The sequence below is a fragment of the Corynebacterium sp. KPL2861 genome (assembly GCF_040225475.1).
GTDB lineage: Bacteria > Actinomycetota > Actinomycetes > Mycobacteriales > Mycobacteriaceae > Corynebacterium.
Window position 1 is genome coordinate 57,672 of the sequence record NZ_JBEHFW010000001.1, and the last position, 57,671, is coordinate 115,342.

The window sequence follows — 57,671 nt, forward strand, 5'->3', positions numbered from 1 at the left end:
ATGGCAGGGACGTTCTCGATGGCGCCGGCGATGTGCATGAGCAGGTCATCGAAGTCCAAGTGCATCATATCCGGGGTAGCTTTGGCCTTCTCGTAGCGACGGAAGGCTTCTGCCACCTTGGCTGCATCTGCCGGGGCACTGCGATCCGTTTCCACGATCACGCTCTCATAATCCTCGGCGCTTACCAGCGCGGATTTCGCCCATTCGATTTCCGCCAGCACGTCCCGGATCATGTCTTTGGAATTATCCAGCCCAACCGAGCGCACCGCGCGGGCTACCAGCGGGAATTTATTGTCCAATAGCGTCCACGGCAGATCGCCTGCAACCTGCGGCCAGAAATACTTCAACTGGCGCCGCGCGGCTGCGTGAAAGGTTTGGGCCTGCACGCCAGCCACGCCCATCATGCGCAGGCGATCCCGCATCTCTCCTGCCGCACGCGCGGTGAAGGTCACGGCCAAAACGCGCTGTGGGTTTACGAACCCTTGATCCACCATGTTGGCGATGCGATAGGTAATGGTGCGGGTCTTACCAGTGCCCGCGCCCGCCAAAATGCACACCGGTCCGCGCGGGGCCGTAGCCGCGCGGCGTTGATCTTCATCCAGCAAGGACAAATCCGGCTTATTCACCGTGATACCACTCCATAATCATCGTGTGTGCGATAGAACCCGCGGTGGCCAGCGGAAGCTTAGGCAGCTCGGCGCGGGTCACCCAACGAATTTCTTCCAGTTCCCCATCAGTATGGCAGGTGGCCTGGACATCCGATGTCTCTGCGTGAAAGCCCAGCATAAGCGAGCCACTCGGCGGCCACGGCTGGGATCCCCAGTAACGAAGATTCTCAATGCGCCGCCCAGTTTCCTCCATGGTTTCGCGGGCAAAGGCGGCCTCAATGGTCTCGCCTGGTTCCACGTAACCAGCGATCAAGGAGAAGAAGCCATTGCGCCTGCGATTGCGGGCCAACAAAATCTTCTCCTCACCCTTTAGCTCAATGAGCCCAATGACGGCTGGGTCCAGGCGCGGGAATACCAAGCGGCGCGAATCCTGCGAATCGCGGCCAACGATACCCGGCGTTGGGTAGTCCAACGGGTGGCCCGTGCGCGGATCGAAGCGCTGCTCCAACCGGTTGCGGATCAGGGCAATGGCCTGCATAACCAGGGAATTAGAGGCGAAAAAAGTTGCGGGTTGCAATTGCCCCATCCGCCGCGCAATACCTTCCGGGCAGGCAAAAACGTGTAGCGCGCCGATGTCCACCATCTCTGGTTCTCCCACGCCTTCCGGCAATTCCTCCACCACCGCGGCGTCCCCACTCGCGGTAGCAGGCACTAGTCCCGTCTCCGTTACGGGCAAATACAATTAATCCTCCTCGTCTTCATCTTGCACTTCCACGGGTTGTTCCAGATCGTGCTTGATATACAGCAGGCGATCGCCCGGTTTCAGTGCGGAGGCATCGGCCGTATCCACGCGGTGGAGTTCGTTATTGCGCAGCACCGCGAGCACGATATCCGCCAAGTGGCGCGGGTTAGAACCGACTTCAAACTCGCGTACGGCGCGCTCAGATACCGAAAATCCCTCGTTGGGAGAAAGCAGATCCTCCATCATTTCCACCACGGTGGGGGTCACGGTAGCAAGCCCCAGGAGGCGGCCGGCGGTCTCTGCAGAGGTAACCACGGAATCGGCACCAGATTGGCGCAAGAGGTGACGGTTTTCAGACTCGCGCACCGAGGCCACAATCTTGGCCTTCGGGGCAAGCTCGCGCACGGATAGGCAGCACAGCACCGCGGTATCGTCCGAGGATGGGGTGACCACCACGGAGTCTGCGTGCTCCACCCCGGCGACCTTGAGCACGTCCTGTTTGGTGCCCGAACCAAAGATGGTGACCAGCCCGTGGTGTTCCGCATGCGCCAGCGAGGCGCGGTTGTTATCGATGACCACGATCTGAGAGGTGGGTACGTCGTCTGCCAAGAGCGCGGCGACTGCCCCAGCACCCTTCGTTCCATAGCCAATAACGACGGTGTGGTTACGCAATTGCTTTCTCCAGTTCTGGATTTCAAAGGTGCGGCGGGCCTTATCCGTGAGCACGGATAGCGTCGCACCGACCAACAACACAAGGAAGACGAGGCGGGCTGGGGTGATAAGTACAAGGTTGATAAACCGCGATTGCTCCGTGACCGGAACGATATCGCCATACCCCACGGTGGTCAGCGTGACGGCGGCATAGTAGGAGGAATCCAAAAGCGACATGTCCTCGCTATAGCCATCGCCGTCTAAGTACACCACGATGGTGACGAAGATGAGGATGCCAAATGCCCAGAGCGCGCGTTTGGCCAACTGCCGCCACGGGCTGGCATTGTGATCCTTGGGCACAGTGATGACATCAAGGAGCGCGTGATCAGGTTGCGAGGACAACTCGACTTGCGGCAAAAAGCGCTGTTTAATACGCCCTTTGAATGCCTTCGCACGTTTTTTGGCCACTGGCCCAGCCTTCTTTTCTGGATCGAATTTTCATTTCGCCGGTTATACGGGGACGCAACTATCCATTCACCGTCCGCGTTCCGTCCCCATACCTTAGCCTTAATGGCCTGCTACTGACGATTCAAGCAGGCTACGTAGCTCCTCGCCTTGGGCTAAAGTATCTGGCTCAAAAGTATAACCATCGTGAACGTAATGGAAAGCCGCGCGGATTTTATCGCCACCGTGGATGCGCCGCCAGGCTTCGGCATAGACCGCCAACTGAATCTTCGCCGCGTCCATGGCCGCACCCTTCGGCGGCCGACCAGTCTTCCAATCCACCACCATCCAGGTACCATCTGCCAAGCGGAAGACGGCATCCATTCGCCCGCGCACCACCGCGCTGCCGATGGTGATTTCAAACGGCGCCTCCACAAAGTCCGGCTGGCGCTGCGCCCACTCGGAGTTCAAGAAGGATTCCTTGAGCTCTTCTAGGTCGAAGTCCTCCGGCTCATCGATGCCCGGCAATTCCTCTTCCCCTAGCAGCGCGGGGCTGCCAAAGCGCTCTTCCAACCACGCGTGGAAGGCGGTGCCTCGCTTGGCATAGGAATTGGGCTTAAACGGCACCGGGCGGCGTTGCCGGCGCGCAAACTGTAGCGGATCGCTGCCCAAGGCCACCATGTCAGAAGCGGTAAGTTCACTGGGAAGTTCCACATCCACAACCGGTTGCTGCAGGGACTTGTATTCCTCAATGAGCGCGCCCGCATCCTGTTCCCACAGCTCGAAGGTCTCGCCGTGGCTTAACTCAGGAAGGTCCTCCATGGCGGCTAGCACCGCATCCGCGCCGGCTAGGGAATCCGGATCGGCTTCAAGGGCTGGGAAGAGCCCGCTTTCTGCCGCATGTGCCGAGGTGTCCACCGGCTCTTCGGGCACCGTCCACTCCCCTACGTACTGGGGGAAGGTTTCTTTTAGCCTTTCGAGGTACTCGTACGGGCCCTTCTTAGCCTTGCCCGTCCGGTTATTCGTGCCGGAGCCGGTAACGGTCAGCGTGGACTCGGTTCTGGTCAAGGCCACATAAAAGAGGCGGGCTGCCTCCTCCGCGTTATGCGCGCGGTCATCATCCAGGAATGCCTTGCAGGCCTTTTCGAATTCGGAGCGATTGACCGCATCTGGCGAAACTTCAATGTAGTCATCTTCACCGGGCACCTTTTCGATCTTGGTCAAAAAGGTCTCTGCTTGGGCCTTATAACTCGAAGAATCCGCGTGCACCACATAGACATGCTCCCACTCCAAGCCTTTGGCCTTATGCGCGGTCATGATTTGTACGCGATCCGTGGAAGCTGGAACCTCCCCAAGCCCAAGGTCATCTTCATGCTCGCGGGCTAGCTCCAAATAATCTAGGAGCGCATACAAGGAGTCTCCGTGGAAGCCCGCGACGATATCAGCGAATTTATCTAGGTGTGTGGCTCCGCCAGCGCTGCCGCGGGCAAGAACCTCGGTACGGATATTGAAGATGGCCTCAATGTCTGCGAAGAGATCGCTTAAAGGCTTAGACAGGCAGTAGGTGCGCAGGTAGCGCAGCTTGGCAGATACCTCTTCCATACGCGCCAAGCCCTGCGGGGTATAGCGATCGCGCTCGCCGAGATCTGCCAGGGCATCGGCAAGCCCCACCGTCTGGTCTGGGCCTTCGGCCGTAAGTTGCTCTAATTGGGCGCGCAGGTATTCCTCTGGATCCATGCCCTCTTCCCACTGCAGGCGCTCTTGTTTTGCCCCCGCCAGGTTCTTTTGGCGCGCGGCAAGGGCTTGAATATCGCCCATTCCCAGCCCGCAAATGGGCCCGGCGAAAATGCGGAGGGCCGCTTGCGCGTCTTCCGGCCGCACCAGCATGGTCGCCAGCGCTACGAGGTCCTGGATTTCCGGTTGCCACAGCAGTCCCCCCAGGCCATTGATTTCATTGGGGACATCGACGGCATCCAAGGCTGCTGCAATGGCCGCGGTTTGCCGGTTGGTACGCACCAGCACCGCTGCGCAAAAGCCTTCGCCCTCGCGCGCATCCCACTGCTGCCTTAATTTCTGCGCAATAAACTCGTGTTCCTCGTCTTCGCTGGCGAAATAGGCCAGCTCAATCTCGCCTTCGCCCTTGTGCGGGGCCGCGTGCAGCTCATCGACGGGCCGCGGGCCGCCCCCAAAGACCCCGGCCGCCACCGAGTTGGCCAGCTCCAAGGCACCCGACGGGTTGCGCCACGAGGTAGTGAGCTGATCCTTGGGAGCAGGCGTGCCATCGGCTTGCGGGAAATCCTCCACAAACGCGGTGAGGTTTTCTGAGGTAGCCCCGCGCCAGCCATAAATGGCCTGCATGGGATCGCCCACCGCGGTCACGGAAATGTCCTTGTGTTCCCCACCAAAGAGGCTGCGCAGGAGTACGCGCTGGGCATAAGACGTATCTTGATATTCATCCAGCATGACCACGCGGTAGCGCTGCGCCTGTTGCTTGCCCACCGCCGGGTGCTCTTGCGCAAGGCGCGCTGCCACAGACATCTGCTCGCCAAAAGTGATGACCTGCTGCTCTGCCTGCGTGCGCTTGAGTTCCTCGATCAAAGGCACGTACTGCACGCGTAGATCCTGGACATTGATGTACTTCTGCAGGTCCTTGGAATACTCGCCCTTCGTCCTCGGGGCCTTTTCCAGGTTGTCTATATCGGCGCGGAAATCCCGTGCGAATTCGGCGATATCATCCGGATCCTTCAAGGAATTGTCCATATCGGAGGTGATCTTGAGCAGGACTTCCGTAATGGAACCCAAGGTCTTTTCATCCGATAATTTGCCGCCGTAGTTTTTCACCACGTCGTAGGCAATAGCGAAGCGCTCTGCCTCCGTGATGATTCGCGCTGAGGGCTCTACTGGGACCAAAAGGCCGTATTCACGCACGAGCTCGCCGGCATAAGAGTCATAGGTGGCCACGGTGGGCGCGATATTGTTAAGTGCCTCCGCTGCGGGGCTGCCGGGAACGATGAGGCCGGAATCGCGCAGCTGAATGAGCTGGCGGCGAATGCGCTGTTCTAGCTGCTGCGCCGCCTTGCGCGTAAAGGTCAGCCCCAGCACTTCCTCTGGGCGCACGTAGCCATTGGCTACCAAATAGACCACGCGGGAGGCCATGGTTTCCGTCTTACCGGCACCCGCGCCGGCCACCACAAGCTTGGGGCCAAAAGGACCCTCGATGACGTGGGCTTGTTCCTCAGTGGGTGGGTAGTCCTTGCCCAGTGCTTTCGCTATTTGTTCCGGGAAAAAATCCTGCTTAGGCATGGATGGTCATCTTTCCTTCCTCCTGCACTGGGCAGATGGTACGAATGGGGCACTTATCGCAATCCTTATTGGTGCGCGCGGTCAGTTGCGGACCGCGCAGTTCCGCTGCCAGGGGTGGCAGTAATGTGGAAAACTCTTCCAGCGCCTCCGCGGTGAGCTGACTCTGAGTGCGGGTGGTAATTTTGCTGGAATCTTTTCCGGGATAAACAAGCACCCCGCCCGCGCGCGGCATACCTTCGCCATCGCGCACGCGTTGCCCGTCGAAGCTGCCCCGGGACAAGGCCAATTGGTAGGTCATTAGCTGACGGTTTTCTTCTGCCTCTGCCTGCGTCGCTGCAGATTTGCCGGTCTTGAGGTCCACGACCAGGTAATTTCCGTCTCCATCCTGCATCAAGCGGTCCATGAATCCACCTACCCGAATATCCGGGGCGACCTCGACGTAGACGGGTACTTCCACCCCGGCGAGTTCATTTTTAACCTCGGACTGCTGTGCCCATTGCTGCGTGCGCTCTAACAGGCGGGAGAATTCTTCCAACTTGCTCTGTAGTTGCCACTGCGGAACGTCCAGGATGAGCTCATAGGCCTCCATGACGAGCAGGCGGGCCTTTTCCGCATCCATGCCGCGGCCGATGGCCTCCAAGAAGGAGTGGGCCATGGTGCCGCGCAGGAGGTGCTCGGCACCGCTGGGATCTTCAGCGAGGTTTCCCACAATCGCCTTGAGCGGGCAGTTAAGCAGGGCTTCGACCCGGGACGGCGAAAGGCTCTTGCTGCCGCGCAGCGGCGTATGCGATGCCACAGAGCGTGCGGAGAACCATTGATCTGGATGGGCGCCTGGGATTCCCGCCTGTGCTAAACGCGCCAGCTGCCGGGCTGCCTGACGCCGCTCCACTTCGCCGGCATCTGGGTTCGTGACCACGCGGCGCAATTGCGCCACAAAGGAGGGCACAGAAAGCACCGCCACGTCGAGGGGATCGACCTCGAGCCCATCGCGCAGGGACACGGGTGCTGGCTCGGGAACGTCCAAACCCAGCTCGCGGGGAAATTGGGCGGCGCGCAAGGCGCGGCTGGCTTCCCGGCGCGCCTTCGTCCCCGGCACATCAACTCCGCGCCCCGCAAATTCCGAGATGAAGCGGGAGGGCTCTGCAAAGGCGTCCTCATTGGGGTTTTCCACCGCGGCGATCAGCAACCGGTTTCGGTGGCGCGTGGTGGCAACGTGGAAGAGTCGGCGCTCTTCTGCCAGACGGGAGGCAATGTGACTGACGGGGGTATCGGGGTCAATATCGCGGTCTAGGAGATCGATGAGATCTTCTTGGCCAAAAATGGATCCGGTCTCCCCCAGCGAGGGCCACGCGCCTTCTTGGGCTCCGGCGACGATGACGGTGTCCCATTCGCGGCCGACGGCACCGTGGGCGGTGATGATCTCCACGGCCTGCGGGGTGGCGGTGCGGCGGTCACGCACGCCGGTGGGGAGTTCTTGTTCGGTGATGTGGGTTAAAAAGGACTGCAGCGAGGAACCGGGGCGGCGCTCAGAGTAATCACCGGCGGCATCAAACAGTGCCATCATGGCATCGAGGTCACGGTCCGCCTGTGAGCCGGTGGCTCCGCCGCGCAAAGCTGATGCCTGCAGGCGCATGTCCAGCTCGGTGGCGCTCCATACTTCCCACAAGACCTCTTCCACGGAAGCTTGGGTTTGTACAGCCTGCCGGCCCGCGGCAAGTACCGCGCGCACACGCTCCAAGATGGAAAATTCGCGTTCTGTCAGTTGCCCGTTGAAGTCCGGCAGCTCACCCTGCAAGAGCTCGCGCAGGCTATCCATTCCGCGTGTATCGGGCGCCCACCGGCGCAGGCCACGAATCAGGCGACGCAAGGTGACGGGATCCGCCCCTCCCACCGGCCCGGTAAGCAACTCCTCGAGTTCCGCATTGCTGAGGTCTTCTTCCAAGGCGCGCAGGGCAAGGAGCATGGCAGATACTAGGCGCTGTTCTGCCAAAATGACATCGGTCGGGCTGATATGCACGGGTACCCCGGCGGCCAGCAAGGTGCGGCGCATCTGGCCAATATCCGCCGTCGAGCGCACGATGACGGCGATATCGCGCCACTGCACGCCATCGTCCAAATGCCGGCGACGCACGGTATCGGCCACCACATCGCGCAGGCGGCCCTCAGAATCCACGATGGAAATGCAGGCCGGGGAGCCGCTGCGGTGCGGATGTGAAAGCTCGACGGAGTGTTCCACGGGAAATTCCTCAAGGAACTGCGAGTTGGCACCGCGGAAGGCAAAGACGGATTGATCTGCATCGCCGCCTATGACCAGCAATTGTGCATCCGGGGCCAAGCGGGATATGAGCTTGCCTGCGGTGGGATCCAATAGCTGGGCATCATCGACCACGATGGTGTGCCACGGGTGCGAATTCGTAAGTTCTGGGCGCAGCAAGACTTGGTTGACTAGCTCTGCCGCGGAATAAGAATGCGCCCCGGACAGGGCTTGGACGCGTTCGTATTCGCGCAGGAATGTACCGGCCGCGCTCCACATTCCACGGCCGTACTTGGCGCCAAGGTTTTCCAGATCCGCGGGGCTGAGGCCGCGTTCGATGGAGCGCAAAAGAAAATCGCGCAATTGGCGGGCAAAACCTACATACTCTAAGGCGGGGCGAACTTCCTCCGGCCATTCGCCGTGGCCGGATTCAGCGTGGCCTTCTAGCAATTCCCGGATAACGGCGTCTTGTTCCGCGCCGGTGATAAGGCGCAATTCCTCGTCGCTGGCGCTGCGCAAGAGGGCGAAGGCCAAGGAGTGGATGGAGCGGACCATGGAAGATTGCGCCGCATAATCTTCGAGGCGCTCCGAAAGCTCGCGGCGCAGGCGAGCGCCGGATTCCTTGGAGGCAGCGACAACGAGGATGCCAGAGGGATCTGCCCCCGTGACCTGAGCGCGGTCGAGGGCATGAATGACAGTATCGATAAGAAAACTGGATACGCCGGTTCCGGCGGTGCCGGTTACCTTCCAGGTACCGGTCTCCGGCAGTTCAACGGGCCAGGAACGGGCATGTGCGGACGGGGTGCGGGCGATGAGTCGTACCTGTGGCGACGGCGGTAAGACCACTCCCGCGCGGGCGGTGGAATGGGGATTGTAACTCACCGCCCCAGTATCGCAGATCCCCTAGACACAAGAAACTGTTCCACCCTCTCAATATTAGAACGCACATTCGAGCGCGACCGTGGATTAAGATCATTGATATGACGGCGGTAAGACACCGCCCGCAGCAAAAGCTCTTGCATGCCCGGCACGTGGCCAAACCGCTGGCAGATATCATCATCTACCACTTGCGCGATCAAACCATCCACGATCACGAGCGCGGCGCTCCACCCGGCCGGGCGCGCGGATTGGCTTGGCACGATATCCACAATCCCTGGTGGGTGCGCCCCATAAAAGACCGTGGTGGTCAGCAGGGCGGTATGGGCGGTGACCAAGGGGACATCAGCAAGCGCGGCCTTATCGTAGGCCTCCCCCGTCTCCGCCCAGGCGGTGCGCTCCGCGCGGGCGAAGGCATCATCGCGGTGCGTGCTCGGCGGCGCAGGCGCATTGGCCATGGCATCGTCCAAGCGCAAGGCCGTCTGCGCTGCTTCATCGATGCGCCCGGCGACCTCGCCGGGAAGGAACTGCGTCGCCTTCCATCCGGCGGCGGTGTGGCGGCCGTCGCTCGCGAGAACCGGCCGCGATACCCGCGCGCCCGGCACGCTTAGTTTTTCACGCACCTTGGCAGACCATGCCGCGAAGGGGCCGGCCTGGGAGTAAACCACGTCGCCCACCTTGATGCCGTTATCCCATACTGGGCCCAGCTGATCGCCTTGGGCCCGGCGCGACCCAGTCGCACCGGTTTCTGCGTGGAAGGCGCTTAAAACATGCTCTGGGGGAAGCGGCATCCAGTACTCCTTATTGGGGTTGGTGGGGATCCCTTTGCTCCGGATTGGGATATGGCCACGGGTTAGGCTCGCAGGTCACATCCTCATCAGGATAGACCTCCTTGGGATTGCGGTCATGCAATTGCTTATTGTTCAAACTCAGCGTCTGCTGCATCATCACTGGGGCCAATTTGCCCTCGCCGCCGCACTGCTGGTGGGAGGCATAGCCAATGGCATGGCCCAATTCGTGGTTGATGACGTACTGGCGGTAATTGCCCAAATCGCCCTCAAAGGGCGTGGCCCCGCGCACCCACCGCGCTTCATTAATGATGGTGGTGGATTCGCCGGTAAACTTGGTGTGGCAGGAGGTTTCCGTCTCGATCTTCTCGCCACAACGCTCAGCGGCCGTGGTCAGAGAGGTCAGCTGGATGCGGGTATCGGGATCGTCTGCGGAGGCGACGTGCTCGAATTCGAAGTCGCCTTGGGCGGTCCACCCGCGTGGATCCGCAAGGGTTGCCTCCACCATTGCGGCAAAGGCATCATCTCCGCCATAGGGAGCGGTATTGAGCCCATCTTCCACCTCGATGGAATAGCGCACCTTTTTCTCGCCACCCTCGCCGGCTACAGCGCCGGGGCGGCCGATTCCGTGGAAAGTGCCCTTGCCCTTTTTGGTGAAGTCACTTCCAGGGGGCATCTCACTGATCTCGCGCTCTACCGCCTCCGCATTCGCGGGGTCGGGGCCCGTGAGATCCTCGTGGGTAGGAGTGGCTGCGGTGGTTTCCGCGCTGGATGCATCGCCGTTGTCATCGGCCGAAGAGCCAGACGCGATATCCACAATCACCCAGACGGTAAGCAGCACCATCACGGGGATAGCCACCACACGCCACCAGCCGTACCGGCGGGCGAACCGGACCACCGGGTTCGGGTGATCCGGAATTCGCCCATGGCTCTGCTGAGCCTTGCGATTCTGCCTACTTTCCATAGGCATTGAGGGTACCCGGTTGTCTATTCAAAAACTGAATTAGCAAACCTTTAGAACGCCCCAAGCTTAGGCGCCGGCGAATCCGACGGACTGCTTCTTAGCGGCACCAACCTCGACGTACACCACACGCTCAGTGCGCACGAGGTACTTGCGGCCCTTGTCATCTTCTAGCTCCAACGTGGAGTTTTCTGCCAGGGCGCTATTAATCTTTTGCGTTAGCTCCGCCTGCTCACCACTGGTGCTAATGATCAGCTCGCGCGGGGTATCTGCAAAACCAAACTTGATATCCATAAAATTATCCTCCTCTAACTAGAGTTTTACATGCCAATGGCCCCACTATAACCATCCCGGCTACTATCAAGGTGTGTCTGTCATAAAACCCCAGCCACCGACCTTCGCGGAACTCGGCGTGGCCGCCGAAATCTGCGATGGGCTCGCTGACCGTGGCATCGCGCGAACCTTTGCAATCCAGGAATTAACCCTGCCCATTGCGCTCAATGGCCAAGACCTCATTGGCCAGGCGCGCACCGGCATGGGCAAGACCTTTGGCTTTGGCGTGCCGCTGCTCGATCGCGTTTTTGATGACGCGGATATTGCCCCACTGGATGGGACGCCGCGGGCGCTCATCGTCGTTCCCACCCGCGAGCTTGCCCAACAGGTCACCGCGGATTTGCAGGACGCGGCCGCGCACCTGCCGGTCCGCCTCGCCTCTATCTACGGCGGGCGCCCCTACGAGGAGCAGATTAAGCTCCTCCAGCGCGGCGTTGATGTGGTCATCGGAACGCCAGGCCGCCTGCTCGACCTGCACGAGCGCGGCGATCTGGTTCTGCGCCAAGTTGCCATCGTGGTACTCGATGAGGCCGATGAGATGCTGGACCTAGGCTTTTTGCCCTCCATAGAGGCCATTTTGGAAGCGCTCGATGGCAACGCGCACCAGACAATGCTGTTTTCTGCCACCATGCCAGGCGCCATTTTGAACTTATCGCGGCAGTTCATGAATAAGCCCGTACACATCCGGGCCGAATCGGAGGCGGATGAGGTCACGCACGAAACCACCCGCAAGGTCACCTTCCAGGCCCACCGCATGGATAAGGTGCCGGTCATCGCGCATATCCTACAGGCCCAAGGCCGGGGTCGCAGCATCATCTTTACCCGCACCAAGCGCTCCGCCGCGCAATTGGCCGATGACCTTGCTGCGCGCGGTTTCCACGTCGGCGCCGTGCACGGTGACTTGGGCCAAAAGTCCCGGGAGGCGTCCCTGCAGGCCTTCCGCTCGGGCGAGGTAGATATTCTCGTCGCCACCGATATCGCCGCCCGCGGCATCGATGTCGATGATGTCACCCATGTCATCAACTACCAGGTTCCCGATGATCCCATGACGTTTATCCACCGCATCGGGCGCACCGGCCGCGCTGGGCACACCGGCACCGCCGTCACCCTGGTGGGCTACGATGAGCTAGAAAAATGGCAGGTCATCAACGATGAACTAGGGCTTGATACCCCCGAGCCGCCGCAGTGGTTTTCCACCTCCCCGGAGCTTGCCCAGGCGCTTTCCATCCCCGCAGGCGTGCAGGAAAAGGTGGGGCCGACCACCAGCGTGATTGGCCAGCTTCCGGCGCGTAAACGGTCCGCGGCACAGCCCAAGCCACGTTCCCAGTCTCGGTCCCGGTCTCGGCGCGGTAATGGCAAGCCTCGAGGAGGGCGCCGATGACTAAGGCCCCCATCTTGCGGGCTACCGCAGCGGATTGGAAGGCTACCGGCATCATCGGCGCTGTCTGCGCCATTGCGGTGGGCGGCGCAGTCGCCACCGCCAATATCCACCAAGCGGACCTGCACCAAGAGGCGGTTCCTGGGAAAGGCGATGCGGCCGTGCTTGCCGATGTCCCCTCCTCGCTCACCCCCGCCTATAGCCTGCCCAACCAAGCCGTGCCCGGCCAATACCGCGCCATTTCCGCCCACGGCTTGAGCATTAGCCATGATGGCGATGTGCTTACCGCCACTAATGCCGATGGCTCCACAGCCTGGACCTACACCCGCAGCGATGCTGAGCTTTGCTCGCTATCGACTGCGTGGGGCAAGGTGGTTGCTACCTATCGCACGGGCGTGGGCTGCGGGGATACCGTTGCCATTGAAGCAGCGACGGGTGAATATGCCTCCACCCGCAGCGCTATCAATTCCCCGGAAGTTGTACCCGTGCAATCCAATGACCGGGTAGGTACCGTTTCTGCCGGGCGAATCGATCTGTGGCGCTCCGATCTCGTGCGCACCGTGGAATACGGCGAAGTGGAAGCCAAGCAAGAATCGCAGAAACAACCGCACGAGGATTGCACCATTTCTTCGGCGCTGACGCGTACTGAGAACCTGGCGCTGACGGAATCGTGCCCGGAGGACCCACATACCACCTGGTTAAGGTTTCAAGCCACCACCCCGGAGGATTCCCGGGAACCGGAAATGGACGCCGATGTCTCCTTGTCCCGCGATGGGGCGCGGCTTATCGCGGTGGGCCAGGACGCCGCCGCAGTCTATATCCCCGGCCCAGAACCCCACATCGAGTCTTATAACAACCAGGGCGAAAAGCTTTCTTCTACTCCCGTAAAGCCTTCCGCCGCCATCGAATCCGGTACAAGCCCTTTCGCCCCAGCCATAGCGGATCTCCCGCACCACATGACGTGGTTTGATGGGAAACGCCTCTACCTTTTAACCCCCAGTGATTTGCGGGTCGATCACGTCATTGACGGCGCCATCGGCACCCCAATCTCAGTGGCTGGGCACATGCTGATGCCCACCGAAAAGGGCATAGCTGTGGTGGACTGGTCTACCGGGAAGGTACTGCGCGAAATTGCCGTCGACCGCGGCGGCTACCGTGGTCCTGTCCACCTCACGTTGGCGGGCGAGACCATTGTAGAAACCCGGGGCGATACCGTGGTTGGCCTCAGCAGCGACTAAGCGAGTGCCACTCGCGCCTCCCGCGCGAATGGTCCCTTAGAAATTCGAGGCGGCCCACTCCGAGGACTCGCGCCTAAACATCAAGAGATAAAGCACCGCGACCGCGCTTAACAGGGTGATAGTTCCCAGCACCGGGGATCCACCGCTATACATTTGAAACGCGCTCGCGCCTAGGATGAGCTCTACGAGGACCACGGCGCCTCTTCCCCATCGCTTTCCTTTCACCATGGCCCAGGCGCCTGCGATGACGAAGCCAAAGACGATGAAGATAAAGATGGCGGTGCCAAGCCCCACAAAGCTTCCCGATCCGGAATCAGAAACCATCGAGTCATTTTCCGCGCCCACCGCTTCGCGCACGATGAGGAAAATACCAAAACAAATAACCGCGATGGATTGCACCGTGGCAATGCCTGCGCCTATAAGCACCGACTGCGGGGCACTATCCGGTGCTGCCGCTGGCGCTGCCGACTTATCTCGCTGCTGCTTATTTACCTGGCGTTTGTTCTGCTTAGACACAAATCCCCAGTCTACTAATGCGGCGCGGATTTTTTCTGTGCCACCCACGGCGGGGCCTCGATGTTGCCTGCAGTAGCGCGGGGGGCAGGGGGATGAACTGGGAGATTTGACGGTCTCTTCCTCACCACACTCACCGCATAGCACCTATAGCTGCAGCTCACAGCGATTCTCACAGGATTCTTTAAAATTTGATTTTGGCATTTATGGCCCCCACACCGCGCCTATTTACGTGATGTTAACCACAATTTAGCCCGTACCCCTAGCGGCGATCGGGTAAACATGTCATGATTCTCTAGTAGCAAAAAGAAAGAGGGCGTAAACCTCTTCTTAACCTGGAGGAAACTTCAGGTAACAACACCGTGAACCATAGGCGGCGGCGACGCTGGCCCGACCTCGAGACCGGGCCCCACTGCTAGCAGACCAGTTCACACACCACCTAAAAATCAAGGTGCTTTCCTGCCTCGCACGGATTGCGCTCGTATTTACTGCTGTCAAAAATTTGTTAGGAGATATCAATCATGGATTGGCGCCACGAAGCCGTTTGCCGCGACGAAGACCCAGAGCTGTTCTTCCCAGTAGGTAACTCCGGTCCTGCCCTTACCCAGATCGCTAAGGCCAAGCTGGTCTGCAACCGCTGCCCCGTTGCTTCTTCCTGCCTCAACTGGGCACTCGAGTCCGGCCTCGACGCCGGCGTCTGGGGCGGCCTGTCTGAAGAGGAGCGCCGCGCCCTCAAGCGTCGCCGCAATCGCGGCCGCGGCCGCTCCCGCGTGTCCGCCTAATAGCGCGGACCCGGGGAACCTAACACTCACCCCAATTTTCGTTTCGGCGCCCTTAGCCGCTACAGTTGAATAAAGTTCAGAAACCCTCAACGAAGGAGTGCGCAATGAGCAAGCGTGGTCGCAAGCGCAAGGATCGCCGCAAGAAGGCCGCTAATCACGGCAAGCGTCCTGGCGCATAACGTACAGCAAACATAAAGCCCGGCTTAGTTGGCAGTGCATTTCAGCACTACCCAGCCGGGCTTTTGCTATATCTACGTTAAGGTCTAAACAAGAAATTTCTGCATCCCAAAAACCCCAGAAGCCTCCAGAGGGTTTCGCAGCTCTGAAGGACGCTTCTTACCAGCGGGATTCGATCTCCGTAATTTCTACCGAGATACGGCGGCGCAGCGATTGCGGTGCCTTAGCTTGGCCGGCACAGCAATTGCGCACGAGGGAGCGGACGAGCTCTTCGCGCTCTAGGCGTTGCTGGCAAAAATCGCATTGGGCGATGTGCTCGCGGATGGCTAAAGCGCGGGCGTAGGTTGTGGATTCATCAAGAAGCTCGCAAAATAGGTTGTGTACCTCAGTGGAGCTGCACGCACCACAGTTCTTTCCGGTTGCGCCTTCCATTACTTGTCCTCCATGTCCGGGTGTTCTAATCCAATTCCTTGTTCACGTGCTACGTCCTTCAACGCCTTCCGGAGCATTTTTCTTCCACGGTGTAGGCGGGACATCACCGTTCCCAATGGAGTATCCATGATTTCGGCGATTTCTTTGTACGCTAAGCCCTCTACATCGGAGTAGTAGACCACCATCCGGTAATCCTCCGGCAGGTCATTAATGGCCTGCGAAATGGACCTATCTGGCATCTCTTTAAGCGCTGCCACCTCGGCGGATTCCAAGCCGGTGGAATCGTGTCCCGCGGTGGTATAGAGCTGAAAATCACTCAGATCATCGGCAGAAGACTCGGTAGGACGGCGCTTCGCCTTGCGATAGGAGTTGATGTAGTTATTGGTCATGATGCGATAAAGCCATGCCTTCAGATTCGTTCCCTGCTTAAAGGAATGGAAGGACTTATAGGCCTTCAGATAGGTCTCTTGCACCAAGTCTTCCGCGTCTTGCGGGTTTCGCGTCATGCGCAGCGCGCCGCCATAGAGCTGATCGAGCAGCGGGAGCGCTTCCTTTTCAAAGCGGCGCTGCAGCTCCTTTTCGCTCACTGTTTCTTTAACCACACAATCTATCCTAACGTCTCACGCTAAAATTCCTATATGGCCAAAAAGTCCCCGCATGCCGCTACCCCGGCGCTGAAAGTCATCGAAGATGCCGGAGTGAAACACTTCGTATCCACCTTCGAGGCAGGCAAAAATCACTTCGGTGACCACGCCGCGGCGGCCTTAGACGTAGAACCCGAGCGCGTGCTGAAAACGCTCATCATTGATCTCACCGCGGGCAAAGGTCCGCGCCGCGAGTTGGCGGTGTGCGTGATTCCCACCACGCACCATTTAAGCCTCAAGAAGGCGGCCGCCGCCCTTGGCGTATCTAAGGCCGCCATGGCGCAGGTGCACGATGCCGAGAAATCCTCAGGCTACGTGCATGGCGGTATTTCCCCGCTCGGACAAAAGAACCCGCTGCCCACGGTGATCGAGGAATCCGCGGTGCTTTTCGATACCGTCTTTATCTCCGGCGGCCGCCGCGGCTTGGACATCGAGCTCAACGCAGAAGACCTCGCATACTTGTGCGGGGCCGACTTTGCCGATCTACTGGCGGATGAGTAGCTCCGGGTAGTCATTAGAGACCGTCCCCACGGCCTTATCCACCGCGTGATACTCAAATCCCCGCAGGCCCGTGGGCGCTAGCAGCTCCTTGGCCTCCTCGGCGCTGCCCTCGAGCCAGGTGCGCATCTCTTCCGGTGCCAAAAATCGCGGCAACCGGTGGTGCAGCCACTCCATCTCTTCGGTAGCCGCAGTAGTCACGATGGTGGCAGAGAGTCGGTCCAACCCGGTATCCCAAAGCCCCGCGGCCCACAGCAGACCGTGTTCTAAGTGAACGTAATACGGCGTCTTGGTGGAGCCATCCTTATTCCACTCGTAATAGCCGTTCATGGGGATAAGGCAGCGCTGGGATTTAAAGGCGGTGCGAAAAGATGGTTTGCTTGCCACCGTTTCTGCTCGGGCATTAAAAAGCGGCGGGCCTTCCATGTCTTTCTTCCACTGCGGCAACAGCGCCCACCGCGCGGGATCGACTTCGGCCAGTTCTTCGCGCACGCGCACGATGGGAATGGGCTGGGTCGGGGCAATGTTATATCGCGGCCCAGGCGTGCCCTGTGGGGCGTGGACTTCCTGGACACCTGGGAGGTTTCCCACCTCATCGAGGAGGGACTCGGTAAAAAGAACGAATCTTCCGCACATGGCCTCTATTATGGACACTATGTCTCAACCTTGGACCGCCCCGCTGGCTACCAGCCCCGTTACGGGGGAACACCAGGTGCCAGGATCGAAATCGATTACCAATCGCGCCTTCATCCTGGCCGCGCTGGCTGATTCCCCGTCCATCCTGCACGCCCCACTGGTATCGCGCGATACGCAACTGATGGAGGACGCGCTCAGTGCCATGGGGGTTCGCTTCACCCATGACGGCGCCGATATCCACGTCCAACCTGGGAAGCTGCACGGTGCCACGGTGGATTGCGGGCTGGCCGGCACGGTGATGCGCTTTGTGCCGCCGGTCGCGGCGCTGGCGGATGGCCCGGTGCGCGTCGATGGCGATAAGCAGGCCTATAACCGCCCCATGTCCACGACTCTGGATGCACTGCGCAGCCTCAGCGTTGATGTGGAAGGAGGTAGCCTACCCTTTACGGTGTCCGCCAACGGCGTGCCAGAAGGCGGCAAAGTCACCATCGATGCTTCTGGTTCTTCCCAGTTCGTCTCCGGCCTGCTGCTGAGCGGGGCGCGCTTTTCCCAGGGCATCCAGCTCACCCACGAGGGCGGCCAGCTGCCATCTATGCCGCACGTGGAAATGACGGTGGGCATGCTGCGCCAGGCGGGCGTGCGCGTGGATTCTGACGGCACGACGTGGACGGTGCACCCCGGCCCCATCGCCGGCCGCGAATGGTTCATCGAGCCAGATCTCTCCAATGCCACGCCGTTCCTCGCCGCCGCGGCGGTCAGCGGCGGGCGCCTGACCATCAAGAATTGGCCGGCGAATACCACCCAGCCGGGCGATGCCATCCGCCATATCCTGCTGGATATGGGCGTGATGGTAACCCAGGAGCACAACAGCGTCACGGCAGAGGGCAACCCGGCAGGCAAGCTGCAGGGCATCGAGCGCAATATGGGCGATATCGGGGAGCTTACCCCCACCGTTGCGGCCCTGTGCGCGCTCGCGGAAACGCCGTCGCGGCTCACGGGCATTGCCCACCTGCGCGGCCACGAGACCGACCGCTTGCAGGCGCTCGCGGCGAATATCAATGCGCTGGGCGGTAGGGTCTCCGAGCTTGACGATGGCCTGGTGATCGAACCCGCCGAACTCCACGGCGGCGACTGGCCCTGCTACGCCGATCACCGCATGGCCACCGCCGGTGCCATTCTGGGTTTGCAGGTCCCAGGGATCCAGATTGAGGATATTTCCACCACCTCCAAGACCTTGCCCGGTTTCGCCCGCATGTGGGAGACGATGCTACACCCCGACCAACAGGATATACATGGCTAGACGTTTCGGTTCCTTTGATGAATCTGATGTGCGCGTGCGCCCCGGCAAGGGCTCGCGCCCGCGCACCAAGGATCGGCCCAAGCACAAAAATGCCAAATACGGCATGGTAATCACCAAGGACCGCGGGCGGTGGGGCGTTGCGCTTGACGATGGCCCCCAGGTCACCGCCATGCGCGCCCGCGAGCTGGGCCGCACCGCCATCGAGGTCGGTGACCGCGTCGGCGTGGTTGGTGATACCTCTGGTGCGAAGGACACACTGGCGCGCATCGTCAAGCTGGCGGATCGCACCTCCGTACTGCGCCGCACGGCCGATGACACGGATCCGTATGAGCGCATCGTGGTGGCCAATGCCGATCAATTGCTGATCGTTTCCGCCGTGGCCGACCCGCCCCCGCGATCCGGCTTTGTCGAGCGCGCCTTGATTGCCGCATTCGTGGGCAACCTCCACCCCATCTTGTGCCTTACCAAGACCGATCTCGCGGACCCGACGCCGTTTGCAGAAGAGTTCGCCGATTTGGATGTCACCGTGGTCGAGGCCGGGGTCGAAGACGGCCTCGATGCCGTGCGCGCGCAGGTAGATGACCATATCACCGCGCTCATCGGACATTCCGGGGTGGGCAAATCCACGCTAGTTAACCGGCTGGTCCCAGATGCGGAAAGGGAAACGGGGGAAGTATCGGGCATCGGCAAGGGCCGGCATACCTCGACGCAATCGGTGGCACTCCCCTTGCCCACCGATGCTGCTGGCACCGACTCCCAGGGCGGCTGGATCATCGATACGCCGGGCATTCGCTCCTTTGGGCTGGCGCACGTGGACGCGGATACCGTCCTCGGCGTCTTCGAAGACCTCGCTGCGGCTATTGAGGAATGCCCGCGCGGCTGTACGCACGCGGGTCCACCGGCGGATCCCGAATGCGGGCTCGATGATCCAGAAATCATTCCCGAGGGCACCGCTACCGCCCGCCGGCGCGATGCGGTACGCGGGCTGCTACAAGCCCTGCGCACCAACGTGGAGTGGGAAAACTAGCGCGGCTTAGAGCAATTCCACGAGGAAGGGCAACTCCGTGGGGTGGTAGAAGGCCATGAAGTTATCAAGGGCATCTCCCACCGCGAGCTCCGCGTCCTCATCGCCCAGGTCCGCGGAATCAATGGCCTCGATGGCCTTGGCGGTTGCCTCTTCGGATTCTTCAATATCCACGTGAATGGCGGCGAGATTATCAGTGCCAAACTGCGCCGGCTGAAGCTCCACCACCGGCTCGCCCATATCTGGGCGCGGGGTGACTGCAGTTTCATCAACATCGATGGAAATGACCACGCGCCGGTGCGGGAACTTCTCCTCGTCCCCAATGGTCAACAGGCGCAGCGAAGCCATGGAGGCCTCGAGGAAGGCCGAGTAGGCAATCTCTTCTTCATCGCCTGCGGTATAAAAATCCCGCAGCGCTGGGGTGACCATGAATCCCCACCCAGAGCGCGCCGCGAGCGTTCCGGTCTCAGCGAGCTCCGCCAGCATGGCATAGGTCGCCGGAATATAGACGCGGGCTTGAGCCACTAAAATTCCCCTTCAATATCGAATACGGCTTGAATTTCTACAGACACGCGGTCGAAGCTGGTGTACAAGAAACCGATCATCCCGGCATCGACGGCGGCGCGCACGTTGAGGATCGAATCATCGACCATGACGCAATCGCTCAAGGGCAGCTCGAGGGCATCGGCAGCCGCTTGGAAGGCCGCAACCTCCGGCTTTTCCGCCCCGATTTCGCCAGACAGCACCACGGCATCGACGTTGCCGCGGTATTCCCACTCGCGAATGTGCTCAGCGCCGGAACCGCCCGGGTCATTAGACAAGATAGCGGTTGCGGCACCATTTGCCTTCGCCGCAGATAGCAGAGCCTTCCAGCGGCGATTGTCCTCTTCAGCGCCATCGAGGACGCCGACATAGTCAACGATGAGACCACGCATATTTTTAATCCTTCAGTACACGAATACTTTGTAACTCCCGAAAGTATAGCGAACTGCGCTTATATTCTCGCCCGCCTCATACAGGAAACTGCCAGAAATAGCGCGCGCAGCGCCTCCATGAGATAATTATCACGCGTTCGCCTCCTGCCCTTTTTCGCAGGAGCACTCATTTCACCATGTATGAGCCCATTCCCGGCTACTCTCACCTCAAGCTATATATCGCCCCGCACCGCATCCATTACGGCCGCCTACCCACAACGGCCGAGGTTGCCACCCAGCACCATATCCAAGCCTGGGTCGTCTTTATCCTTGAGGTCGCCGCCGGCTACCGCCCCATTGCTCACCTCAATTCCCCGCGCTTTTCGGATTCCATCCGCCTGCATATAGGTTCTTGGGTGCACCGCCGAAAAAGCCCCTATGACAGCGATGCCATGCGCCTTACCAGCCTGCACGCGCGGCCCAACGGCGAGTACTTCGGTTCCGCGGTCATCGGCACCCAGCGCCACGCCTTTACCGGCTCCGCCACGGACCAGGGCCTGCGCTCGTTTCGGCTGCTCTAAAACTGACAGCACCCCTCCCTCTTCCCCACCGCCCGAGGGCGGGGAGGAAGGGGAAGGGGAAGGGGCGCAAAAGAGCGCGAGGGTTTATGCCTCTACGGTTTCTTGGCCTGCAGGTCCAGAGCCCGAGTCGCCACCGGATTCTTGGTTTTCTTCCTGCTGCTTAAACTGCTTGCGCAGCATGAACAACTGGCGCACGGTTTCTTCCTTCACGCCCTCATTCATGGCGTTGAACATATCGCCACCCTCCTTCTGGTATTCCACCAGCGGGTCGCGCTGCGCCATCGCGCGCAGGCCGATGCCCTCTTTGAGATAGTCCATCTCATAGAGGTGCTCGCGCCATTTCTGGTCAATGATGGGCAGGATGACCATGCGCTCGGTATTGCGCATCTGCTTGTCTCCGCCGATAGCAGAAACGGCTTCCTCCAGTTTGTCGTACTCCCGGTTCGCATCGGTGACGAGGGCATCGCGCAGCTGCTCCGCGGTGAGCTCGCCTGGGGAACCGTACTCGGAGCCTTCCACCAATTCTTCTGGGGACATCGTGGGGCCGTACAGCGCCTCGAGGGCATTCCAGAGTTCCTCGAGGTTCCAGTCTTCGACATAACCGGTGGCGGTAGCGCCCGCGACGTAGGCAGAGACCGTGTCATCGATCATGGTGCGGATATCGTCCTTGATGTCATCGGCATCGAGGATGGAATAGCGCGTGGAGTAAACCACCTTGCGCTGTTCATTGAGAACCTCATCGTACTTCAGCACGTTCTTGCGCATCTCGAAGTTCTGGTTCTCCACCTGCGCCTGGGCACCCTTGATGGAGTTCGAGACCATCTTGGCCTCGATGGGGACATCATCAGGCACGTTGAGGCGGTTCATCATGTGCTCCATGGACTGGCCCACAAAGCGCACCATCAATTCATCGCGCATGGACAGGTAGAAGCGCGTCTCGCCCGGGTCACCCTGACGGCCGGTACGACCGCGCAGCTGGTTATCGATGCGGCGGGACTCGTGGCGCTCGGTGCCCAAGACATAGAGACCGCCCGATTCGCGCACCTCATCGCCCAAGCGATTCGAGCGCTCTTTCTCGCCGTCGATCTCGGCTTCCCAGGCCTCCTGGTATTTTTCCTCATCCTCAAAGGGGTCGAGACCGCGTTCGCGCAGCTTCTCATCGAGGATGACTTCCGGGTTACCGCCGAGCACGATATCGGTACCACGGCCGGCCATGTTGGTTGCCACGGTCACGGTGCCGGGGCGGCCCGCACGGGCAATGATCTGGCCCTCTTCTTCGTGGTGCTTGGCGTTGAGCACGTTGTGCTGCACGCCGCGCTTGGTCAGCAGCTGCGACAGGTATTCGGAGCGCTCCACGGAGGTGGTACCGACCAAGACCGGCTGGCCGTTTTCGACGTGTTCTGCAATATCATCAACCACCGCGGCGAATTTTGCCTCTTGCGTCTTGTAAATGCGGTCCGAATGGTCGGTGCGCTGGTTCGGCTTATTGGTAGGAATAGGAACCACATCCAGCCCATAGATGGAATGCAGCTCCGCGGCTTCCGTTTCCGCGGTACCGGTCATGCCGGAAATCTTTTCATAGAGGCGAAAGAAGTTCTGCAGGGTAACGGTCGCCAGCGTCTGGTTCTCGTTTTTGATCTCCACCTGCTCCTTGGCTTCAATGGCTTGGTGCATGCCCTCGTTGTAGCGGCGACCGGCCAAAACGCGGCCGGTAAAGCCATCCACGATCATGACTTCGCCGTTGCGGACGATGTAGTCCTTATCGCGGGTAAAGAGCTCCTTGGCCTTCAACGCGTTATTGAGGTAGGAAACCAACTGGGAGTGCTCCGGCGCGTAGAGGTTATCAATGCCGAGCTGATCTTCGACGTACTCCACGCCCTCTTCCAAGACACCGATGGTGCGCTTTTTGTGGTCCACTTCGTAGTGGATTCCCTCGCGCATGCGCGGGGCCAGCTGCGCAAAGACGCCGTAGAACTGGGAGGAGCCATCAACCGGGCCGGAAATAATAAGTGGGGTACGGGCTTCATCGATAAGAATCGAGTCCACCTCATCCACGATGCAGAAGTTGTGTCCGCGCTGAACTACATCATTGAGGGTGCGCACCATGTTATCGCGCAGGTAATCAAAGCCCAGCTCATTATTGGTGCCGTAAGTGATATCGCAATCGTAGGCTTCCTTGCGCTCTTGCGGGCGCATTTCTGCCAAGATAACGCCCACGGACAGGCCCAACCAGCGGTGCACACGCCCCATCATCTCGGCGTCGCGCTTGGCCAGGTAGTCATTGACCGTGACGATGTGTACGCCCTCGCCCTCCAAGGCGTTGAGGTAAGCGGGCAACAAGGAGGTCAGGGTCTTGCCCTCACCGGTGCGCATCTCTGCAACATTGCCAAAGTGCAGGGCGGCACCGCCCATGATCTGCACTGGGTAGTGCTTTTGCCCCAGGACGCGCCAAGCGGCTTCGCGGACGGTAGCAAAAGCATCGAGCAAGATGTCGTTCTTTTCTTCGCCATCCTTTAGGCGAGTTTTGAACTCGTCGGTCTTGGCCTTTAGCTCATCGTCCGAAAGCTCCGCGTACTGATCCTCGAGTGCAATTACATCGTCTGCTATCTTGCCCAGGCGCTTGACCGTACGGCCCTCGCCCGCGCGCAGCAGCTTGGAAAGTCCAAACACTATTCGTTAGTCCTTCTTTTCGCGACACATTCGTTAACTTCCCGCAATTGTACTCACGCCACTGCCCTTGTCGCGTTCTACCCGCCCTTAAACGATAGTGATTTCACACTAACGACACTAAGAAAACGGATGGCTCACAAGAGCATGACAAATCCCCCTTCCCCGCCTCATCGAGCAAAAACCCGATAGGTGGGAAGGGGGAAATAAAGAGGTTTAGCGCTCTAGGCGGGCGCCGGAGGCTCTAGCCCTCTGCATCCTCGGACAAGGAGATGATGCCGTAGTCGAAAGCGTGGCGGCGGTAAACCACGGATGGCTTGTTGTTTTCCTCGTTGACAAAGAGGAAGAAATCGTGACCAACCAGCTCCATTTCGCTCAAGGCATCGTCCACACTCATCGGGGTGGCCGGGTGCTCCTTGGTGCGCACGATCTGGCCGGGGCGAACATCCTCGACGGTCTCGGCATAAGGATCAACCAAGCGCTCTTCCTTGGCGCGCTGTGCTTCTGCCTCCGCAACCATCTCGGCGGCAATTTCGCCAGTTCCCTTCTGTGCGCGGTGGCCGCCCTTGACGTATTCACGGCGCACCTTCACCTTCCGCAGGGAGCGTTCCATCTTCCCCATCGCGGTTTCCAGCGCTGCGTAGAAGGAGTCTTCCTTAGCCTCTGCGCGGGCGATGTGACCCTTGCCGGTTGCGGTGATCTGGATGCGGTCGGACTCTGCTTCGCGGCGTGGGTTTGGCTCGTGCTGCAATTCCACGTGGAAGAAGGTCAATGTGGGATCAAGGCGTTCAATCTTTGCCAGCTTCTCGTTGACGCGCTCCTGGAAGTGTTCCGGTACATCAACGTTACGGCCCGTAATTGTTACCTGAGCTTTGTTTGGCTGGGACATTGAGATGCCTCCCTTTGGTAGTGGGGACTAGAAACAATCACAGTAACTGTTCCTCTGTGACACCTCTAATAATACCAGTGGTTATGACCTGATGGCATTAGGGGGTAACACCGTGCACCCCACCCTGTGATGTGCCTTAAGCATCGGCAAAAGCCAACGCCCCATAGACCGTGGCGCCGGCGGCGCGCAGGGCCGCCATGCTGGCCGCGAGGGTGGCACCGGTGGTTATAACGTCATCGACAAGCAGCGCCTGCTCACCGCCCACCGGGGTGCTAACCCCCACGCGCCCCTGCAGGTTCGCCCACCTATCCTGCGCATTGAGCTCGGATTGATCCGCCGTATCCGCGCCCATGGTAAGCGCCTCGCGCACACGCAGGCCCTGCTGTCGTCTCGCCGCACCCTGGCACATGGCCGTTACGGGATCGCCGCCGCGCATGCGCGCCGAGCGGCGACGAGTAGGTGCCGGCACCAGGCACAGCTCGCGGGGAATCTCGCCACGGGCGGCCAAGTGCGCCACGCCCGCGGCCACCACAGCACCGATATAATCGCGCACCTCCCTATTGCCCTGTTCCTTCATGCTGATGATGATATTGCGGCGAATATCGGAATAGGACCCTAGGGTAAATACCGGTGCCCCCAAAAGCCGCGGGCGGCTTACCAAGTAAGGAGGCTGGCGCAGGTGCTCACGGCACTGCGGACACAAGACATGTCCGGGCGCCCGGCACCCGGCGCACGCACGCGGAAAAATCAGCTCTCGCACGCTCACGGCGCGACACCACCCCATGCCCGAAAGGTCCTCTGCGGCAGCGCGGCCGCCTTCTAATCGGACACGATAGGCGAAGAACGCCGGCCCTGCAGGCCGGGCACCTCGCGCCAGTTCACCTCATCTACCACCGTGGCAGGAAGTTCCAGCATGGCATGGGAATCCGTAATATAAAGCTTCGAGGGCGAGGTAGCCACCGCAACTACCGGGGCGGTGATATTACCCGTCGGCATGGTAGAAGCCGAGGAACCATCTTGCTCGATGCGCCATACCGGCGACTGCCCAGAAGACGTGCCCACGATGAGCGAGCCATCGTTATTCCAATCCAGCGACAGTGCCGAGCCGGATACCTCAGGGCCCACCTCGCGGGCGTTGACAATGCGCTTTTCACCGCTGCTGGATTGGGCCACCGCGGCGATGTAGACGTGGCCATCAATGATCATCGCCGCACGTGCGCCGCTATGGGATAAGCGGATAACGGAGATTTCGCCCTCGATATCGTCGATGCTGCGGGCATCGACCTCGGATTCTGAGATCCGCCCGGTGGTCTTGGATCGCACGACGCGTACGATGCGGTCACCATCGACCACCGTCCAAGCGGCCTGCCCATTAAATTCGAAGGTGGGCCGCGCCAGCGTCTTCCCGTCGACCGAGTCCTGCATGGCGGAGCCGATTTCGCCCATTTGCAATTTGAAGTCACCATTAGACTTCCGGCTGACCGCCGCAATCATGCCGGACTCGGTGACATCGACCGACTGCACATTGCCGCTCGAGCCCAAGGCACCAGTGATCGGCTCGGCCACCCCACTATCGACTTCCAGCACGTTGCCCTCGTTCAAGGCGTACAGCGTGGACAGGGAATTGCTATTGATCTTGGGGTTATAGTCAGCAAAATCATCCACGCTGACGGTGTCCATGCCTTCTACCAGGTTGCTACCATCGGCCTTGACCTTAAAGGGGCCGATATGCCCGGCATCAGAAAGCGTCCAGACCAATTGCGCGGCAAAGCGGGTGCGGTCATTTTCATCCAGTTCTGACAACCCCTCGAACTGGTATCCGTTTTCATTGTCATAGCCGGCGAAGGTGACCTGTTCATCCGCTGCCCGGCGGGTGGCAGGGGCAATGCTGCTGGACGGGCCTTCCATCAAGAGGGTGATCAGCGTGGACTCGGATTCCTCGCTGCCTTTATAGAGCCACCGGCGATCCGGGACAAGGACGTCATCGGTTTGTTTATAAAAATAGAGCGATTGCGGGGTGTAATGATTGCGCAGCTCATTGCGCTCAATGACCAATCCTGCCGGCAACCCATTAATAAGCCACTGGTCATCCACCATTTTCATATCAATGGTAGCTTCGTAGCCTTCATTTTCCGGCACATATGCCCCACCGGATTTTAGCCGTCCGATGATGGTGCCCCGCACATTAAATGAGCGCACATCCTCCGCGGTATTTTGTTTCTTATCGGGCGCGGTCACGATATCCAGGCTATCGACCACCATGACATCGCCCGAGGAATCCCAGGCCCCGCGGGCGGAATCCGTAAGGAATCCACGGGCCGCATCGTGATCATTGGTGGGAATGGCCGCAGCGCGGTAAAAATCGCGCAGGGTAAGGTCCGGGTCCGCCCCCACCTCTGGGGTAATGACTTCTTCCGGACCATCGGGCTGATTGTGGTAGGTACCTACGACCTGGGGGCTCGTATCGTGCGGCAAGGTTGAACAACCGGTGACAAAGCACAGCGCCGCCACCGCGCCCACGGCGGTGTGCCGCCGCCATATTCCCTTCATAATGACCGAATTCATTTATTTATCCCCCTTAAAATCCGGCGCCTTATAGGAGCGCCTCTCTGGCGACGCGGCCCCGCGATTGCGCTCGCGTTCGGAGGGCCACAGGATGCCATCACCATCCGCCTCAGATGCCTCCGCCGAGTCATCGTCGATGCCGATTCCGCGGCCTACCACTGAGCTATTGCTTGGCGATGCCCCACCGGCACCACCCTCGTCCTCGTCATCTGCTGCACCAGCTTCCGCTGTACCAGCTTGCCCGGTGTCGGCACCGCTAGCTGCGTCGGCAGCGGCGCCAACAGCGGCGCCGGTTGCGCCGCTGGGGTCAGAGGAAGCAGGGGCATCGGCAAGCCCGTCGTGCGCGGCGTCTGAACCAGTGCCCGGGGCGCCTGGAATCTCTCGGGAGATGGGCTCTTCACCAATCTCGGTATTCGGCTCGCGCGGGATGATGAGGCGGAAGCGGGAGCCGTAGCCAAATATGCCAAATGCATCGAGCGTGCCGCCGTGCAGGGCCGCGTCCTCGCGGGCGATGGCAAGGCCCAGCCCAGTGCCGCCAGAGTGGCGCTTGCGGGAAGAATCCGCGCGCCAGAAACGGTTGAATACCAGTTCTTCTTGTCCAGGTTTCAGGCCCACGCCGTGGTCCGTAACGGCTACGCCCACGGCCTTATCTGTGGTGGCGATATCGATCACCACAGGATTGCCCTCAGAGTGGTCGATGGCATTGGCCAAGAGGTTGCGCAAAATGCGCTCGATGCGGCGCGAATCGGCCTGGATGGAAATCCGCTCATCCGGCATATTGCGAACGACCTCCACGTCGAGCTTCTGCGCCAAATGCTCGACCTGTCGGTAGGCGGCATCCACGCAGGAGCGCAGGTCAATGGCCGTGGTGGATAGGTCCGCCACGCCGGCATCGTGGCGGGAAATCTCCAGCAGATCCGCGAGCAGCTCCTCGAAGCGGTCCAGCTCCCTGGACATGAGCTTGGAGGCGCGCTGCGCGCCCGCGGGCAGGCTATCGGCCTCAGATTCGATGAGGTCTGCGGCCATGCGCACGGTGGTAATGGGGGTGCGCAGCTCGTGCGAGACATCGGAAGTAAATTGCCTCTGCAAATCGCCGTATTCCTCCAGCTGCGCAATCTGGGAGGACAATTTATCCGCCATATTATTAAAGGAGGCGGCAAGCCGGCCCATCTCATCGTCCCGGTCCACGGCCATGCGCTCCTTGAGGTGGCCGGCGGCCAGGCGCTGGGCGATGCGGGACGCGGACTTGATCGGGGTAATGACCTGCTGGGTAGCCAACCAGGCAATGCCCACCAGCAAGACCACGACCACCACGCCGGCGGCAGAGAGCAGGCCGCGCATAAGCGCCATCGTTGATTCTTCAGATTCCATGGACAGGGCAAGGTAGACCTGCAGATTCGGAATCTCGGCATCGGTGGGTGTGCCCACCATGAGCGCGTTATAGTAATCGCCATTGCCGCGCGGGACGGGGTAATACTGCTGCGCAATCTGGTCTTGGCCCACCATCTGCCGCATTTGTTCCGGCACCGGGAAATCCTCCGGCGAGGTGGTGATGGAACCATCCTGGTTTTCCACCACGATGACGGGTTCATACACGGCCTGCGCATCGCCTTGTTGCGCAGAGAGCTGATCCAAGGAAGCGCGGGCGGAATTGATGCGCACCTGCACCGAGTTGGCCGAGCTGGTGGCATCGATTTGCTGCTCCACCGCCGTGCGGGCACGCTCGAGTTCCTGCAGCGCCACGTCTTCTTTTTGGGATACCAACCGCTGGGTCAGCACGGAGACTAAGGCGTAGGCCAAGATGATCATGACCACTGAGGAGGCGACCACAATCATGCCGATAACGCGCGCCTGCAATGAGGTGCGCAGCGTATCTACTATGGCGTCACGAATGCGCCGCACGCGGTCCAGAATTCTGATGATTCCTTACTCCCCGGCACCGGCCTTGCCGGTCTTATACCCCACGCCACGCACGGTCAGCACGATCTGCGGATCTTCCGGATCGTGCTCGATCTTGGCGCGCAGGCGCTGGACGTGCACGTTAACCAAACGAGTATCGGAGGCATTGCGGTAGCCCCAGACGGACTCCAGGAGTGACTCGCGGGTATGCACCTGGCCTGGGTGGCGCGCCATTTCCAGCAGGAGATCGAACTCCAGCGGGGTCAGGTTTAATTCGGTGCCATCGGTGCGGCGCACCGTGTGTTCCGGCACGTCGATGATCAGGTCGGCGACCTCCAGAGTTTCTGGCTCCGCAGAATCGGTGCGGCGCAGGCGCGCCCGAATGCGGGCGATGAGCTCCTTCGGCTTAAAGGGCTTGGTGATGTAATCATCCGCGCCGGATTCAAGGCCCAAGACCACGTCCACGGTATCGGTCTTGGCGGTAAGCATTACAATGGGCACCGCGGATTCGCGCCGGATGGTGCGGCAGATATCCACACCATTCATGCCCGGCAGCATAAGATCCAAAAGGATGAGATCCGGTTCGTGCTCGCGGAAGGCAGGAACGGCGTCGTTGCCATCCATGACGGGGACGGGATTGAGTCCCTCAGATTCAAGTACAATGGTCAGCATTTCCGAGATCGCTGGATCATCATCCACAACCAAAATCGTTGGCGCCACGTTTTAATCTCCTACAAGGTCATTTATTGCTGCCGTAATAGTATCCGCATCGGCGGTGGCGATCCAGCGCCCACCCCAACCGGATTCGACCAAGCGCCGGTAGGCGGCGGCGGTGCGCTCTTGCAATCCCCCATCGCGTTCATAGTGGTCGCGCTCGCGGGTGGAATCGGTGGCGGCCCGGGACTGTGCTCTTGCCGATGCCACCTCCACCGCCGTATCCACATACACCTGCAGGTCTGCGTGTGGCAGGCCCAAGGTGCCAAATTCTAGGTCATAGACCCACTGGAAGAGGCTATCGTCGCGCAACCGAGCCGCGGAATAGGCGGCGTTGGAGGCCACATAGCGATCCAAGATCACTACCTCGCGGGTTTCCTTCGCCGCCAGCAATTCCTCTTTTATCCCAAAGCGGTCGAGGGCGAAGAGCGTGGCCATACCGTAGGCCGAATCCGTAAGATCGCCCATCTTTCCGTAGAGCGCCTCGCGCGCGAGCTGCGCGTGGATGGAGGTCTCATAGCGCGGAAAGGCTATGGTCCTTACCGGGACTTCGAGGGCGTCTCGCACTGCGGTCGCAAGCGTATTTTTTCCGGCGCCGTCAATGCCTTCAATGCTTATGAGCATGGTGAGATACGCAGAATCCTTTCTGCTCTGTGGCGGCGCCTTTGGCACCGAGGGACATGGTTTTAAGAAAGCGCCTCGATAAACGGTTCCACGTCGTAGTCTTCTTCGACGGTGTCCAAGATCTCAAGGGCGTTTTCGGTCAAGGTATCGTCAACAGTCCCCACCAAGCCCCTAATATAGGGGTAGTCCTCGACGGTTTCGCTGGCGCTGAACGGCGCGCCTGCCCAAATGGCGGCGATCGTAGCCGCAGCGTGGGCATTGAGTTGCTCTTCCTCGGTTAAATCGTTCTTGCTGCGAGCTACCTCGCAGGCGTCCTGTACTGCGCGGATTACCCCTTCTTCATCGAGGTTTGCCAATTCATCTAAAAAATCCACGTTGAGATCGGTGCTAAAAATCTCTTCGTCCCAGCTGCTCATTTCTCACTCCTTCGACGGGTTTAGCGCCATTTATACACGCTTTTCCGTCGCAGAAAAATCGGGCATGAAAAGGATTGCATAGAAAATCCACTTTCCCATTTGTGCATTGTTTACATATCACGGATTTTGCAGGCTGTCGCGGAAATTCCAATGCATGATACTGTCGTTATCAACTTGTTACCCACCCTATGCAACTAAGAAAGGAGGGCACGATGAAGCCAGATTCACGTCGCGTGTACGTGTTCATCGTGCTCGGCCTTATCGCCGCCGTCGTCGTGGGAGTGGGCGTGTGGCGCATGAGCACTCCGAGCGCCCATTACTCCAATGCCGCGAATGAGTCCCCGACCTCTACTGTGGCACCAAAAAATACCTCCGCTGAAGAATCGACGACATCGTCGACACATAAAAAGCCTTCGACGGAAAACTCCGCCCCAGCAAAGTCCAATTCTGGCGCTGATGAATCAGACCATCAGCACCCGAAAACGACGGACCCATACTTGGCGCCCAATGCCGTCACGCATCCCCACGCGGCCACCCGCCCTACCAAGGTGTACCGCCCCGGAAATGTGTACTCTCCAGACGCTTCCGCTAATAACGCCCCGTCCACACAGGGCGGCCAGGCTCCGCAGAGTGGTAACGGTGCCGGCACTAGGCAGGCAGTCCCAGATACCCCCAGCAAGCCGGATAACCAAGCGCCGTCCTCCCCAGCACCAAGCTCATCTGCTCCCTCCCCTGCCCCAGGCGAAGAAAAGCCAGGTCAAGGCGATCAGGGTGGAGAGTCCGGAAAACCGGTAGAACCCGCCGGATCAGAAACCCCGGAGCCGCCATCGACGCAGACTCCACAAAAGTCATATACAAAGGGGAGCGCGCAGCGCACCCCAGCGGCTCCTGACGCCACCACAGAGGGGCACGGTGCCGGAGCGGGAGCGCCTTCTAGCGCACCGCAGGCGAAAAACAAATCACACGCCGAGCCGGCAGCAACCGGGAAGCCTGCCCCTACGCAACAGTCCGGCAACCAGGAGCCCACGGATCTCCCGGCAACGGGAAGCTCTGCCGCAGGATCTTCCGCCGCGCGTTAAGTCCTCTACGCGGCTAGCACAACTGGTATCAGGGAGTTAGCCTCAGCCAAACGCGGCCAAGACCTAAAAGGCCCCCTTGCTGGGATTTTCCAGCAAGGGGGTCACAGTTATAAGGTCCTTTAAACTCGGGCGACGAATAGTTGCGCCGCGCGGACCTCAGGAGTTGCCTCATTTACTGCGTGAGCTTGGGCGGTAACCACGCCATCGGCGGCCGGCAGCCATGCGGCTTGGCCAGGGGAAAGGATCAATTCCTCGCCCGCGGCATTGCGCAGGCTGAGGGAACCAGCGGTGCACAAGGCGATGGTGGGGCCGTCATAATCGAGGTCGACGGAAGAATCCGGCCCGAGCTCGGCACGGTCGAGCAAGAACTCATCGATGGGCACCGGATAGGACCAAGCCTCGGCGCCGTGGACGTTGTCTTGGTTCCGCTTATCTTTTTGCTGCACCCGCGGCTCATTGGCGGCCGCATAGGTCAAGACCTTCACCAACTCCGGCACATCCACGAATTTCGGGGTCAATCCGCCGCGCAAGACATTATCGGAATTGGCCATGATTTCTACGCCAAGACCGGAGACATACGCGTGGAGTTGTCCGGCGTCGAGGTAGACGGCCTCGCCCGGGGCAAGCTCGATGTGGTTAAGCAAGAGCGCACCAAGCACGCCAATATCGCCAGGATAACGGTCATTAAGGTCCACCACCGTAGCCATGACCCGCGCCTTCCAATCCGTCGGATCGGCAGCAATCAGGCGCTCGCCGGCGGCAACGATGGCCTTAATGAGCTCCTTGCGCTTGGCCGAAGGGATGGTAATCCACGTGGTAAAAAGCACCCGGAGGTTGGCGGACTCGGAGGATTCCGCGGGGTCATCGTCAAGCATGGCCAGGTAGCGCTCAAGCTCTGGGCACTGCAAGGCGGCAAAGAGCTCGCGGGTTTGTGCCAAGGGACGGAAACCCGCCATGGCGTAGAAATCCGAAAGAGCCACGATAAGTTCCGGCTTGTGGTTATCGTCCTTGTAATTGCGGTTTGCGGCCTGCAGGGCAATGCCTGCCTCGTTTTCGCGGGCGAAACCCTCCTCGGCCTGCTCCTTGGACGGGTGGGCCTGCAAAGACAGTGGATCTTCGGCGGCGAGAATCTTCAGCAGGAACGGCAGGTTCTCGCCGTATTCTTTATAAACTCGAGCACCCAGCTGGCCTTCTGGATCCTCCGCAATAACCTCGTTGAGAAGCTGGCCATCCACCGTGGAGGGATCGCCCGGGTGGGCACCAAACCAGAGTTCGGCCACCGGCTTTTCTGCGGCTTCTTCGCCCCGCAGCTCAGGGATGAGGGTGCGCGAGCCCCACGAGTAGTTGCGGGTAGCGCCTTCCAGTAATTGCATTTATTTCTATCCTTTAGAAATCTCGTAGGCGGTCGCGGCAAAACTCCGCGTAATAAGCTGCAGCGAGCGGGCAAGGTGCCCAAGGCCCGGTTCCGGGTCGGTGCTGCGGACTGCAAGCGAGTTGGGCAGGTTCGCCTCTTCCTGCCCCCAGAAAATCACTTTCAAGGGTATCAAAGGTGCATCCGCGCCAGCACCGTCGATGAAGGGATCGTAGAAAAGGTCATCGGCAGGCGCGGGCGCCGTACTCGATTCGGCACCCCGATCGAGTGCACCGCGCAGGTCAGCGGGCTCGACAAAGGTGCCGGGCAACCCGTGCACGGCCCAGATGGTTGCTGCCATGCGGGCGACCAAGGTATCGATGTGGACGCGCTCGCGGCGCTCGGCATACGCATAGGCATCGATGACGCAGGAGTGGATAATCCGCGCACCCTCGGCGTATTCGCGCAGCTGCCGACCCGGATTGATGGCATCATCGCGCTCTGGCGAAAGCTGCTCGATCTCGCGATCTACCGCGGCTGCTAGATCCTCTAGCTCCTCGCGCACCGCGTACGGGGAGGTATGCACGATGCTGCACAGCGCGTACAAGGCCGTGATAAACCGCGCCGGCGAGCAGCCCTCTGCGGTGGGAAGCGACGGGGCAATCAGGGTATCTTCTGGGCAATCCTCTACCAGGGGGCCGCTTGCCGGGCCCACCAGAATGGTGGTGGCGCCCCGCTGGCTCGCCGCAATGAGCGCGCGGGAGGCCCAATCGCATTCTGCGGGCTCGCCCACCGCCACGACGATATCGAGCGCGCCCACGTATTGCGGCAGCGATTCCGTCACCACCAGCGGAATGCGCAGCGGTTCGGCCAAGCCGACGCCAAGGTGCGCTGCCTCGCGGGCGATGGCATCGGTGGGCAGGATGACCAGGGAGCGCGGGTTGAGCCCGTTTAAGATTTCACCCCAGCGCTCCATTTGCCCGGCGAGCAGACGAATCTGCGCGCCCTCGTGGGCGACATCAAAAAATCGCACCGTTTCGGTGTCATAGGCGGAACCATCAGTGAAACCGTTATCCATATCGCTCCAGCATAGTCTGGCTCCCACTATGATGGTGCGGCATGATGTCAGCACAAATTCATCCCGTATCCCTTATCGGTGGCGGCCCCGGCGCGTGGGACCTGATTACGGTTCGCGGCATGCGCGCCCTACAGGAGGCCGAGGTCATCTTGACCGATCACCTAGGCCCTGCCCCGCAGTTGGATAAGCTCTGCGATATTTCCGCAAAGGAGCTTATCGATGTCTCCAAGCTGCCCTACAAGAAGTCGATTACGCAAGACAAGATCAACGAGCTGCTCATCGAACACGCCCAAGCCGGACGGAAGGTAGCGCGGCTCAAAGGAGGCGATCCTTTCGTGTTCGGCCGCGGCTTTGAAGAGGTACAGGCCCTAGCCAAGGCATCTATCCCCACCACCGTCATTCCAGGGGTGACCTCCGCCATTTCCGTACCCGCGGGCATTGGCATCCCCGTCACCCAGCGCGGAATGGTTCACGGCTTTACCGTCGTATCGGGCCACCTGCCTCCAAGACACGAGAAGTCCCTAGTGGATTGGCACGCCCTGGCCCAGTCCGGCGCGACCTTGTCCATCATCATGGGCGTGAAAAATGCCCCGGCGATTGCCAGGGCATTGCAAGACGGCGGGCTTGCTGGCTCGACACCGTGCGCGATTATCCAGGAGGGCACCCTGGACACGCAGCGGGAATTTCGCTGTGAACTAGCGCACCTTGCGCAGACGATGGAGGATAATAACGTCTCCTCCCCTGCCGTATATGTCATCGGCGAGGTTGCCGGCCTCGACCCGGCCAGCGATTAGGCTTTATCCGCCTGCGGTGCGGAGTCCTCCACGACGCTTTCGCCCTTGGAGGCACCGGCCGCGTTGTGTGCAAAGCCTGCGGCATGAAATTCCGCATGTGCCTTGGTCTCGGCGTTTTCGGCTTCCAGCTCCCGTGCGCGGGCTGCCCGGGTCGCCCGTGCGCCGTGGATGGTGGCGGAAATGCCCACGACGAGGATCATGACCATGAGCAGCGGGGAGACAAAGCCCGGCACCGTCAGCCCGAAGTAGGTTTCTAGCCCGCTTAAGACCTTGCCGATATTGAGAGCCACGATGGCCGTACCCACGAGGCCACCGAGGACGACCGGCTCAATCCGGGAAATCACCCATGCCGCAATCGGAGCGGCAATGGAACCACCGATGAGCAGGGCCAACACGGCGGAGAGGTTGGCGACGATATCCTGCCACAATCCAACGACGAAGCCGAGGGTTGCACCCAGGGTGACCAGGAATTCGGCGGTATTTACCGTGCCGACGATGCGGCGGGGCTGCTCGCGGCCAATCGCCATGAGCGTCGAGGTGGATACCGGACCCCAACCACCGCCACCGGTGGAGTCAACGAAGCCGCCGACGGAACCGAGCCCGATCAAAAATGGGGTGGAATGGCTGCGCGTCTGCACGAACTTCGCCCGGCGCGGGCGGGAAAAGCGCCAGATGAGGTTGCTGCCGATGGCAACCAAGATGAGCGCGGTAATGGGGGCTGCCGCATCGGTGGAGATATTGGAGAGCACGGTGGCGCCGATAAATGCCGCGATGGCACCGGGAACGCCCAGCCGGAAGACGGTTTTCCAATCCACATTGCCAAAGCGGGCGTGGCTCAGGCCCGACATTGCGGTGGTCCCCAGCTCAGCGGTGTGGACGACGGCGGAGGCTTGGGCGGGCCCAAGGCCCGCCAGGAGAAGGATGGTGGTTGAGGTGACGCCGAAGCCCATGCCGATGCCGCCATCGACAAGCTGGGCGGCCGCACCGGCCACGGCGATTAAAATAAGAGTTAGCATGGGACACCGACCTCCTGGGCGATGTGATAGTGGGCAGCAACGATGCCAGCGAGATCGGTACCAAGAACGGGATCGACGGTGACATTGCTGGGAGTAGATGACAGTGGTTTAAGGAGCAGTCCTGCGGTTACAAAGAGCGGGATAACCCGCATTCGCGCAGTGCTTCTTGCCAATGCATGAATGTCGTTGCTGCCACCCCGGGTGGCGAACGCGGCCGTGGCGGGTACACCGGTGAGCTGGGATACCCGAGCGGCGAGCCGGCGGATGGAGTCATTGGCCGCAGCATCGGAGGAACCAACGGAGTAGATGACGTGGTGGGTATCGGCGGGCCTGGCGCGCGCGGCGAGTACCGCCGCCAATTCCGCTTCTGCGGCTTCCCGCCTGTCCGCATCTCGTGCGGCGCGCCCTCCGCCTAAGCACTCGCCTTGCACCAAGCGCAGGCCTGAAGCCTGTTCGGCCGCCGCAATAACGCGGGGAACGTCAACGCGCTGGTGGTAACCCTGCGTAAAGAGCAATGGAATGACTACGGCCGTATCCTCCCCGCAACGAGCGAGATCGACTGCAGCTCCGGTGAGATCGGGAGTATTGAACTCCAGGTGCGCCGCACGATAAGCAGGTCGGCCTGGTATCGAGGCGGCAGCGGCCTGGGTGAGCCGTTCAATGCCGGCGGCGGCGCCCGGGTGGCGCGAGCCGTGGGACAAAGTAACGAGTGCGGTCATGGTCCATCCTTAATCCACTGGAGCCGTGGAGTGTCCGCGGCGAGCTAGGGAGCGCTGCAGGGCCTCGGTGGAAGAGACTGCTGGGGCCGGTGCTACGGGGGCATCGTCTTGTCCATGGAAGCGGACCGAAAATACGCGCAGGCATTCCTGGCAATTCCAGGCAAAGTCGTCTTCTTCATCCGGGAAGAGATCGGTGCCGGCGCAGTAAGGGCAAAAGGTGGGGTGATTGCGATTGGGATTAGGCTTACGGCGAAAATTCACTGCAGATCTTCCTCCTCGGCGCGCAGTACCCAGTGGCGGAACTGCTCGCCTTCTTCGCGTTGTTCCTTATATTTATTGACCAGCCGTATGACGTAGTCCGGTACCTCATCGGCAACAACCTTGTGCCCGCGGAGCTTGCGGCCCCAGTCAGGTGAAAGGCCTAGGGCACCGCCCAGGTGGACTTGGAAGCCCTCTACGCGGTTGCCATCGGCATCGGTGACGATCTGACCCTTGAGCCCGATATCGGATACCTGGGAGCGCGCGCACGCATTGGGGCAACCGTTCAATGCGATGGAAATGGGCACATCCAAATCCCCCAGGGTGTCTTCGAGGATGTCCACCAATTCGATGGCGCGGGCCTTTGTCGTCACGTGCGCCAACTTGCAAAATTCCAGACCAGTGCAGGAAATGACGCCGCGGCGGAACTCCGTGGGCTGGGAATACAGGCCCGTTTCATCTAGCGCGCGCGAGAGCGCCGGAATATCGTCTTCCTCCACATCAAGAAAGAGCAATTCCTTCATCGGGGTGGTACGGATGCGCGAGATGCCGAACTTTTCTGCGACATCGGCAATGGCAATGAGCTGTTCGCCCGTTGCATGGCCCACGGTAGGTTTCACGCCGACGTAGAATTTGCCGTCCTTTTGCCTGTGCACGCCCAGGTGATCGCGGCTGCCGGGATTGACCTCGAGCGGGATGCCATCGGCCAGCGGCTTCTCCAGATACTCCTCCTCGAGCACTTGGCGGAACTTTTCGATGCCCCATTTAGCCACCAAGAACTTCAGGCGCGCGCGGTTGCGGTTGCGGCGGAAGCCATAGTCGCGGAAGATGCTGACCACGCCGGCCCATACTTCCGGCACGCGCTCGAGTGGCACCCACGCGCCTAGAGACTGCGAGAGCATCGGGTTGGTGGACAGTCCCCCACCCACGAAGCAGTCAAAGCCGGGCCCGTATTCGGGGTGGTTGACGCCGACGAAGGCAACGTCTTGAATTTCGTGCGTAACGTCCTGGCGCGCATTGCCGGAAATAGCGGTTTTGAACTTGCGGGGAAGGTTATGGAACTCCTCGCGCGGTAAGTAATTATTCTTGATTTCCTCGATAGCTGGGGTGGCATCGATAATCTCATCTTCGGCAACTCCTGCGACCGGCGAGCCCAAGATAACGCGCGGCACATCGCCGCACCCCATCAAGGTACCCAGGCCCACAGATTCGAGTTTGTCCCAGATGGTGGGCACATCTTCGATCTGAATCCAGTGCAGCTGGATATTCTGCCGGTCAGTAAAGTCCGCGGTGGAGCGAGCATAATCGCGCGAGATTTCCCCTACCGCGCGCAACTTTGCTGGATCAGCGCGGCCGCCATCGAAGCGCACGCGCATCATGAAGTATTCATCTTGCAATTCTGCGTTGGATAGCTTGGCGGTCATCTCCCCGCCCAGGTTCTGATTGCGCTGCGTATACAGCCCTAACCACTTAAAGCGCGGTGCTAAATCCTCCGGTGGGATGGAGGAAAATCCCTGTTTGGAGTAGATGTCTATCACGCGCTGCCTGGCTGAGAGACCACCATCGTCCTGCTTGATGGCCTCATCGTTATTCAACGGTTTCTTACCGTCAATTTTCCATTGGCCCTCGGGCTTATTGGCCCGTGGCTTGCGTTTGGTCGTCGTTGCGGTAGCCATAATGTGGTGTAGACCTCCCTTTCAAAGCGTTGAAGGAAAACCTACCCGTCTATAGAGTACAGACAAAGCGGTCTGTTTTATTTTCACTTTTATTAATGCCGTGACCAGCACCTTAAAGAGATCTAATAAAGAATCTAAATATCCCACTTGTGCACAAACAGACCATACGGTTCACTCTCTTAAGAGAAATCCCGCACTCAACCGCCACTAATAGACCTATCGGTCTATTAGTGTATATCCGTTAAGGAACCCCGTTTCCCTTCACATCGCCGCGGGAGAATACGCATACAAGAAAGGCAGAATTACCGTGTCAGATAAACCCTTAAACGTAGCAGTCATCGGTGCCGGTCCCGCCGGCATTTATGCCTCCGACATCCTGGTAAAAAAGACCGGCGGAAACGTGCGCATCGATCTCATTGAACAGATGCCCGCCCCCTTCGGCCTCATCCGCTACGGCGTGGCCCCCGACCATCCACGCATTAAAGGAATCATTAAATCCCTGCACCGCGTCTTAGATACTGAGCAGATTCGCCTGCTTACCAACGTTCACATCGGCCGCGATATCACCGTGGACGAGCTGCAGCAGCACTACGATGCCGTCATCTTCGCCACCGGAGCAGTAGGCGATCGCCACCGCGAAATCCCCGGCGCGCAGCTACAGGGAGTGCACGGCGCCGGTGAGTTCGTGGGCTTCTATGATGGCAATCCACGCTTTGAGCGCGAGTGGGATCTCTCCGCCAGCGAGGTCGCCGTCATCGGCGTAGGCAATGTGGGCCTGGACGTCTCGCGCATCTTGGCTAAGACGGGCGATGAGCTTAAGGTGACCGAAATCGCCGATAATGTCTACGATTCGCTGGCACAAAATAAGGCAGAGACCGTGCGCGTCTTCGGGCGCCGCGGGCCCGCCCAAGCCAAGTTCACCCCGCAAGAGCTCAAAGAGCTCGACCATTCGGAGAACATCAATGTGGTCGTCTCCCCCGAAGATATTGATTACGACGAGGCCTCGCTAGAGGCGCGCGCTTCCAGCAAGTCTACGGATTTGGTGTGCCAGGTTCTTGAGCAATATGCCATTCGCGATCCCAAACAGGCCCCGCATACGCTGCAGATCCACCTCTTCGAGCAGCCGGTGGAAATTCTCGGTGAGAACGGCCAGGTCAGTGGGATTAAAACGGAGCGCACAGAGCTGACCGGCGATGGCAGCGTGCGCGGGACGGGTAAATTCACCACGTGGCCAGTGCAAGCGGTCTACTTTGCCACGGGCTATCGCTCGGACGCCGTGGATGGCGTGCCATTTAATAGCGAGAAAAACGTCATCAACAATGACGGCGGCCACGTCATCGACGAAGAGGGCGCCATCGTGCCCGGCCTCTACACCACCGGCTGGGTAAAACGCGGGCCCGTGGGCCTGATTGGCAATACCAAGTCCGATGCCAGTGAAACCATTGGCATGCTGCTTGATGATGCCGCCGCGGGCACCCTACCGTCCCCCACCGCCGACGATATCACCGAGGCCTTCGCAGATAAGGGCATCGACTACCTCACGTGGCAGGATTGGCAGCGCCTCGATGCCGCTGAGCGCGCTTTGGGCGAGCGCGAAGGCCGCGAGCGAAAGAAGTACGTGGAGTGGGAAGACATGGTCGCCCACTCCCGCGCGCAGTAATTCAGTAATTAGCGCCTGATGATGGCGAGGACCTCGTCTACGATCTGCTGAACCTCTTCGGAGGTCTTCGCCTCAACATTGAGTCGCAACAGCGGCTCGGTATTGGAAGCGCGCACATTGAACCAGGCATCCGTACCCTTGAGCTCGACCGTGACACCGTCGAGCTCATCGACGGATTCAATCTTATCCGCCAGCTCATCGAGTACCGCCTGGGTGGCGGCCTGTTGATCCGCCACGGTGGAGTTGATTTCCCCAGAGGCCTCGTAGCGGGAGTATTCCGCCATGAGCTCGCTGAGTGGCTTATCCGTCTGCCCCAACGCGGCCAGGACATGCATCGCGGCTAGCATGCCGGAATCGGCATTCCAGAATTCCTGGAAGTAGTAGTGCGCGGAGTGCTCGCCGCCAAAGGCCGCCTTGTGCTCGGCCATTTGGGCCTTGATGAAGGAGTGGCCCACGCGCGTGCGCACGGCGGTACCGCCCTTTTCCACGATGAGCTCCGGCACCGTCTTGGACGTAATCAAGTTGTGGATGATGGTCGCGCCAGTAAATTTATCCAAGTAGCGGCTTGCCACCAGCGCGCAGATGGCAGACGGCGATACCGGCTGGCCCTTTTCATCCACCACGAAGCAACGGTCCGCGTCGCCGTCAAAGGCAAGGCCGATATCGGCCTTTTGCTCTACGGTGAATTTCTGCAGATCCTCTAGGTTCTTGGGATCCAGTGGGTTCGCCTCATGGTTGGGGAAGGTACCGTCGAGCTCAAAGTAGAGATCGCGGACATCAAAGGGCAGGCCATCGAAAACGGCCGGGACCGTGTGCCCGCCCATGCCATTGGCGGCATCGACGGCGACGACCAGCGGCTTGGATTCTTCCAGCGGCACGAGGTGACGCAGGAAATCCGCGTAGCCGGTCAGGATTTCCTGCTCGGCGATGGCACCATTGGGGCCGTCGTAGTTTGGGGTGCCATCGATAAGCATCTGCTTAATCTCTTCTAACCCAGTTTGTTGCCCCACGGGGACGGCTCCGGCGCGGCAGAGCTTGATGCCGTTATACTTCGCCGGGTTGTGGGAGGCGGTAAACATAGCACCCGCGCACTCCATAGAACCCGCGGCATAGTAGAGCTCATCGGTGGAGGTAAGCCCCAAAAGCGTCACGTGGAGGCCTTGGCTCACCACGCCCTCAGCAAAGGCTTGCGCCAGTGCGGGTGAAGACGGGCGCATATCGTGACCTACAGCCACGGTGTTTTCGCCTTCTTCGCGCAGGATTGCGGCGAAGGCGGCGCCGGTATCGCGCACGAAGTCTTCATCGATATCTTCGCCCACCACGCCACGGACGTCATAGGCCTTAATCACTGCATCAAGATGCTCACGAGTTCGCATACCTCGCAATAATACTCCCCGCCTGCGGGCAACTAGCGCAGTGTTCCGTCCGTGTCTGCAGCTAGCTAGCGCAAACTTTCACGGGCGCTGTGCCCAGCGCCCGTGGTTTAGTCGGACTCGGTGTCCGTGTCCTGCTTCTCGGCAGGATCATCTTCGCTGTGCGCATCGGGAACGACGGACAGGTGAGCGCGGCGGGCCTTTTTGGCATAGGCCACGCGACGAGTGCGAAATACCGGGTGATTGGAATTGGCGGGGTCAGCACCATCGAAGGTGGCGGCGTAATCGATGGGGTCTGCCCCGGAGCCGGCACTGCGGTCATCGACAAGCCCCGTGGTCACCCTGCCGTCTTCCTTGACCGCCTGGGCCAGGGCCATAAGGTCATCGTCCTCATCTAGCTCGATGCGGTCTACGCGCACCAACTCCCACCCCACCGGCGCAGAGATGCGGTCGCGGTGGGTGCTGCACAGATCCCAGCTATGCGGGTTATCCTCTTCTGCCAGCGGTCCAACCACTGCGGTTTGATCCGCATATGCATAGGTCAACGTCGCCACGGCGGGTCGGCCGCAGCCTGGGCGGGAGCAATGGCGAGATTCAGTCACGGGCAATAGTCTAAACCCTTGGTTGAGATTTAGATAGTACTTCCCCGGCGTGGCTGCACTTATTGCGCAGCCATAGAGCTTTAGAATCAACGCCATGACCGCCGCTCGCCCCCGCCCGCATATTCGCCCCGCCCGCGACCGCCACGGGCGCGGGCTGCACGGGTCCTTGCTACCGCAGCAAACCCCGCGCTACCGCAGCACCCGCGAGCTTTTCGATGCCGCCGTCCTCGAGGCCTACGCACCCATTCAACACGCCTTCGCCCCGCAATTGCGCGGGCTCGATCTTGCGGTAGATACCATCCCGCGCATGCGCCTTTCTGCCGATATGACGGTGCTGCCGGATGAAATCATTGCCGATGGGCCAGTGCCGCTCGGTCGCATCGTGCCCGCCGGTGTCGATTCTGCTGGCACCCCTACCCGCGCCCGGCTCGTTATCTTCCGCATGCCCATTGAGCAGCGTGCTGTCACCTCCGCCGAGCGCGCGGAGCTCCTCGGCACGGTCATTACCGCCCTGGTGGCCAATTACTTAAACCTCGCTCCAGAGGAGGTAGACCCGCGCTATGGCTGGTAGGGAGGTTTCTCACCACAAAGAAAACTCTAGCCCTTGACCGCACCGCTCAGGGGGCGCAGCCAAGGGCTAGAGCACACAACTTAGTTAACCAATCTCGCGTTTGAGGCGGCGGCGTTCGCGGTCCGAAAGCCCGCCCCAAATTCCGAAGCGTTCATCGTGCTCCAGCGCGTATTCCAGGCACTCATCGCGCACCGCGCAGGCTTGGCAGATACGCTTTGCCTCACGGGTGGAACCTCCCTTTTCAGGGAAGAATGCCTCTGGATCCGTCTGCGCGCACAACGCTTGATCCTGCCACTCCTGCTCGACGGCACCGAAGAGTTCATCGAGCGATACCTCTGCAGCAGCACCGCCACGGAGAATGGCGTTGTTATTAGCCATCTTGTCCACGCCTTTTCCTTTCTCCGAGGTTGGGTAATCCTAATCAGTGCAACCGACTGTACACGAGGCTGAAGTGCGGCTGAATCGCGGTCAACCCGCGAGCCAATCCGTGAAAACAAGTGCGTCGGTCGCCGTTTCTTGCACTGATGTAATTTCACACCGGATCACTAAATATCGTCAACCTGAATTAGTGCCTTTTTCGCGCTTTATCGCAAAAACGCTGCACACGATCCCCATCCGTCACATTAGTAACACCCGGTGCTATCCGGGTGTATAGGTAGGGGGTACTAGATATAGTGGTTCCCGGTTTTTCTGTCAACAATTTTCAGGAAGTGTCGGCGTGTCTCCCAAAATCTCAGCCGGGCAAGGATCACAAAGCCCTCCGCACCGCGCAGCGTTACCGAGCTGCAGGAGGTGCGGAGGGTAGGTGGCGGGCGCTTTAGGCGTCGGAGCTAAAGCGAATGCCGGCATCGGGGATGGTCACACCAGGAAATACCCGCATGCCGTCCACGAGCTCGCAGCGGGCGCCTACGTGGGCGCCTTCGCCAATGACGCAGTTTTCGATGACCGCATTGGCGCCAATATGCGCGCCCGAGGCAATGATGGAGTTGTGGATGATGGCCCCTGGTTCGATGCGCACGCCATCAAAGACCACCGTTCCCTCGAGGCGGGAGCCGGCTCCCACCTCGGATCCGCGGCCCACCGCGGTGCCAGATAGCAGCAGCACGCCGCCGGCAATGCCCGCAGAGGATTCCACGAGGGACTCGCCGGTGCGGCCTTCCAACAGCGGCGATGGGGCGATGCCGCGCACCAAGTCAGAGGAGCCGCGGGTGAAATCATCTGGGCGGCCCATATCGCGCCAGTAGGAATTATCGACGTGGCCGACGACCAAGCGGCCATCGGCAAGCAAGCCTGGGAAGGTCTCGCGCTCAACCGAGACCACGCGGTCTGCAGGGATGGATTCGATGACGGAGCGGTCAAAGACGTAGCAACCGGCGTTGATCTGGTTGGTTGGTGGATCCTCGGTCTTTTCCAAAAAGGCCGTGACCCGGCCTTCAGAATCCGTGGGCACGCAACCAAAGGCGCGGGGATCCGCCACGTTGAGCAGGTGCATGGTGACATCGGCACCCTTGTTGTGGTGCGTGGTCAAGATGCCCTCTAGGTCCATGCCGGAAAGAACATCACCATTGAAAACCATAACGGTGTCATTGCGCAGCTTGTCATAGACATTGCGGATGCCGCCGCCGGTGCCCAGCGCGGTCTCTTCCACCACGTATTCAATGTCCAGGCCGAGCTCGGAGCCATCGCCAAAGTATTCCTCGAAAACCTCTGCCTTATACGAGGTGGACATCACCACGTGCTCAATGCCCGCGGCCTTGATGCGGGCGAGCAGGTGCTGCAGGAACGGGTAATTTGCCGTCGGCAGCATGGGCTTGGGCGTACCAATGGTCAGTGGGCGCAGGCGGGTACCGCGCCCGCCCACCAAAATCACTGCATCGGTGGTGGCACCGTGAGTGGTGGCTGCTTCAGTCATAGTCATCCTTTGTATGCAGACAATCTTATTCTGAGGTTTTTCGAAGGTCAGTGTATGCGGCCGCGGCCAGAAACCAGGTCAACGGCACGCGCTTCAGGCCTCCGAATCTTTGGCCGTACTGGCGCGAGCGGCCGTCACCGCTCCCCGCGCCTGCAATCCCAGCCACAGCGCGGCGCGCAGCGGGGCCTGCCACCACGCCGGGTGACGGTCCGCCTGGAAGCGGTACGCGGAACTGTGGTGCGCGCGCAGCATCGCCCCGGCGTGCGCCTGGGTGGAATGTCCCTTGGCGTGGCTGATGACGGCTTCTGGGCAGAAAATGTTTTGGTACCCGGCGCGGGCGAAGCGATCACCTAAGTCCACATCCTCCAAGTACATGAAGTAACGCTCATCAAAGCCGCCAATGGCATCGAAGGCATCCCAGCGCACCAAGAGGCAGGATCCGGATAACCACCCGGCGGGGCGTTGGACGGACATATCGGCATCGTTACGGTACGTGCGCGTCCATGGATTAGACGGCCATAGGTTGGAAAACAGCGCGTGCCCGATGCCCGTGGATATATTCGGCACCGACCGAGCGGACGGATAGTTGCTGCCGTCCGGTTCCACGATGCGCGGGCCCACCGCGGCGGCGTCCGGCCAGCGGCGCGCGCACGCAATCATCTGGTCAATTGCGCCTTTACTAAAGGTGACATCCGGGTTAGAGATAAGGAAGAACTCATCATCTACGCGTCGGTTCTCGCGCACCCACCGCGCGCCGGCATTCATGCCGGCGCCGTAACCAATATTGCCGCCGGTATCGAGGAAGTGTACGTCTTCTTTTTCTGCAGCGGCGGCTTCGGGGACGCCATCGGTCGAACCATTATCCGCCAGTATCACCTCGGTGCCGTTAACGCAGGCGTCCGGCAGGGAGCTTATAAAGCGCGCCAAGTACTCACCGGGATTATAAGTCACAGTGATAACGGCGAGCGGAGCTGTAGTTTCAGTAGTCACAATGGGCCCCAAGTTTAGTCACGCCAGAGGCTGTGTCCGGAGACAGACACTGTTCAATTGCGCGAAACTGGCCACGGATCCCTAATTTTGGCGAGATCTCCCCTAAACTGTCTCCAGATCCCCGGAAAGTAGAAAGCCTTCACTTGTGACTTCTGAGAACACTCGCCGGGCGCGCAATATCCAACCCGCGCCCTCTGCCGCTAGCGCGGTTAAGCAAAAGGGTTCCACGGCCACCAAAACCATCGTGGCTGTTATTTCTGCCCTCATCCTGGCTGTCTCCGGCGTGGGCTACGCCACGGTGGGGCGCCTGGATACGGGCATGTCCTCCGCCTCGGACTTATCTTTGGGCGAGGATGGTTTATCCGATCCTTCCTTGGACGGCGCCGCCGATATCTTGCTCGTGGGCAAGGACTCGCGTACCGATGCCCAGGGCAACCCGCTCTCCGAAAAGGAGTTGGCGGATCTCCACGCCGGCGTTGCCGAGGGCGAGGAAAATACCGACACCATCATGCTCGTGCGCATTCCGGAAGACGGCTCGCGTGCTACGGCTGTCTCCATTCCGCGCGATACCTATGTCAACGACCCGGACTACGGCAATATGAAGATCAATGCCGTCTACGCCTCGCACAAAAACGACAAAGTCCAGGAGCTCCAGCAGGAAAACGCCGAGGCGGAGGCGCAGGGTGAGAAGAAACCGTATTCGGATAAGGACATCGAAAAGCACGGCGTGGAAGCAGGCCGCGAAGGCCTGCTCAAGATGGTGCACTCCCTGACCGGCGTATCCATTGACCACTACGCCGAGGTGGGCTTGCTGGGCTTTACGCTGCTTACTGATGCCGTCGGTGGCGTCGACGTGTGCCTCAACGAAGATGTTGAGGACGAGATGTCCGGCGCCAAATTCCACAAGGGGACCCAGACCCTCGATGGCGCGAAGGCGCTGACCTTCGTGCGCCAGCGCTATAACCTGCCGCGCGGTGACCTCGACCGCATCGTGCGCCAGCAGGCGTATATGGCCTCGCTGGTTAAGAAGGTACTCGATAATGACACGCTGACCAGCCCGTCTAAGCTCTCCAAGATTGCTAAGGCCGTGGAGCGCTCCGTGGTCATCGATGATGGCTGGGACATCATGGGCTTCGTCACCCAGCTGGCCGGCCTGGCCGGCGGCAATGTCACCTTCACCACCATCCCGGTCACCTCCATCGATGGCCGCGGCGATTACGGCGAATCCATCGTCACCATCGATACCAATGAGGTTCACCGCTTTATGGAGGATCTGGCCAAGTCGCACGAGGAAGCCGAAGAAGAGGCGGCCGAGAAGGACGAGAAGACAGAAGACGCGCCGGAGCATGATGCTGATATCAACTCCGATAACGAGGTCCACGTCCTCAATGCCGGCAATATCGATGGCTTGGCCGCCGGCATCGGCACCTGGCTGGAAAACACCGGCTATACCGTCGAGCGCTCCGCCAACGCCCAGCCCGGCATCTACTCCGAGTCCCAGGTCGTGGCCGCGGACCCCGATAGCGAAGATGCCAAGAAGCTGGCGGAAAAGCTCGGTGGCCTGCCGGTGGTAGAAAACCCGCAGCTCGATGACAATACCTTGCTCGTCGTGGCCACCGATGATTACCAGGGCCCCTCCGATGAGGAAGCAAGCGCCGAGGAATCCGCGGCCGAGGAAGATACCGACCTGGTAGGCACCCCGGGCAATGACTTCGGCGCCAACAAGGTTTCCCCTGAAATCGACGCCGGCGGCGACGGACCGCGCTGCGTGAACTAAGCAGGCTGGCCTACGATGGGCGGGTATGGAACTACTCGCCCATCTTTTAAACGCCGATGCCGCCACCCCGCGGCTGACTGTTTATAACGAATCCACCGGCGCACGCATGGATTTTTCCGCGCAGACCCTAGATAACTGGGTGGCCAAGATCGCCAATATGTTGGAAGAAGAGCTCGACTTGGAGCCGGATTCCACCATCGCCATCGATGTGCCCACCTCGTGGCAGGCCGCCGTCATTGCCTTAGGCGCCCTCGCCGCTGGGCCCACCTTTGATTTCGGTGAGTCGGCCGCGCTTGCCGACGTCGTCTTTACCTCCCCCTCCCGCTACCTTTCAGCCCAAGAGCGGCAGCCGCAGGCCGATATCGTGCTCATCAGCGATGATCCCTTTGGCCGTGGCATCGTCGAATCCGGCGGGGATCTGCCCACCGGTGCCATTGACTTCGGCCCCACCGTCCGTTTTTATGGCGACCAATACTTCGGTGAAACCCAACCCCTGCCAGAGTTGGTGACCCCGCCCGCGAGTGCCGAGCGGTTGCTGTCTACTGGGTGGAGCGATAAATCTTCTTTCACCCGCGCCGTGCTCGAGCCCTTAGCAGTCGGCGGCTCCGCTGTCATCGTCGCTGGACTCTGCCCCGCGTCCCGCTTGTATGAAATTGCAGCGAATGAGAAAGTAACCGCCCGGCTGTAGGTTAAGTGCCCTATACTTGCCTTCCATCATGTTCTTGGGAATCTCTTCAGACGCGTGGGTCTACATCTTTATTGGTGTGCTCATCTTGGTCGGCACTATCACTCAGGGCTCGATCGGCTTTGGGCTCGGCACCATCGCCACCCCCATAGTCGCGCTCTTGCGCCCAGATTTAGTTCCCACACTCATCTTGCTCCTCGCGCTGTGCATTTCCATCTATACGCTGGCGCGAACCTACCGCGAAACCTCATGGCGCTTGGTCGGCATATCCGTCATCGCCCGCATTCCGGGCTCGTTCGCCGGTGCGTGGGCGATCGCATCCCTCTCACACGACGGCCTGTCCATCTTCATCGGCTGCGCCGTGCTCTTGGCGATGTCCCTCTCGAGCCTCGGCTGGAGCCCCGAGCCCACCAGGCGCAATACCGTCTTAGCCGGGCTTACCTCCGGATTCCTGGGAACCTCTACCTCCATCGGTGGGCCGCCGATGGCGCTGATTATGAAGCGCTTCGACCCACAGCGCACGCGCGGCAGCCTCGCCGGCACCTTTGTGATCGGTACCGTCATGTCCCTTATCATCCTGGGCTTCAACGGCCAGGTGACCCAGCCGCAGGTCTACGCCGCCGCTGCCTATAGCCCGTTGGTGGTCGTCGGTTTATTCATTGCCAACTACCTCAACCACTTCATCGATACCAAGCGCCTGAACCGCATCGTCACGGTGGTAGCTATTACCGCTGCCCTGGCACTTATCGGCCAAGTGCTGTTTTTCTAGGCCGCCAATAAGACCGGCATTACCTCGTGCTCACTGCCCCCGGTTTTGTCTCTAGCCTGTCCAGCTATTGTTTCGCGCTGAAAAAAGGTTGTACGCTAGAAGTGCATCATCAGCGCAGAGGAAGGACCAGAGAGTCTGTACCCTCCATCAATTTTCCCTGCGCCCTATTCTCTTTCTTTTAGGTGATGAAATGAACGAATTTATCGCTGCGCGCTGGCAGGACATCCTTTTCCGCAGTTACCAGCACGCAAGCCTTGTCATCCAATCGGTCGCCGTGGCCCTAGTCATCGCGTTGATTATTGCCATTTTTGTAGCCCAACGCCCGCGCGGTGCGGCTATCGCTAATGCCTTAACCTCCATCGGCCTGACCTTGCCTTCGCTGGCACTACTTGGCCTTGCCATCCCGCTCTTTGGCATCGGCACCATACCTTCCGTTGTCCTCGTGGTCTTTTATGCCGTCCTTCCCATCCTGCGCAATGCCATCGTCGGTTTGCACAATGTCAGCGACGATGTCATCGAATCCGCCCGTGGGCAGGGCATGAGCTCGACGGCCATCCTCTTCCGCATCCGGCTGCCGCTGGCCTGGCCGGTCATTATGACCGGCATCCGCGTCTCCACCCAAATGTCTATGGGTGTTGCCGCCATCGCCGCCTACGCGCTCGGCCCAGGGCTGGGTGGATATATCTACTCAGGGCTTAGCCAAATCGGCGGCACCAACGCACTTAATTTCACGCTGGTGGGCACCATCGGCGTCATCATCATTGCGCTCATCGTGGATGCGATTCTCGCCGGAATCCAAAAATTGACCACCCCGAAAGGTATCTAAGAATGTCTGATTCAACGCACGCTTCCTCCACGCACGCCGCGGACACGAGCAATAGCGGTGCCAGCATCGTCTTCGATCACGTCACCAAGGCCTATTCGGGCCAGGACTCCCCCGCCGTGGAGGACCTTTCCTTCGAAATTCCGGCGGGCGAGCTGGTCGCATTCGTCGGCCCGTCTGGTTGCGGTAAGACCACCTCGCTGAAGATGATTAACCGCTTGGTGGAGCCAACCAGCGGCACCATTTATATCGACGGCGAGGATGCCACCAAGAAAAACCCCACGCAGCTGCGCCGCGATATTGGCTACGTCATCCAAGGCGGCGGCCTCATCCCGCACATGTCCGTCGCGGATAATATCGCGCTTGTGCCCAAGCTGAAAAAGTGGAAGGCCGATAAGATTTCGCAGCGCACCGACGAGCTATTGGATATGGTCGGGCTCGATCCTGCCACCTACCGCGATCGTTTCCCCAGCGAGCTATCCGGTGGCCAGCAACAGCGCGTCGGCGTCGCCCGCGGCTTGGCTGCGGATCCTCCGGTTGTCTTGATGGACGAGCCCTTCGGCGCTGTCGACCCCATCACCCGCACCCGCCTGCAGGATGAATTGGTCAATATCCAATCCGAGTTGAAAAAGACCATCATCTGCGTCACGCACGATATCGATGAAGCCATCAAGCTGGGCCACCGCATCCTCATCTTTGAGCCGGGCGGAAAGATCAGCCAGTACGATACGCCCGAAAACATCCTGGCCGCGCCCGCGAATGACTTCGTGGCCGACTTCATTGGTTCCGGTTCCGCCCTAAAACAGCTCAACCTGCGCCGCGCGGATGAGCTGGAGCTAGCGGACCAGGCCACCGCGCGCATCGGCGAATCCACAAGCAAGGCGCTAGCGCGCCTGCGCGAAGCCGGTGAAGAAATGGTGGTCATCATCGATGACAAGGGCCATCCCCGCGACTGGATCTTCGCCCGCCAGCTCGAGCGCTACGAGACCATCCCAGAACCGCAGTTCGAGCTCAACTCCGTCGTGGATGCGCGCTCTACGCTTAGCGATGCCATGTCTGCCATGCTTGCTTCCTCCCACAGCGGGGCGCTTGTTACCCGCCGCGGTGAATTCGTGGGCGTTTTGTACTACGAAACGGTCACAGATTATATCCAGCAGATGAATGCCGCCGCCCAAGAGGCTTTAGATGACCAGGAGGTGGATTCCGGTGGAGAAATTTAAGCGCCTGACCGGTGAAGACCGCCTCCTTATCATCGGCATCCCCATCTTGGTGGTGCTCACGGTGGGCGGCTGGCTCATCTGGCACGCCACGGCCGAGCTGGATGATATTGAAGAGCGCACCCTACAGATTAGCTCCGTGCTCACCATGACCCGCGAGCACTTAGTCCTCGTGGTTATCTCCGCGCTGCTGGTCATCGCCACGGCCGTGCCGCTGGGCATTGTGCTAACGCGCAAGTCCACCAAGTTCATGGCGCCGATCATCACCAGCATCGCGAATATTGGCCAGGCCGCGCCCGTCGTCGGCGTCATCGTCTTATTGGCCATCTGGCTGGGCTTTGGTGAGCCGGTGGCCATCCTCGGCCTCTGGTTCTATGCCTTCTTGCCCGTGCTCGCCAACGTGATTGCGGGCTTGCGGGGCGTGGATAAGCAGCTTGTCGAGGCCGCCTACGGACTCAGCATGTCACCAATCCAGGTGCTCACCAAGGTCGAGCTGCCCATGGCCCTGCCGGTCATCATGACTGGTATCCGCACCTCCCTGGTGCTCTTGGTCGGCGCGGGTGCGTTTGCCACCTTTATCGATGCCGGCGGCCTCGGCGGGCTGATTACCACCGGTATCACCCTCTACCGCAATCCTATTCTCATCTCTGGCGCGGTCCTTATCGCCGCCTTAGCCTTAGCGGTCGAATGGGTGGGCCGCGTTCTTGAGGTTGTCTTCGCCCCGAAGGGAATGATCAAATGAAACGCCTCCTCGCAACCCTCGCCGCCGCAGGCACCTTCTTCCTCGCCGGGTGCGGCCTCGGCACCGCCGGTGGCCTCATCCCGAGCGGACAGTTAAAGGGCGACCTAGCCGATATCGACTTGGATGGCGCCAATATTTCCATCGGTTCCAAGAACTTCACCGAGCAGGTGATCCTGGGCAAGATTGGCGCCATCCTCTTGGAATCCGCCGGTGCCAACGTAAAGGACTTGACCAATATCCCCGGCTCCACCTCGGCGCGCCAAGCGCTGGAGGTCGGCGATATGGACTCCATGTTTGAATACACCGGTACCGCCTGGATTACCTACCTGGGCAACGCCGATCCGGTCCCCGGCTCGCAGGAGCAATACGAGGCGGTAAAAGAAGCCGATAAGGACCATGGACTTACCTGGCTGCCCCCTGCGCCGATGAATAATACGTACGCGCTGGCCATTAGCGAACAGTCCCGCGCACAGTACGACCTTGAGTCGCTGGCCGATATCAAGGGTATTCCCGCCAATGAACAGACCTATTGCACCGATAGCGAGTTCTTGGCCCGCAACGACGGCCTGCTTACCATGCTGGATAGCTATGGCATTGAACAACCACCGCGCGACCGCATCCGGATTATGGATTCCGGCGCCGTCTATGCCGCCTTGAATAAGGGCGAGTGCACCTTCGGTTCGATCTTTGCCACCGATGGCCGCATTAAGTCCTTAAACCTCACCGTGCTCGAGGATCCTGAGCTCTTCTTCCCTAAGTACAACCTCGCCCCAGTTGTACGCACCGAGGTCTTGGAAGAACATCCAGAGATCAAGGATCTCTTCGCGCCCCTCGCGGAGCTCCTGACGGATGAAAAGATGCAGGAGCTCAATGCCCGCGTGGACGTGGACGGTGAGGACTACACCGCCGTGGCCCGAGATTTCCTCATCGATGAAGGGCTGATAGAAGGATAATCTTTGCGGACCGCTTACCAGCACAAATGGATGTACAGGAAACTTTCAGTAATTTTCAGCAACCTATCAGATAGATTCCATTGCTGTTCCAGCCGCGTGCCCCATACTTAAATCATGCGTTTGAGAGAGCGCATACGAGAGAGATAGAGAGAACCCCTCAGTTTCCAGAGGGCGGTGAAAACCGATACATGGAAACACCCTTGTAGAGAGAGACGCCAGCGGCACTCGGAACCGAGAGGAACCGAGTGCCGCTGGCGTTTTGCTAGTTCCACAGGCATAACCCGCACGGGTTATGCCACCAGGTCGTTCTTGCGCGGCGCGAAGAGCACGGCGGTGCCCGTCGCGATCGCCGCGGCCACCAGGTAAAAGGCCGGGGCGAGTCTATTTCCGGTGGTACCAATCAGCCACGTCGCGATCATCGGGGCGGTACCGCCGAAGATGGCATTGGCCGTATTAAACGTCAGCGCGAAGCCAGACAGGCGCACGTGCGTAGGGAACTGCTCGGAAAGGAAGGAGGGCAAGACGCCATCGTTAAGCGCCAGCACCCCACCCAGGCACACCTGGATGATGATGACGAGCAGAATGCCTGCGCCATCGAGAAGCATGAATGCCGGAATAATGGCAAGGCCCATAAAGAGCGCGGCACACAGCATGGTGGTGCGCCGGCCCAGGCGATCAGAGAGCAGGCCGGTCAATAGCGCAAAGCCCACGTAGAACGCGGAGGCCACCGAGGACGCAATAAACGCCGGGGTTTCTGCCATGCCCAGTTCCTCCGAAAGATAGGTGGGCAGGTAGGTCAAGATGACATAGAAGCCAATCGCGTTGAGCACCGCGCCGGCAAAGGCAATGGCCAGGGCCTTAGGGTATTTCAGCACCTGACGCAGGGGCGAAAGCTCGGTGTCCGCGTGCTTTTCAAAGCGAGTGGATTCCTCTGTGTGGCGGCGGATCCACAGCCCGTACAAGCCCAGCGGCAGCGCCACTAGGAAGGGCACGCGCCAGCCCCAGGAATGCAGGGCACCATCATCCAGCACGCCGGTAAGGAAGGCCGCGATGAGCGAGCCCAAGAGCAGCCCGGATGCGGTTGCCGAGGGCACTACCGCAGCATAAATGCCGCGTTTTCCGGGTGGGGCAATCTCAGCCAGGTGCGTGGCGGCGCCGGCGTATTCACCGGCGGCGGAAAAGCCTTGCACCATGCGACACATAAGGAGCAAGAGCGTGGCGGCAAAGCCGATGGTGGCATACCCAGGCAATAAACCGATGCAGGCGGTCGCCATTGACATCAACACGATGGAATAGGTCAACGTGTGGATGCGGCCGTGCCTATCACCAATATGACCCCACACGATTCCCCCGATGGGGCGCACTAAGAATGACAGCGCGAAGAGCGCAAAGGTCAAAATCAGCGCGCGGCGGCCTTCCATTTCTGGGAAGAAGACGCGCGAGATAATCGCGGACATATAGATATAGGCCGCATAATCGAACCACTCAATAAACGTGCCGATGAATGCGGCCTTGATAGCGGAAACGCGCTGTTCGTGTGAAGTGCCAGGAACGTCCACATCCGCTGGGGCAGATTCATCGCTCGCTGGCGGTGGGGCTATCAGAGGAGCCATGCTCCTCACCTCGTTTCTGTTGAGCTTCATTCGCAAAAATGGCGCAGCATGGTCTGCACCCATAGCGACGAGCCTACAGAAATTTCTATGGTTTAGATCACTTTTACCTGCCTTTATAGACTCGTCTACAAGCTTTGCCTGCCGATGCCTCCCTTCCCCACCCAACTCACAGCACTTAGCAGCAACCTTTCAGGCAGATTCCATGGCGAGCCCAGCCGCGTGCCCCATACTTAAATCATGCGTTTGAGAGAGCGCATACGAGAGAGATAGAGAGAACCCCTCAGTTTCCAGAGGGCGGTGAAAACCGATACATGGAAACACCCTTGTAGAGAGAGACGCCAGCGGCACTCGGAACCGAAAGGAACCGGGTGCCGCTGGCGTTTTACTGGTTCTGCGTTGTGGGGTGCCGCTACTGCCTGCTGCCTCTGGCCGCCCCACTGCTAGACCACCCGAACTAAGAGGGCTTTTTCCGCGGGATTTCCTTATCGAAATCAATAAGGCGTCCCAGCGCCCAATCGCGGTCCGTCAGCAGCCGGGCAAATACCATTCCAGCACCGATGGCGCCTACCACCATCAAGCCCGTGGCTACATTCGCCACCGCTTGATCCATCTGGCTATCGTTGAGGTAGTAGACCGCGCGGAACATCGTCACCCCGGGGATCATGATGACGGCGGCCGGCACGGTGGTGGTAATGCGCGGCAACCGCGCCTTTTGCGAGGCCACCGCGCCCAAGAGCCCGATAATGAGCCCGCCGATAAACGCTGCAAAGTAGATGGTCGTGCCCAGCTCAAGGAGGCCAAGGCGCACCGCGTTGGCCACGGTTCCCACACTTGCAGCCACCAGCACCATGCGGCGCGAGGAATTAAAGAGGAAGGCAAAGCCGGCGATGCCGAAGAAACTGGCAACAAACGCCAGCAGGTACCACCGCGTATCCGGGGCGGGAACCGGCGGATCTGGGCTGAGATCCGTTAGCCAACTGACCATGGAGACGGTAAACGTAGCGGTAAAGATGACCGTGAACGCATAGCCCAGCCTGGCGATGCCCGCATCAAAATCAAAGCGCGCAATATCGATCAGGGCCGAAAAGAGCGGGAACCCCGGAATCAAAAAGAGCACCGCTGCGACATAGCCTGAGGACAGCTCGCTCGGCTCTACCACCCCAGCAAATCCGAGGAGCTCGATGAGGACAAAGAACGTGACGCTGGCTGCCGCGCCACCAGCGATGATCCCGCCGATTTGGTGCACGTGCTGGTGAAGCACCTCATAGCGCACAAATTGCCCCACGAATGCCGCCAGCGCCACGAGCCCTACCGCTTGCACTGGGAAGAAATTCAGGTAAGCGAACGCCGCGCACGCGACCGCGGCCGCCGTGGATAGGACCCAAACGCTCCAGCGCTTTTTCACATCGCTTTCAATGGAATCGAGCATCCCCGAAAGCTCTTCCGCGGTAATGCCGGAATACAGGTGATTATGGGTGAGGTCCTCCAATGCCTCAATGCGGGAAGCATCAACGGCCGGCGAATGCGTGCGCGCAATCACCGTGCGAAAGGAATCGCCCCGGTGAAAAGTACAGGTGATCTGCGTCAGGCCCACGTTTGCGTCCAAATGATCAAATCCCAGTGCCCGGGCGCTGCGCTTCATACCGCGCAGGACGCGATAGCCCGATGTGCCCGCCCCCATCAGCATCATTCCGACGCGCAAGACGACGTCAGCTTCCACGCCCATCTGCCGGTGAAAATTCGGATCATTCTGAGACGACAAATCTTCCACCTCTACCTCGCGGGAAAGCTGCGATCCAGGCCACTTCTCGGCGGCCATTGCCCCAGCTTCCACCCACATTTTGGCTATTTCTTCTACCTCCCAGACTAGCGCACCGTGCGCCTCCCTCGCGGCCTTCTTAGCCTCCACTAACTTCCAGGAAAATTTCAGCTTTCTTCAATGCCCATAACAGGGTCTAGCGCCATACTTTCCTTAGCGTTCGAGAGAGCGCAAGAGAGATAGAGAGAACCAGCTCCAGCGCCCTGCGGCCCTTCACTGAGGCCCGGGCGCTGGAGTTGTTTTCCATCGCGTTCGCAATAGCCCCCCAGCCTTTACGAACTCGACGCTTTTAATTCATCAAAAGTTTCCATTATGTGAAACACCCCGTAATCTACGCGGTTTACGTTGGCTGGGTGACTCTCAGGGATGACCACGCCGGCGCTAAGAACGGCATCGCGACTGCCACGGCCACCTGCCCGAGCAACGATAATTCATCGGAGCTCGTGCGAAAGGCTACAAAGAGCCGACATAAGGAATGGTTGCTGGCTGCCGTACTTTTGGCGCCCAACCTCATCTTGCTGGCCATTTTTACCTACCGGCCACTACTGGATAATATTCGGCTTTCCTTTTTTAACTGGAATATTTCTAGTTCAAGCTCCACTTTTGTTGGTTTTGATAATTACGTGGAGTGGTTCACGCGCGCCGATACAAAGACGATCGTCTTTAATACCGTCATTTTCACCTTTTTCGCGGTCATCGGCTCCATGGTTATTGGGCTCGCGCTTGCGCTACTTCTCAATCAAAAGATCAGGGGCCGCAACTTCGCACGCTCGGTGGTCTTCGCGCCCTACGCCATCTCCGGTGCCGCAATCGGTATCGCCTTCCAGTTCGTATTCGACCCCAACTTTGGGTTGATTCAAGAAATCCTCGGATGGTTTGGCATTAGTTCTCCAAACTTTTATGCCGTGCCTGGCTGGGCGTTGTTCATGGTGACATTTACATTCGTGTGGAAGAACTTGGGTTATACGTTTGTCATCTACTTGGCTGCCCTACAGGGCCTAGATAAGGAATTAGACGAAGCTGCCGCCATTGATGGAACAGGCCGTTGGCGCAAATTCTGGCGCGTGACAATGCCGCAACTGCGCAATACCACCTTCTTCCTTTCCATTACGGTACTGCTCAACTCTGTGCAGGTCTTCGACATCATCAACGTCATGACCCGGGGCGGCCCTCAAGGAAACGGCACCCAGACCCTGGTTTTTCAGATTTATAACGAAACCTTTGTCAACTTCCGTGCTGGTTACGGCGCCACTGCTGCGACAATCCTATTCCTCATCCTGCTCGTCGTTACGTTGATTCAGGTCCGCATCATGGATAAGCGAGGTTAACCCACCCTATGGCTG

Annotated in this window: 55 protein-coding genes (1 of these 55 only partly in view); 20 read left to right on the forward strand and 35 right to left on the reverse strand. The window is 59.9% G+C overall.

The window, feature by feature from the left end; genetic code table 11:
• From ABRP84_RS00270 to ABRP84_RS00305, 8 genes are all read right to left on the reverse strand, one after another.
• Window positions 1-626 carry the beginning of an ATP-dependent DNA helicase UvrD2 gene (locus ABRP84_RS00270; RefSeq protein WP_023025684.1) on the reverse strand. The gene continues 1,429 nt to the left of window position 1, outside the view, so 626 of the gene's 2,055 nt are visible here — the first part of the coding sequence; it begins with the start codon at window positions 624-626; its stop codon lies beyond the left edge, outside the window.
• Window positions 619-1,350, reverse strand: a complete 732-nt coding sequence (locus tag ABRP84_RS00275; protein ID WP_349851975.1) for an NAD(+) diphosphatase — start codon at window positions 1,348-1,350, stop codon at window positions 619-621. The genes ABRP84_RS00270 and ABRP84_RS00275 overlap by 8 nt, the downstream gene beginning before the upstream one ends.
• Complete coding sequence (locus ABRP84_RS00280) at window positions 1,351-2,469, reverse strand: potassium channel family protein (RefSeq protein ID WP_023025680.1); 1,119 nt, start codon at window positions 2,467-2,469, stop codon at window positions 1,351-1,353.
• A 99-nt stretch (window positions 2,470-2,568) separates the two neighbouring features.
• Window positions 2,569-5,748, reverse strand: a complete 3,180-nt coding sequence (locus ABRP84_RS00285; protein ID WP_349851977.1) for an ATP-dependent helicase — start codon at window positions 5,746-5,748, stop codon at window positions 2,569-2,571.
• Window positions 5,741-8,848, reverse strand: a complete 3,108-nt coding sequence (locus ABRP84_RS00290; RefSeq protein WP_349852326.1) for an ATP-dependent helicase — start codon at window positions 8,846-8,848, stop codon at window positions 5,741-5,743. The genes ABRP84_RS00285 and ABRP84_RS00290 overlap by 8 nt, the downstream gene beginning before the upstream one ends.
• 32 nt (window positions 8,849-8,880) lie before the next feature.
• Window positions 8,881-9,669, reverse strand: coding sequence for a hypothetical protein (locus ABRP84_RS00295; RefSeq protein WP_023025673.1), 789 nt, complete (start codon window positions 9,667-9,669; stop codon window positions 8,881-8,883).
• A 10-nt stretch (window positions 9,670-9,679) separates the two neighbouring features.
• Window positions 9,680-10,630, reverse strand: a complete 951-nt coding sequence (locus ABRP84_RS00300; protein WP_051138424.1) for a DUF3152 domain-containing protein — start codon at window positions 10,628-10,630, stop codon at window positions 9,680-9,682.
• A 66-nt stretch (window positions 10,631-10,696) separates the two neighbouring features.
• Window positions 10,697-10,921, reverse strand: coding sequence for a DUF3107 domain-containing protein (locus tag ABRP84_RS00305; protein ID WP_023025669.1), 225 nt, complete (start codon window positions 10,919-10,921; stop codon window positions 10,697-10,699).
• Between the two features lie 73 nt (window positions 10,922-10,994).
• Between ABRP84_RS00305 and ABRP84_RS00310 the strand changes: the two genes are divergently transcribed.
• On the forward strand, window positions 10,995-12,341 hold the full coding sequence (locus ABRP84_RS00310) for a DEAD/DEAH box helicase (RefSeq protein ID WP_023025665.1): 1,347 nt from the start codon (window positions 10,995-10,997) through the stop codon (window positions 12,339-12,341).
• Window positions 12,338-13,576, forward strand: coding sequence for an Rv3212 family protein (locus ABRP84_RS00315; protein WP_023025663.1), 1,239 nt, complete (start codon window positions 12,338-12,340; stop codon window positions 13,574-13,576). Before ABRP84_RS00310 ends, ABRP84_RS00315 begins: the two co-directional genes overlap by 4 nt.
• 36 nt (window positions 13,577-13,612) lie before the next feature.
• Here ABRP84_RS00315 and ABRP84_RS00320 read toward each other — a convergent pair whose 3' ends face one another.
• Entirely contained in the window at window positions 13,613-14,092 is a 480-nt protein-coding gene (locus tag ABRP84_RS00320; RefSeq protein WP_034659662.1) for a hypothetical protein, read from the reverse strand.
• A gap of 518 nt (window positions 14,093-14,610) precedes the next feature.
• On the opposite strand from ABRP84_RS00320, the gene ABRP84_RS00325 reads away from it, so the two are divergent.
• Both ABRP84_RS00325 and ABRP84_RS11260 read left to right on the forward strand, forming a co-directional pair.
• Complete coding sequence (locus tag ABRP84_RS00325) at window positions 14,611-14,871, forward strand: WhiB family transcriptional regulator (protein WP_005277545.1); 261 nt, start codon at window positions 14,611-14,613, stop codon at window positions 14,869-14,871.
• 104 nt (window positions 14,872-14,975) lie between these two features.
• Window positions 14,976-15,050, forward strand: coding sequence for a 50S ribosomal protein bL37 (locus ABRP84_RS11260; protein WP_369707509.1), 75 nt, complete (start codon window positions 14,976-14,978; stop codon window positions 15,048-15,050).
• Between the two features lie 157 nt (window positions 15,051-15,207).
• On the opposite strand, the gene ABRP84_RS00330 is transcribed toward ABRP84_RS11260, so the two are convergent.
• The gene (locus ABRP84_RS00330) at window positions 15,208-15,480 is read right to left on the reverse strand and encodes an anti-sigma factor (RefSeq protein ID WP_005281801.1); all 273 of its coding nucleotides are present in this window, start codon (window positions 15,478-15,480) and stop codon (window positions 15,208-15,210) included.
• Entirely contained in the window at window positions 15,480-16,082 is a 603-nt protein-coding gene (locus ABRP84_RS00335; protein WP_005277540.1) for a sigma-70 family RNA polymerase sigma factor, read from the reverse strand. Before ABRP84_RS00335 ends, ABRP84_RS00330 begins: the two co-directional genes overlap by 1 nt.
• Window positions 16,083-16,118: 36 nt before the next feature.
• On the opposite strand from ABRP84_RS00335, the gene ybaK reads away from it, so the two are divergent.
• Window positions 16,119-16,625 (forward strand): Cys-tRNA(Pro) deacylase, encoded by a 507-nt coding sequence (gene ybaK / locus ABRP84_RS00340; protein ID WP_023025641.1) that lies wholly within the window; start codon window positions 16,119-16,121, stop codon window positions 16,623-16,625.
• On the opposite strand, the gene ABRP84_RS00345 is transcribed toward ybaK, so the two are convergent.
• The gene (locus ABRP84_RS00345; protein WP_023025639.1) at window positions 16,608-17,258 is read right to left on the reverse strand and encodes an SOS response-associated peptidase; all 651 of its coding nucleotides are present in this window, start codon (window positions 17,256-17,258) and stop codon (window positions 16,608-16,610) included. The two genes, ybaK and ABRP84_RS00345, sit on opposite strands and share 18 nt — an antisense overlap.
• Here ABRP84_RS00345 and aroA point away from each other — a divergent pair.
• Both aroA and rsgA read left to right on the forward strand, forming a co-directional pair.
• The gene (aroA, locus tag ABRP84_RS00350; protein ID WP_034659655.1) at window positions 17,257-18,558 is read left to right on the forward strand and encodes a 3-phosphoshikimate 1-carboxyvinyltransferase; all 1,302 of its coding nucleotides are present in this window, start codon (window positions 17,257-17,259) and stop codon (window positions 18,556-18,558) included. The two genes, ABRP84_RS00345 and aroA, sit on opposite strands and share 2 nt — an antisense overlap.
• Window positions 18,551-19,585 (forward strand): ribosome small subunit-dependent GTPase A, encoded by a 1,035-nt coding sequence (gene rsgA / locus ABRP84_RS00355; RefSeq protein ID WP_023025634.1) that lies wholly within the window; start codon window positions 18,551-18,553, stop codon window positions 19,583-19,585. Before aroA ends, rsgA begins: the two co-directional genes overlap by 8 nt.
• A gap of 6 nt (window positions 19,586-19,591) precedes the next feature.
• Here the strand turns inward: rsgA and ABRP84_RS00360 are convergent, their stop codons facing one another.
• Both ABRP84_RS00360 and ABRP84_RS00365 read right to left on the reverse strand, forming a co-directional pair.
• Window positions 19,592-20,107, reverse strand: coding sequence for a DUF6912 family protein (locus ABRP84_RS00360; RefSeq protein WP_023025632.1), 516 nt, complete (start codon window positions 20,105-20,107; stop codon window positions 19,592-19,594).
• Entirely contained in the window at window positions 20,107-20,517 is a 411-nt protein-coding gene (locus tag ABRP84_RS00365; RefSeq protein ID WP_005281786.1) for an HAD-IA family hydrolase, read from the reverse strand. Before ABRP84_RS00365 ends, ABRP84_RS00360 begins: the two co-directional genes overlap by 1 nt.
• Window positions 20,518-20,693: 176 nt before the next feature.
• Between ABRP84_RS00365 and ABRP84_RS00370 the strand changes: the two genes are divergently transcribed.
• Window positions 20,694-21,077 (forward strand): hypothetical protein, encoded by a 384-nt coding sequence (locus tag ABRP84_RS00370; RefSeq protein WP_023025630.1) that lies wholly within the window; start codon window positions 20,694-20,696, stop codon window positions 21,075-21,077.
• A gap of 84 nt (window positions 21,078-21,161) precedes the next feature.
• On the opposite strand, the gene secA is transcribed toward ABRP84_RS00370, so the two are convergent.
• The 8 genes from secA to ABRP84_RS00410 all read right to left on the reverse strand — a co-directional run bounded on the left by secA (window position 21,162) and on the right by ABRP84_RS00410 (window position 30,851).
• A complete protein-coding gene (gene secA / locus ABRP84_RS00375) occupies window positions 21,162-23,747 on the reverse strand; it encodes a preprotein translocase subunit SecA (RefSeq protein ID WP_349851985.1) in 2,586 nt (861 codons plus the stop codon).
• A gap of 241 nt (window positions 23,748-23,988) precedes the next feature.
• Window positions 23,989-24,633 carry a ribosome hibernation-promoting factor, HPF/YfiA family gene (hpf, locus tag ABRP84_RS00380; protein ID WP_284642289.1) on the reverse strand — a complete coding sequence of 215 codons (645 nt, stop codon included), beginning with the start codon at window positions 24,631-24,633 and terminating at the stop codon, window positions 23,989-23,991.
• A 136-nt stretch (window positions 24,634-24,769) separates the two neighbouring features.
• On the reverse strand, window positions 24,770-25,294 hold the full coding sequence (locus ABRP84_RS00385) for a ComF family protein (RefSeq protein ID WP_284869880.1): 525 nt from the start codon (window positions 25,292-25,294) through the stop codon (window positions 24,770-24,772).
• A 158-nt stretch (window positions 25,295-25,452) separates the two neighbouring features.
• A complete protein-coding gene (gene lpqB, locus ABRP84_RS00390; protein ID WP_349851988.1) occupies window positions 25,453-27,198 on the reverse strand; it encodes an MtrAB system accessory lipoprotein LpqB in 1,746 nt (581 codons plus the stop codon).
• The gene (gene mtrB, locus ABRP84_RS00395; RefSeq protein WP_502879764.1) at window positions 27,199-29,034 is read right to left on the reverse strand and encodes an MtrAB system histidine kinase MtrB; all 1,836 of its coding nucleotides are present in this window, start codon (window positions 29,032-29,034) and stop codon (window positions 27,199-27,201) included.
• A gap of 90 nt (window positions 29,035-29,124) precedes the next feature.
• Window positions 29,125-29,817, reverse strand: a complete 693-nt coding sequence (gene mtrA, locus ABRP84_RS00400) for an MtrAB system response regulator MtrA (RefSeq protein ID WP_005281774.1) — start codon at window positions 29,815-29,817, stop codon at window positions 29,125-29,127.
• A 3-nt stretch (window positions 29,818-29,820) separates the two neighbouring features.
• Complete coding sequence (locus tag ABRP84_RS00405; RefSeq protein WP_349851990.1) at window positions 29,821-30,435, reverse strand: dTMP kinase; 615 nt, start codon at window positions 30,433-30,435, stop codon at window positions 29,821-29,823.
• A 62-nt stretch (window positions 30,436-30,497) separates the two neighbouring features.
• Entirely contained in the window at window positions 30,498-30,851 is a 354-nt protein-coding gene (locus tag ABRP84_RS00410; protein ID WP_349851992.1) for a DUF4259 domain-containing protein, read from the reverse strand.
• 212 nt (window positions 30,852-31,063) lie between these two features.
• On the opposite strand from ABRP84_RS00410, the gene ABRP84_RS00415 reads away from it, so the two are divergent.
• Complete coding sequence (locus tag ABRP84_RS00415) at window positions 31,064-31,930, forward strand: hypothetical protein (RefSeq protein WP_349851994.1); 867 nt, start codon at window positions 31,064-31,066, stop codon at window positions 31,928-31,930.
• Between the two features lie 119 nt (window positions 31,931-32,049).
• Here ABRP84_RS00415 and manA read toward each other — a convergent pair whose 3' ends face one another.
• Together manA and ABRP84_RS00425 are read right to left on the reverse strand one after the other, a co-directional pair.
• A complete protein-coding gene (gene manA / locus ABRP84_RS00420) occupies window positions 32,050-33,303 on the reverse strand; it encodes a mannose-6-phosphate isomerase, class I (protein WP_349851996.1) in 1,254 nt (417 codons plus the stop codon).
• A gap of 6 nt (window positions 33,304-33,309) precedes the next feature.
• Complete coding sequence (locus tag ABRP84_RS00425) at window positions 33,310-34,359, reverse strand: exopolyphosphatase (RefSeq protein WP_349851998.1); 1,050 nt, start codon at window positions 34,357-34,359, stop codon at window positions 33,310-33,312.
• A gap of 41 nt (window positions 34,360-34,400) precedes the next feature.
• On the opposite strand from ABRP84_RS00425, the gene cobA reads away from it, so the two are divergent.
• Window positions 34,401-35,153, forward strand: coding sequence for a uroporphyrinogen-III C-methyltransferase (cobA, locus tag ABRP84_RS00430; protein ID WP_349852000.1), 753 nt, complete (start codon window positions 34,401-34,403; stop codon window positions 35,151-35,153).
• On the opposite strand, the gene ABRP84_RS00435 is transcribed toward cobA, so the two are convergent.
• From ABRP84_RS00435 to ABRP84_RS00450, 4 genes are read right to left on the reverse strand one after another with little or no spacing between them, the layout of a single operon-like run.
• Window positions 35,150-36,169, reverse strand: coding sequence for a sulfite exporter TauE/SafE family protein (locus ABRP84_RS00435; protein WP_349852002.1), 1,020 nt, complete (start codon window positions 36,167-36,169; stop codon window positions 35,150-35,152). The genes cobA and ABRP84_RS00435 overlap by 4 nt on opposite strands.
• Entirely contained in the window at window positions 36,163-36,888 is a 726-nt protein-coding gene (locus ABRP84_RS00440; protein ID WP_349852003.1) for a sirohydrochlorin chelatase, read from the reverse strand. Before ABRP84_RS00440 ends, ABRP84_RS00435 begins: the two co-directional genes overlap by 7 nt.
• A gap of 9 nt (window positions 36,889-36,897) precedes the next feature.
• Entirely contained in the window at window positions 36,898-37,149 is a 252-nt protein-coding gene (locus ABRP84_RS00445) for a hypothetical protein (RefSeq protein ID WP_005277497.1), read from the reverse strand.
• Window positions 37,146-38,822, reverse strand: coding sequence for a nitrite/sulfite reductase (locus ABRP84_RS00450; protein ID WP_349852005.1), 1,677 nt, complete (start codon window positions 38,820-38,822; stop codon window positions 37,146-37,148). Before ABRP84_RS00450 ends, ABRP84_RS00445 begins: the two co-directional genes overlap by 4 nt.
• A 307-nt stretch (window positions 38,823-39,129) precedes the next feature.
• On the opposite strand from ABRP84_RS00450, the gene ABRP84_RS00455 reads away from it, so the two are divergent.
• A complete protein-coding gene (locus ABRP84_RS00455) occupies window positions 39,130-40,482 on the forward strand; it encodes an FAD-dependent oxidoreductase (RefSeq protein ID WP_349852007.1) in 1,353 nt (450 codons plus the stop codon).
• A gap of 8 nt (window positions 40,483-40,490) precedes the next feature.
• On the opposite strand, the gene ABRP84_RS00460 is transcribed toward ABRP84_RS00455, so the two are convergent.
• Window positions 40,491-41,858: a phosphomannomutase/phosphoglucomutase gene (locus ABRP84_RS00460; protein ID WP_023025587.1), complete on the reverse strand. Its 1,368-nt coding sequence runs from the start codon at window positions 41,856-41,858 to the stop codon at window positions 40,491-40,493.
• A 107-nt stretch (window positions 41,859-41,965) separates the two neighbouring features.
• Window positions 41,966-42,463: a DUF3499 domain-containing protein gene (locus tag ABRP84_RS00465; protein WP_084529704.1), complete on the reverse strand. Its 498-nt coding sequence runs from the start codon at window positions 42,461-42,463 to the stop codon at window positions 41,966-41,968.
• Window positions 42,464-42,551: 88 nt separating this feature from the next.
• Between ABRP84_RS00465 and ABRP84_RS00470 the strand changes: the two genes are divergently transcribed.
• Window positions 42,552-43,028: a metallopeptidase family protein gene (locus tag ABRP84_RS00470; RefSeq protein WP_349852010.1), complete on the forward strand. Its 477-nt coding sequence runs from the start codon at window positions 42,552-42,554 to the stop codon at window positions 43,026-43,028.
• An 84-nt stretch (window positions 43,029-43,112) separates the two neighbouring features.
• On the opposite strand, the gene ABRP84_RS00475 is transcribed toward ABRP84_RS00470, so the two are convergent.
• The 3 genes from ABRP84_RS00475 to ABRP84_RS00485 form a co-directional block, all read right to left on the reverse strand.
• Window positions 43,113-43,406 (reverse strand): WhiB family transcriptional regulator, encoded by a 294-nt coding sequence (locus tag ABRP84_RS00475; protein WP_005277485.1) that lies wholly within the window; start codon window positions 43,404-43,406, stop codon window positions 43,113-43,115.
• Between the two features lie 439 nt (window positions 43,407-43,845).
• Window positions 43,846-44,940 (reverse strand): mannose-1-phosphate guanylyltransferase, encoded by a 1,095-nt coding sequence (gene manB, locus ABRP84_RS00480; protein WP_284609975.1) that lies wholly within the window; start codon window positions 44,938-44,940, stop codon window positions 43,846-43,848.
• A 93-nt stretch (window positions 44,941-45,033) separates the two neighbouring features.
• A complete protein-coding gene (locus ABRP84_RS00485; protein WP_034659656.1) occupies window positions 45,034-45,942 on the reverse strand; it encodes a glycosyltransferase family 2 protein in 909 nt (302 codons plus the stop codon).
• Between the two features lie 133 nt (window positions 45,943-46,075).
• On the opposite strand from ABRP84_RS00485, the gene ABRP84_RS00490 reads away from it, so the two are divergent.
• The 7 genes from ABRP84_RS00490 (at window position 46,076) to ABRP84_RS00520 (ending at window position 52,896) form a co-directional block, all read left to right on the forward strand.
• Window positions 46,076-47,707, forward strand: a complete 1,632-nt coding sequence (locus ABRP84_RS00490) for an LCP family protein (RefSeq protein WP_023025576.1) — start codon at window positions 46,076-46,078, stop codon at window positions 47,705-47,707.
• A gap of 25 nt (window positions 47,708-47,732) precedes the next feature.
• The gene (locus tag ABRP84_RS00495; protein WP_349852013.1) at window positions 47,733-48,395 is read left to right on the forward strand and encodes a TIGR03089 family protein; all 663 of its coding nucleotides are present in this window, start codon (window positions 47,733-47,735) and stop codon (window positions 48,393-48,395) included.
• Window positions 48,396-48,423: 28 nt separating this feature from the next.
• The gene (locus ABRP84_RS00500; RefSeq protein WP_239269392.1) at window positions 48,424-49,161 is read left to right on the forward strand and encodes a sulfite exporter TauE/SafE family protein; all 738 of its coding nucleotides are present in this window, start codon (window positions 48,424-48,426) and stop codon (window positions 49,159-49,161) included.
• Between the two features lie 190 nt (window positions 49,162-49,351).
• The gene (locus ABRP84_RS00505) at window positions 49,352-49,987 is read left to right on the forward strand and encodes an ABC transporter permease (RefSeq protein WP_349852015.1); all 636 of its coding nucleotides are present in this window, start codon (window positions 49,352-49,354) and stop codon (window positions 49,985-49,987) included.
• A gap of 2 nt (window positions 49,988-49,989) precedes the next feature.
• Window positions 49,990-51,204: an ABC transporter ATP-binding protein gene (locus ABRP84_RS00510; protein ID WP_349852017.1), complete on the forward strand. Its 1,215-nt coding sequence runs from the start codon at window positions 49,990-49,992 to the stop codon at window positions 51,202-51,204.
• On the forward strand, window positions 51,191-51,943 hold the full coding sequence (locus ABRP84_RS00515; RefSeq protein ID WP_023016900.1) for an ABC transporter permease: 753 nt from the start codon (window positions 51,191-51,193) through the stop codon (window positions 51,941-51,943). The genes ABRP84_RS00510 and ABRP84_RS00515 overlap by 14 nt, the downstream gene beginning before the upstream one ends.
• Entirely contained in the window at window positions 51,940-52,896 is a 957-nt protein-coding gene (locus ABRP84_RS00520; protein ID WP_349852019.1) for a glycine betaine ABC transporter substrate-binding protein, read from the forward strand. The genes ABRP84_RS00515 and ABRP84_RS00520 overlap by 4 nt, the downstream gene beginning before the upstream one ends.
• A gap of 290 nt (window positions 52,897-53,186) precedes the next feature.
• Here ABRP84_RS00520 and ABRP84_RS00525 read toward each other — a convergent pair whose 3' ends face one another.
• The gene (locus ABRP84_RS00525) at window positions 53,187-54,509 is read right to left on the reverse strand and encodes an MFS transporter (protein WP_349852021.1); all 1,323 of its coding nucleotides are present in this window, start codon (window positions 54,507-54,509) and stop codon (window positions 53,187-53,189) included.
• Between the two features lie 454 nt (window positions 54,510-54,963).
• Entirely contained in the window at window positions 54,964-56,235 is a 1,272-nt protein-coding gene (locus ABRP84_RS00530) for a threonine/serine exporter family protein (RefSeq protein WP_349852330.1), read from the reverse strand.
• A gap of 536 nt (window positions 56,236-56,771) precedes the next feature.
• Here ABRP84_RS00530 and ABRP84_RS00535 point away from each other — a divergent pair.
• Window positions 56,772-57,656 (forward strand): carbohydrate ABC transporter permease, encoded by an 885-nt coding sequence (locus ABRP84_RS00535; protein ID WP_502879765.1) that lies wholly within the window; start codon window positions 56,772-56,774, stop codon window positions 57,654-57,656.
• Window positions 57,657-57,671 lie beyond the last annotated feature (15 nt).

Coding starts and splice junctions, on each gene's coding strand:
- ABRP84_RS00285 (WP_349851977.1), bottom strand. CDS start 5,748: ATGCCTAAGCAGGATTTTTTCCCGGAACAAATAGCGAAAGCACTGGGC.
- ABRP84_RS00295 (WP_023025673.1), bottom strand. CDS start 9,669: ATGCCGCTTCCCCCAGAGCATGTTTTAAGCGCCTTCCACGCAGAAACC.
- ABRP84_RS00300 (WP_051138424.1), bottom strand. CDS start 10,630: ATGGAAAGTAGGCAGAATCGCAAGGCTCAGCAGAGCCATGGGCGAATT.
- ABRP84_RS00305 (WP_023025669.1), bottom strand. CDS start 10,921: ATGGATATCAAGTTTGGTTTTGCAGATACCCCGCGCGAGCTGATCATT.
- ABRP84_RS00315 (WP_023025663.1), top strand. CDS start 12,338: ATGACTAAGGCCCCCATCTTGCGGGCTACCGCAGCGGATTGGAAGGCT.
- ABRP84_RS00325 (WP_005277545.1), top strand. CDS start 14,611: ATGGATTGGCGCCACGAAGCCGTTTGCCGCGACGAAGACCCAGAGCTG.
- ABRP84_RS00330 (WP_005281801.1), bottom strand. CDS start 15,480: ATGGAAGGCGCAACCGGAAAGAACTGTGGTGCGTGCAGCTCCACTGAG.
- ybaK (WP_023025641.1), top strand. CDS start 16,119: ATGGCCAAAAAGTCCCCGCATGCCGCTACCCCGGCGCTGAAAGTCATC.
- aroA (WP_034659655.1), top strand. CDS start 17,257: ATGGCCTCTATTATGGACACTATGTCTCAACCTTGGACCGCCCCGCTG.
- ABRP84_RS00345 (WP_023025639.1), bottom strand. CDS start 17,258: ATGTGCGGAAGATTCGTTCTTTTTACCGAGTCCCTCCTCGATGAGGTG.
- rsgA (WP_023025634.1), top strand. CDS start 18,551: ATGGCTAGACGTTTCGGTTCCTTTGATGAATCTGATGTGCGCGTGCGC.
- ABRP84_RS00365 (WP_005281786.1), bottom strand. CDS start 20,517: ATGCGTGGTCTCATCGTTGACTATGTCGGCGTCCTCGATGGCGCTGAA.
- ABRP84_RS00370 (WP_023025630.1), top strand. CDS start 20,694: ATGTATGAGCCCATTCCCGGCTACTCTCACCTCAAGCTATATATCGCC.
- hpf (WP_284642289.1), bottom strand. CDS start 24,633: ATGTCCCAGCCAAACAAAGCTCAGGTAACAATTACGGGCCGTAACGTT.
- lpqB (WP_349851988.1), bottom strand. CDS start 27,198: ATGAATTCGGTCATTATGAAGGGAATATGGCGGCGGCACACCGCCGTG.
- mtrB (WP_502879764.1), bottom strand. CDS start 29,034: ATGATTGTGGTCGCCTCCTCAGTGGTCATGATCATCTTGGCCTACGCC.
- ABRP84_RS00405 (WP_349851990.1), bottom strand. CDS start 30,435: ATGCTCATAAGCATTGAAGGCATTGACGGCGCCGGAAAAAATACGCTT.
- ABRP84_RS00410 (WP_349851992.1), bottom strand. CDS start 30,851: ATGAGCAGCTGGGACGAAGAGATTTTTAGCACCGATCTCAACGTGGAT.
- ABRP84_RS00415 (WP_349851994.1), top strand. CDS start 31,064: ATGAAGCCAGATTCACGTCGCGTGTACGTGTTCATCGTGCTCGGCCTT.
- manA (WP_349851996.1), bottom strand. CDS start 33,303: ATGCAATTACTGGAAGGCGCTACCCGCAACTACTCGTGGGGCTCGCGC.
- ABRP84_RS00425 (WP_349851998.1), bottom strand. CDS start 34,359: ATGGATAACGGTTTCACTGATGGTTCCGCCTATGACACCGAAACGGTG.
- cobA (WP_349852000.1), top strand. CDS start 34,401: ATGATGTCAGCACAAATTCATCCCGTATCCCTTATCGGTGGCGGCCCC.
- ABRP84_RS00435 (WP_349852002.1), bottom strand. CDS start 36,169: ATGCTAACTCTTATTTTAATCGCCGTGGCCGGTGCGGCCGCCCAGCTT.
- ABRP84_RS00440 (WP_349852003.1), bottom strand. CDS start 36,888: ATGACCGCACTCGTTACTTTGTCCCACGGCTCGCGCCACCCGGGCGCC.
- ABRP84_RS00450 (WP_349852005.1), bottom strand. CDS start 38,822: ATGGCTACCGCAACGACGACCAAACGCAAGCCACGGGCCAATAAGCCC.
- ABRP84_RS00460 (WP_023025587.1), bottom strand. CDS start 41,858: ATGCGAACTCGTGAGCATCTTGATGCAGTGATTAAGGCCTATGACGTC.
- ABRP84_RS00470 (WP_349852010.1), top strand. CDS start 42,552: ATGACCGCCGCTCGCCCCCGCCCGCATATTCGCCCCGCCCGCGACCGC.
- ABRP84_RS00475 (WP_005277485.1), bottom strand. CDS start 43,406: ATGGCTAATAACAACGCCATTCTCCGTGGCGGTGCTGCTGCAGAGGTA.
- manB (WP_284609975.1), bottom strand. CDS start 44,940: ATGACTGAAGCAGCCACCACTCACGGTGCCACCACCGATGCAGTGATT.
- ABRP84_RS00495 (WP_349852013.1), top strand. CDS start 47,733: ATGGAACTACTCGCCCATCTTTTAAACGCCGATGCCGCCACCCCGCGG.
- ABRP84_RS00500 (WP_239269392.1), top strand. CDS start 48,424: ATGTTCTTGGGAATCTCTTCAGACGCGTGGGTCTACATCTTTATTGGT.
- ABRP84_RS00505 (WP_349852015.1), top strand. CDS start 49,352: ATGAACGAATTTATCGCTGCGCGCTGGCAGGACATCCTTTTCCGCAGT.
- ABRP84_RS00510 (WP_349852017.1), top strand. CDS start 49,990: ATGTCTGATTCAACGCACGCTTCCTCCACGCACGCCGCGGACACGAGC.
- ABRP84_RS00520 (WP_349852019.1), top strand. CDS start 51,940: ATGAAACGCCTCCTCGCAACCCTCGCCGCCGCAGGCACCTTCTTCCTC.
- ABRP84_RS00525 (WP_349852021.1), bottom strand. CDS start 54,509: ATGGCTCCTCTGATAGCCCCACCGCCAGCGAGCGATGAATCTGCCCCA.
- ABRP84_RS00530 (WP_349852330.1), bottom strand. CDS start 56,235: ATGGGCGTGGAAGCTGACGTCGTCTTGCGCGTCGGAATGATGCTGATG.